We start from the raw sequence: 53,692 nt of genomic DNA, 5'->3' as shown, positions 1-53,692 counted from the left end.
ACAATCCCTTGTCTGGTGGCGATAGCGAAGCGGCCACACCCGTTCCCATGCCGAACACGGAAGTTAAGCGCTTCAGCGCCGAAAGTAGTTGGGGGTCTCCCCCTGTGAGGATAGGACGTTGCCAGGCCATATGAAAGACGACCAAGCACATGCTTGGTCGTCTTTTCTTTTGAGCGACGATGCATTTGCGTCGTCGCTTTTCGTTTGCCTTTTTTTAAATCAGTGATAGAATAAAATCAAAAGTCAAAGATGGTCAGAGGGTGGTGGAGATGAGAAACATATCTGATGTAATCGAACAGTATTTGAAGCAAGTGCTGAAGGAAAGTCAGGCAGAAGCGATTGAAATCAAACGACAAGATATCGCGAAACGTTTTGAATGTGTTCCGTCTCAAATCAACTATGTCATCAATACACGTTTTACGGTCGAAAAAGGCTACCTTGTAGAAAGTAAGCGAGGTGGGGGCGGTTATATTCGAATTCGTCGTGTCATTCTTCACGAGAAACAAGACTTGCTGACGAGTTTAATGGACATTTTACAAGACCATCCTCGTCTGACGGAACAACTTGTTGAAAACATTTTGATCCGTTTATTTGAAGAAGGTATGTTGAGCGAGCGGGATGTCCGTTTACTGTACCACTTGTTGTCCGACGAAACGCTCGGCTTGAACGCCGACGACCGCTATCTGATTCGAAGACAGCAGCTACTCGCCCTGATGAAGTTACTTAGTTATCACTGACGGAGGCTTAAGACATGTTATGCGAACGGTGTAAACGGCGTCCTGCCGTCAATGAAGTCGTTATGTTGGAAAACGGGGTCCCAGTCGAACGAAAACTATGTCGGAACTGTACAGTCGAAGTGATGGCCGATTACGTTCCTGTCGTGAAGCGGTGTCCAACTTGCCAGATGACACAGAGCGAGATGACGCATCTAAGAAAAGCGGGCTGCGCCTCATGCTACACGGTCTTCCGTGAAGAGTTGATTAAAATGACACGTCAGTACCAGCAAGGGCATGACCATCATGTCGGGTCGGTACCTGACGCGTTACGCACACCGGATGAGCGAATCGGCGAACGTCTTGTAAAGTTAGCAGGGGAGTTAGAATGGGCCGTCGAACAAGAAGATTATGAACGAGCGGCACGCATCAAAAAAGAAATGACGCAACTGAAAGGGCAAGGTGAGGCGTGATGGAGACATTCCTCAAACATCCACTCGGTCCAAAAATGAAAGAACGGGCCAAGCTTGATGATCTTGTCATCTCGACACGAATTCGTTTGGCACGCAATTTAAAAGACATCGTCTTTTCTCCGACATTGTCTCAAGAAGGACAGCGTCAGCTATGCGAACGCATCGAGACGGCCTTGGGCGGCTTACAAGGCTTTGAATATTTGCATATGCGCGCCTATGATCAAGTGACGCGGCAAGCTCTCGTCGAAAAGCATTTGATCAGCCCGACGATTGCGGAAAAAGATGAGAGTGCTGTTTTCCTGAGTGAAGACGAGACGATCAGCGTGTTGATTAACGAAGAAGATCATTTGCGCATCCAAACGTTGCTTCCCGGCTATCAAGTCCAAGAAGCGTTCGAACTTGCGAAACGAGTCGACGCGCTCTGTGGCGAGTCGCTCCCATACGCTTTCGATGAAGAGCTTGGCTATTTGACGACGTGTCCGAGCAACATCGGTACCGGACTTCGCGCATCGGTCATGCTGCACCTGCCGGGTCTGACGTTAACGGGACGAATAACTCCTATATTAGTAGAACTTCGCAAACTCGGATACACGATTCGAGGACGTTACGGAGAAGGCAGTGACGCAGCCGGGCGTTTGTTCCAGTTATCGAATCAACGGACGCTTGGTAGCGATGAATCGCAGTTGTTATCTGATTTTATGGAAATCACAGAACAAGTCGTCCACGCGGAACGTCAAGCCCGAGAACAACTCCTGAACAGTAATCAAGATGAATTGGAAGATCAGTTTTATCGTTCTTACGGGATTTTACGGTATTCCAAATTATTGTCGTCGACAGAGGCGATTGAACGGTTATCCGATTTACATTTAGCGAGTGACCTCGGTATTTTGTCCGACTGGAGTCCACCGCAGTTTCATGATTTGATTGTCCGCCTACAATCAGGTTTCCTACAAAAACATTTCGGGAAAACATTATCTACGAAAGAACGAGATCGCGAACGAGCGACTCTCGTACGTCGAACGTTAGATCATGGTTTAGTTTGATCCAACTCTAAGGAGGTTTTGTCAATGATGTTTGGTCGATTTACAGAACGAGCTCAGCGCGTATTAGCTTTAGCACAAGAGGAAGCGGTACGACTTGGCCATCATAATATTGGTACGGAACATATCTTGCTCGGACTTGTCCGTGAAGGTGAAGGGATTGCTGCCAAAGCGTTGTTCGCCCTCGGTCTAACTTCTGAGAAGATTCAACAAGAAGTCGAGGCGTTGATTGGCCGTGGTTCTGAGAACGGGTCGACAATCCACTACACGCCGCGTGCGAAAAAAGTAATCGAGCTCTCGATGGATGAAGCCCGTAAACTCGGTCATTCTTACGTCGGGACAGAGCATATTTTACTCGGATTGATTCGTGAAGGCGAAGGCGTCGCTGCCCGCGTCTTGAACAACCTTGGTATCAGCTTGACGAAAGCACGGCAACAAGTGCTTCAACTTCTCGGGAACACGGAATCGTCGTCAAACGCATCACAACCAGGCACGAGCGCTGCGACACCGACACTTGATGGCTTGGCCCGCGACTTGACGCAACAAGCCCGTGAGTCACGTCTCGACCCTGTTATCGGCCGTGCCGGTGAAATTCAACGGGTCATCGAAGTGTTGTCTCGCCGGACGAAGAACAACCCGGTCTTGATTGGAGAGCCAGGTGTCGGTAAGACGGCAGTTGTCGAAGGACTCGCGCAACAGATCATTAACAATGAAGTGCCGGAGACGCTTCGCAACAAACGCGTCATGGTGCTCGACATGGGTACGCTCGTCGCGGGAACGAAATACCGCGGTGAGTTTGAAGACCGATTGAAAAAAGTCATGGACGAGATTCGCCAGGCCGGCAACGTCATTCTCTTCATCGACGAGTTACACACGTTGATTGGGGCGGGTGGAGCCGAAGGGGCGATCGATGCCTCGAACATCTTGAAACCGTCGCTCGCGCGAGGTGAGCTCCAATGTATCGGTGCAACAACGCTTGACGAGTACCGGAAATACATTGAGAAGGATGCCGCACTCGAACGCCGCTTCCAACCGATTCAAGTGAATGAGCCGACGACGGACCAGGCTGAACAAATTTTGTTCGGTTTGCGTGACCGCTATGAGGCTCACCACCGTGTCACAATTACGGATGAGGCGATTCATGAAGCGGTTGTCTTATCTGACCGCTATATTTCGGACCGGTTCCTTCCAGATAAAGCGATCGACCTCGTCGACGAAGCGGCTTCGAAAGTTCGCCTCCGTTCATTCACGGCGCCGCCGAACTTAAAAGAGCTTGAAGCACGTCTCGAATCGATCCGTAAAGAAAAAGATGCGGCCGTCCAGAGCCAAGAGTTTGAAAAAGCGGCTTCGCTTCGTGATACAGAACAGAAGCTTCGCGATGAACTCGAGCACCTCAAATCAGAATGGCAGAACAAGCAAGGTAATGAAAAGCTTGAAGTGACGAAAGAAGATATCGCTCAAGTCGTCGCAAGCTGGACGGGTGTGCCGGTGACAAAAATTGCCGAAGAGGAGACAGACCGTCTCCTCAAGCTCGAGTCGATCTTACACGGTCGGGTCATCGGTCAAGATGAAGCCGTCAAATCAATCTCGCGGGCAATTCGCCGGGCCCGGGCCGGACTGAAAGATCCGAAACGTCCGATCGGGTCATTCGTTTTCCTCGGACCGACCGGTGTCGGGAAGACGGAACTAGCGCGTGCTGTCGCTGAGGCGCTCTTCGGTGACGAGGATGCGATCATCCGAATCGACATGTCGGAGTATATGGAAAAACATGCGACGAGCCGTCTCGTCGGGTCGCCTCCAGGGTATGTCGGATACGAAGAAGGCGGTCAGTTGACGGAGAAAGTTCGTCGTAAGCCATACTCGGTCATCTTGCTTGATGAGATTGAGAAAGCTCACCCTGAAGTGTTCAACATCTTGCTCCAAGTGCTCGATGACGGGCGTCTGACCGACTCGAAAGGTCGTACGGTCGACTTCCGTAACACGGTCATCATCATGACGTCAAACGTCGGTGCGGCCGCACTTAAACGGAACAAATATGTCGGTTTCACCGTCGAAGATGACGTGAAACGTGAATATACGGAAATGAAAGATAAAGTCATGGAAGAATTGAAAAAAGCGTTCCGGCCTGAGTTCTTGAACCGGATCGACGAGATCACCGTCTTCCATTCGCTTCAAAAAGAGCATATCCAAGAAATCGTCAAACTTATGGCGAAGACGCTCACAGACCGACTTGGCGAGCAAGGCATCGATTTCACCTTGACGGAATCGGCGCTTGAGAAGATTGCCGTCGTCGGCTATGACCCTGAGTACGGGGCTCGTCCGCTCCGCCGTGCGCTCCAGCGCGAGGTGGAAGACCGACTCTCAGAATCGATGCTCAGCGGGGAAATCACGAAAGGCAGTAAAGTGGCTCTCGATGTTCAAGATGGTGAATTCATTGTCCGCAACGAAGGTGTCGTCCAGTAAATACGGAGCTCCCTCTCTCTTTTGAGGGGGCTTTTTTAGACAGAAGGGAATAACATGGCAAAAATTAAAACGAAGTACGTATGTCAGTCTTGTGGCTATGAATCCGCAAAATGGATGGGCCGTTGTCCGGGATGTAACGAGTGGAACACGCTCGTCGAAGAATTTGTTGAAGAAAAGAAAGCGAAACGGGGAGCTGCGTTTGTCCATAGTTCGTCGCGACAACTGAAGCCAGAGCGTCTCTCAGACGTCGTTTCCCAAGAAGAAACACGTGTGCATACGAACAGTCAAGAGTTCGACCGGGTGCTCGGGGGTGGAATTGTCCCGGGCTCGCTCGTCCTCGTCGGTGGGGACCCGGGGATCGGGAAGTCGACAATTCTCCTGCAAGTGAGTGCACATCTCGCCCATAGCGGTCGGAAAGTGCTATATATTTCCGGGGAAGAATCGTTGAAGCAGACAAAGCTGCGCGCGGAACGACTCGGGTTACCGACACAGGATTTATACGTTCTCGCCGAGACGGACATGCTCATGATCGAACGGGTCATCGATGAAGAGGAACCTGGGTTCGTCATTATTGACTCGATTCAGACGGTATATATGGATGAAATCCAATCGGCGCCAGGCAGCGTCGCCCAAGTGCGGGAATGTACGGCTGCGCTGATGAAAATTGCTAAGACACGAGGGGTCGCCGTCTTTATCGTCGGCCACGTGACGAAGCAAGGATCGATTGCCGGACCGCGTCTGCTCGAGCATATGGTGGATGCTGTTCTGTATTTTGAAGGAGAACGTCACCACACGTTCCGGATTTTACGGGCCGTCAAAAACCGGTTCGGTTCAACGAACGAGATTGGAATATTCGAGATGAAAGAAGGCGGCCTTGAGGAAGTGCTCAACCCGTCAGAGATTTTCCTCGAAGAACGGACGGCAGGCGTCTCAGGCTCGACGGTCGTCGCGTCGATGGAAGGGACACGGACGGTACTCGTCGAGCTGCAGGCACTCATTTCCCCGACGTCGTTCGGGAACCCGCGCCGGATGGCAACGGGAATCGACCAAAACCGGGTCGCCCTTCTCATGGCCGTGCTGGAGAAACGTTCGGGTCTCTTGCTGCAAACGCAAGACGCTTATTTGAAGGCGGCGGGCGGGGTCAAGCTCGATGAACCGGCGATCGACTTGGCGATTTGTATTTCCATCGCCTCGAGTTTCCGGGACCGCCCGACTCGTCCGACTGATGTCTGCATCGGCGAGGTCGGGTTGACCGGGGAAGTGCGCCGTGTGTCACGGATTGAGCAACGTGTCGCGGAAGCGGCCAAGCTCGGTTTCACACGTGCGATCATTCCGAAGAATAACCTAGGGGGCTGGACCGCCCCACCTGGTATCGATGTGGTCGGTGTCAGTACTGTCGATGAAGCGCTCCAACTCGCCATCCCGTTTTGACGGGGCGCTTCTGGCAGTTTTTAACGCTTTGTAACGAACGCGTTTAAAAGAACCGTGTTACAATATAAGTGTTATTTTTTTGAAATTTTAATTCAATAGAAGGAGGTGGAATGAGTGAAGATTTCAGTGCGACTCGGATTTATTTTGATTGGACTCGTCGTCGGGTGGTTTGGCATGATCGAAGCGATGGTGCTTCTTGATGACCTCGGGGTCAGCGTGCCGGCATGGTTGACGATTCCTTACGTTGCTAGTTTGATTGGTGGACTTATCTTCTTCATTCTCAGTTTATTTTTGACTGATGCAATCGTCAAATTTATCCGTTTTGTCGAAGAACGGCTCGTCCATTTACCGGTCGGCGATATTTTATTCGGCTCAATCGGATTGATCATCGGTTTATTGATTGCCTTTTTGATCAGTGTATCGCTTGAGGTCACGGACATCTTCTTACTCAGTAAGATTGTTCCGATTTTTGTGACTGCCCTGTTCGGTTACTTTGGATTTGCCGTTGGTTACCGGAAGCGGAACGAATGGATCAAGTTGTTCGTGAAAAGTGAACGGGACAAGCCGGAAGCGGAACCGTTACGCCGCTCGAACGACAAGATATTAGATACGAGTGTGATCATCGATGGTCGGATCGCCGATATTTCGAAGACCGGATTCATCGAAGGGACGCTCATCGTTCCTCAGTTCGTCATCGGAGAGTTGCAGTACATCGCCGACTCGTCGGATACGCTTAAACGGAATCGAGGCCGACGCGGTCTGGATATTTTAAAAGAGCTCCAAAACAACGATCGAATCGAGGTCGAGATTTACGATGGTGACTTTGAAGACGTAGCCGAAGTCGATATTAAATTGATCAAGCTCGCCGAGTTAAAGAAAGGCATTGTCGTGACGAACGATTACAACTTGAATAAAGTGTGTGAAGTCCGAAACGTACCGGTGCTCAACATTAATGATTTGGCCAACTCGGTCAAACAGATCGTCATTCCCGGAGAAGAGATGGTCGTGACGGTCATCAAAGAAGGGAAAGAACAAAACCAAGGGGTCGCTTACCTCGAAGACGGGACGATGGTCGTTGTCGAAGGCGGACGCAAGCTCATCTCGAAGACACTTCCTGTCGTCGTGACGAGCGTACTCCAAACATCCGCGGGCCGAATGATTTTTGCTCGCCCTGAATAAGTATGAAAAAAGAGACGCATCAGCGCTCTCTTTTTTCACGAAGAGAGGTGAACGTGATGGTACGTTACACGGTCGTCATCCCGGCTGCCGGGAAAGGCAAGCGCATGGGAGCCGATGAGAACAAGTTGATGTTGTCGCTCCAAGGAAAACCGATCATCGTCTGGACCGTCGAGGCGTTTGCGAAAGACACATGGTGTGAACAGATTGTTCTGGCGATTCGTCCGGAAGAAGAAGCCTGGTTCGCGCATGAGTTACGTCACGTCCCGACGCCGATTACGTACGTGGCAGGCGGGGAAGAACGGCAACAGAGCGTTCGAGCCGGTTTACAGACAATCGACACGGATGGAGTTGTGTTGATCCATGACGGGGCCCGGCCGTTCGTTCGAATCAGTCAGTTGCATCAAGTAGCGGAAGCGGCTCAGACGAAAGGGGCCATTTTAGCCGTTCCTGTGAAAGATACGGTGAAACAAGTGACCGCGGGGACGATTACGCAAACTGTTCCCCGTGAGACACTTTGGCTCGCTCAGACACCGCAAGCGTTTCCTGTGGCTGACATCCGGGCGATTCATGACCAGGCAGAATCATCCCGATTCATCGGGACTGATGATGCGAGCTTGTTCGAGTGGTCAGGGAAAGAAGTCACCGTCATTCCAGGTGACTATCACAACATAAAAATGACGACCCCTGAGGATTTGTTGTTCGGGGAAGCGATCTTGACGAAGGAGGACTATCGATGAGAATCGGACAAGGTTTTGATGTACATGCGTTCGCAGAAGGGCGCCCGCTTATATTAGGAGGGATCGAGATTCCCCACGACCGCGGTTTGCTTGGACACTCGGATGCCGACGTGTTACTTCACACCATCGCAGATGCGGCGCTCGGTGCCATCGCGGCAGGGGATATCGGCAAACACTTCCCGGATACGGATCCCGATTTTAAAGATGCAGACTCGAAAGTGTTGCTCCAACACGTATGGCAACTCGTCAAGGCAGAAGGGTATGTGCTCGGCAACGTAGACGCGACCGTTATGGCGGAACGGCCGAAGCTCCGGACGTATATCGATGACATGCGCGCGGTCATCGCCGAACTGCTTGAAGCTGATATTAGCCAAGTGAACGTGAAAGCGACGACGACGGAACGGTTAGGTTTCACGGGACGTGAAGAAGGAATCGCCGCCCAGGCGGTCATCTTGCTCAACCGTGCTTGAAAAAAGTGGTATACTATTTGGGCAGAAGAGAAGAAAGGTGGAAATATTATGAGTGAAGTGCGTGTACGCTATGCGCCAAGTCCGACGGGTCACCTTCATATCGGGAACGCCCGGACCGCGCTATTTAACTATTTATATGCTCGCCACGCAGGCGGGAAAATGATTCTTCGGATCGAGGACACGGATCAAAAACGAAACGTCGAGAACGGTGTCGAAAGTCAGATGAAGTACTTGGAATGGCTCGGTATCGAGTGGGATGAAGGTCCAGGTCGCGATGGCGATTACGGTCCATATTTCCAAATGGAACGACTCGATCTCTACAATAAACACGTGAACGAGTTGATGGACAAAGGGCTCGCTTATAAATGCTACATGACGTCAGAAGAACTCGAAGCGGAGCGCGAGGCACAGATCGCACGCGGTGAAGCACCACGCTACTCGGGAGCACATCGCGACTTGAGCGACGCTGAGCGCTCGGCGTTTGAAGCCGAAGGACGGAAGCCGTCGATTCGGATTCGAGTGCCAGAACAGGTTACGTACAAATGGACAGACGTTGTCAAAGGCGACGTTTCGTTCGAGTCGAAAGACTTCGGAGACTGGGTCATCGTCAAGCAAGACGGGATCCCGACGTACAACTTTGCCGTCGTCGTCGATGACTACTTGATGAAAATCAGCCACGTGTTGCGCGGGGATGACCATATCGCGAACACACCGAAACAGATGATGGTATACGATGCACTCGGATGGGAGTATCCGACGTTCGGTCACATGACATTGATCTATAACGAGAACCATAAGAAGCTCTCGAAACGTGATGAGTCGATCATCCAGTTCATCGAACAATATGCAGACCTCGGATATCTCCCTGGTGCGCTCTTCAACTTCATCTCGCTTCTCGGTTGGTCTCCAGTCGGTGAAGAGGAAATCTTCACGAAAGAAGCGTTTATCGACATGTTCGACGCGGGCCGTCTATCGAAGAGTCCGGCCGTATTCGACCAGCATAAGCTCGCTTGGATCAACAGTGTCTACATGAAGCAGGCTTCGCTTGACGAAGTGGTGGCACTCAGTTTACCATTCTTACAAGAAGCAGGACGATTGCCTGAAGCCTTGTCAATGGAAGAGGCGGACTGGGCCACAGCGCTCATCGCTCTTTATAAAGAACAAATGACACACGGTGCCGAAATTGTACCGTTGACAGACTTGTTCTTTAAAGACGAGGTCGAGTATGACGAGGCGGCGAACGCGGTGCTTGCCGGTGAAGCGGTGCCGGCTGTACTCGCCGAGTTTAAAACGCAACTCGAGGCGATCGAGGACTTCACACCGGAAGCTATCAAGGCGGCTACGAAGGCCACTCAAAAAGCGACTGGGCAAAAAGGAAAGAACTTGTTCATGCCAATCCGTGTCGCCACGACCGGACAAACACATGGACCAGAACTTCCAAACGCGATTGCGCTGATTGGCAAAGAGCGTGTGTTGGCACGTCTCACAACATTATTAGCTTAAAGGCAACGATGAGGAAAGTAAGCGGGTTGACACTTGTCAGAGACTAGAACCTAGGCTGGAAGTTCTAGAAGCGTCCCCCGTCGAAGTGCACCTCGGAGCCGTTCCGGCGATATGTAGTCGGGACCGCGACTCGGCGTTAACGAGACTTGAGAGGGGAACTTTCCCAAACAGAGTGGAACCGCGCTTACGGCGTCTCTGTGCCTTGGCACAGGGGCGTCTTTGTTTTTGATATGGAAAAGGAGAACAATTATGGGATTTTGGAAAAGTGTGAGCGCCGACATCCGGAACGTGCTCGAACTCGATCCGGCTGCCCGCTCAAAAGCAGAAGTCGTATTGACGTATCCAGGCCTCCATGCCTTATGGTCGCATCGGATCGCGCATGGGTTGTGGACTCGCAATATTAAACTATTGGCTAAAATGATTGCCCAGACGAGTCGCTGGGTGACCGGGATTGAGATTCATCCGGGTGCCATCATCGGCGAAGGTGTCTTTATCGACCACGGATTCGGGATCGTCATCGGGGAGACGGCCATCATCGGCAACAACGTCACCATCTATCAAGGCGTGACGCTCGGCGGAACCGGCAAAGAAAAAGGGAAGCGGCATCCGACCATCGGGAACGATGTGCTCATCTCGGCCGGCGCGAAAGTGCTCGGTAATATCACGATAGGCGATTGCGTCAAAATTGGGGCCAGTTCGGTCGTCTTAAAAGATGTCCCGTCAGACTCGACCGTCGTCGGGATCCCGGGACGTGTCGTCATCCGCAACGGGGAGCGGGTCAAACAGCACGACCTCGACCATCGCTTACCGGACCCGGATCGTGAATGCCAAGAGCGGTTAGAGAACGCCGTGGCTGATTTGGAACGCAAGTTAGCATTACTCGAGAAACAGATGGAGGAGAAGTCACATGATTCAGTTTTACAACAGCCTCACGAATAAGAAAGAACCGTTCAACCCGATCGTTCCTGGGAAAGTGTCCATGTACGTATGCGGACCGACCGTCTATAATTATATTCACGTCGGAAACGCCCGTCCGGCCATCGCATTCGACACGGTACGGCGCTATTTGACATACCGAGGCTACGACGTGAAGTACGTCCTCAACTTTACCGATGTGGATGATAAGATCATCCGTACGGCGAATGAGCTCGGTGAAGATGTCGGAACGCTGACGAACCGCTATATCGACGCTTATTTGGCGGATACGGGTGCGTTGAACGTCTTGCCAGCGGACGTGTATCCACGTGTCACCGACACGATGGAGGAAATCATCGACTTTATCCGTAACTTAGAGGATGAAGGCTACGCCTACGCATCAGAAGGCGATGTCTATTTCCGGACGCGTAAGTTTGAAGAGTATGGCAAGCTCAGCCAACAGTCGATTGAAGACCTTCGGGCCGGGTCACGTGTCGATGTCGGGGAGAAGAAGGAAGACCCGCTCGACTTCGTGCTCTGGAAAGCGGCCAAACCAGATGAGCCGGCTTGGGACAGCCCGTGGGGACAAGGACGCCCCGGCTGGCATATCGAATGCTCGGCCATGGCGAAGAAGCACCTCGGCAAAACGATCGACATTCACGCAGGCGGGCATGACCTCAAATTCCCGCACCACGAGAATGAGATTGCACAGTCTGAGGCGTGCAACCATACGAAGTTTGCGAACTACTGGCTCCACAACGGCTTCATCAACATCGAGAACGAGAAGATGTCGAAATCACTCGGAAATTTCCTGCTCGTCCACGAGGCGTTAAAAGAAGTCGACGCGATGGTGCTCCGTTTCTTCATGTTATCGGTCCACTACCGTCATCCGATCAACTATAGCCGCGAGCTGATCAATCAGGCCGCTAACGGATGGGACCGGATCAAGGAAGCGTACCATAACGTCGAATACCGTCTGTCGGTCACGGCCGGCCTCGTTGAACCGAGCGAGGCGATGGAGCGAAAACTTGCGACGGTGAAAGCAGCATTTATCGAAGCGATGGATGATGATATCAACACGGCGAATGCCGTGACAGTATTGTTTGATTTAGCAAAAGAGGCAAACATCTACGCCAAAGCAGACCATGTCTCGAAAGATACGCTCGAGCAAGTGCTCGACTTGTTCAAGGAATTGACGGGCGTACTCGGGTTGACGATTGAAGTGGAAACAGAACTACTCGACGCCGAGGTCGATCAGTTGATTCTCGAGCGGAATACGGCTCGAGCAGATCGTAACTTTGCCCGTGCCGACGAGATCCGTGACTTGTTGAAACAACAAAATATCCAGCTCGAAGATACGGCGCAAGGCGTACGGTGGAAACGATCATGACGAATGCGAATCAACTAAACGCGCTCGCCCTCGCTTATATGGGCGACGCAGTGTATGAGATGGCGGTACGAAAACGACTGCTCGGCAAAGGGTTGACGCGACCGAACGACCTCCATCGCGGGGCCGTCCGTTACGTGAATGCAACCGCGCAAGCGAGTGTCGTCACCCACTGGTTAGAGACGGGTATCTTGAGCGAGGACGAGACAGCGATCGTCCGGCGCGGTAAAAACGCGAAATCAGGGTCGATCCCGAAACGCACTGACGTCCACACGTACCGCTACTCGACAGCTTTTGAGGCATTGATCGGCTACACATATCTAATAGAAAGAAGGGATCGTCTTGAAGAACTCATCGAACAGGCACTCACATGGCTCGAAACCGAGCAACCCGAAACGACATGAAGGAGGACGAGCGAACGATAAGCGTTCGTTCGACCGTCCGAGAGGCGAACGGGGCGACCGTCCGCACCGTCAAAAGCCGGAACGCCCGGACTATCAAGAAGTTGACGTCCTTGAAGAAGGCATCGATTTCTTATATGGACGTAATCCAGTAATCGAGGCGCTTCGGAGCGGACGGGATATGAACAAAGTCTTTATCATGGAAGGGCAGCACAAAGGGCCGCTCGCCCAAATTATCGGCATGGCCAATGAGGCCTCGGTACAGATCTCGTTCGTCCCGAAGACGAAGCTTGAAAAAATGGCTGGCAGTGAACACCATCAAGGCGTCGTCGCGGCCGTTGCGGCTTACGAGTATAAGACGCTTGACGATATGTTCGCGCTGGCCGAGTCTAAAGGGGAGACACCGCTCTTTATTTTGCTCGATGAGCTAGAGGACCCGCACAACTTGGGATCGATTTTACGGACAGCTGACGCGGTCGGCGCCCATGGAGTCATCATTCCGAAACGGCGCTCGGTCGGCTTGACGCAAACCGTCGCGAAAGCCTCGACGGGAGCAATTGAATATATCCCGGTCGCGCGTGTCACGAACTTGACGCGGACGCTCGAAGAATTGAAAGAAAAAGGGATGTGGATCGTCGGAACTGACGCGAGTGAGAGTCAAGACTATCGTCGGCTCGATGGGAACATGCCACTCGTCGTCGTCATCGGCAGCGAAGGGAAAGGGATGGGCCGTCTCGTGCGCGAGGCGTGTGACTTCCTCGTCCATATGCCGATGGTCGGTCATGTCACGTCGCTCAACGCTTCGGTCGCAGCCGCACTTCTTCTGTATGAGGTGCATCGCTCTCGTAATCCGTTATCATGAGCCTGAAAAAGCGAGAATTACTCCTCGTCGATGGCTATAACATCATTGGGGCGTGGCCGCATCTTCGAAAACTGCGGGACATCGACTTCGATCAAGCTCGAAATGACTTGATTGAAGCGATGGCCGAGTATCAGGCCGCCACAGGCCGCATGGTGACGGTCGTCTTTGATGCCCACATGCGCTATGGGCGCGAATCGATCCAGAAGCGGAGCCGGGTCGAGGTCGTCTATACGAAGGAGAACGAAACGGCGGATGAGTGGATCGAACGGCGAGCCCATGAACTCGTGGACGATCGTTTAGTGACGTTATTCGTCGCCACAAACGACTTTACCGAGCAATGGGTCATCTTCGGTCAAGGTGCCCTCCGTGTCCCGGCGACCGAACTATTAAAGGATTGGAAGCAAGCGAAAGTGGCGATTGAGCAAGAGCGTCAGACGCTCGCGAGCGACCGGTCCAATCGAAAAACAATCGATATCCCGCCTGACGTCATGGCCCGTTTTGAAGAAATGCGGCGCCGTAAGTCGAACGGTGAGGATTCTCACTGACGAGTTCATACAATGGACTCGTTTTTTTGTTTTTAATTTGACATTTTTTTGGAAAGAAATGTTGTATACTATTAGTTGTATAAGTTACACCATATCTAATTGACGGAATTTTTTGAAATTTATTTGACGGTCGTTTTGTATGACGCCTATAATAAGAGCACTAACTTACATAGTTCATTATCAATAGCCGGGGGGTATGAAACATGAACGGATGGCCATACGAGCAGTTTGAAACGATGTCAGACGAAGAGCTCGTCTCTCTAGCGCGGAATGAAGGGGATAGTGATGCGCTCGAGTTTTTGATTGAACGTTACCGTTACTTCGTGCGGGCGAAGGCGCGGTCTTACTTTTTGATCGGCGCCGACCACGAGGATATCGTCCAAGAGGGAATGATCGGTCTGTATAAAGGCGTGCGTGACTATCGGGATGAACGCCTCGCTTCGTTTAAGAGTTTTGCCGAGATGTGTATCACCCGTCAGATGATCACGGCGATTAAGACGGCGACGCGTCAGAAACATATTCCGCTCAACTCATACGTCTCGCTCGACAAGCCGATCTTTGACGATGAGTCTGACCGGACGTTGCTCGACGTGATCTTGCCCCCGCATCCGAACGACCCGCAAGACTTGCTCGTCACGCGGGAAGAACAACTGTTCATGGAAGAGAAGATGGATGAGCTCCTCAGTGACTTGGAACGAAAAGTGCTTCGTCTTTATTTAGATGGTCGTTCGTATCAAGAAATCTCTGACGACCTTGACCGTCATGTGAAGTCGATCGATAACGCCTTACAGCGCGTGAAGAAAAAATTCGAGCGGCACGTTGACGTTAAAATGCTGACGAGTTAACTCGTATTGACCGCACGCCTCCTATGTGATACTTTTAAGGCAGCGCCTTGTCCGTAGACGCCAGTTACAGGAGGCGTTTTTTTTTCGCTCTTTTTTAATATGGAGCTGTCGAAAGGGGCGCTTATGGATGGCAAAGAAAGTAAGTCTCGAGTGCGCGGATTGCGGGTCAAGAGTTTACTCGACGACCAAGAAAGATGATGTGCAGACGCGGCTCGAGCTGAACAAGTTCTGCCGTCGTTGCAATGCGCATACAACACATCGAGAATCAAAGTAACGTAGATTGGCATTCAACGTAGGAGGAAGCTACCATGAACTTTTTGCGCGATGTATGGAAAGAGTTAAAGAAGACGAGTTGGCCGACTCGTAAAGAGCTCACAAAATATACCATCACAGTCATCGCGACGGTCGTCGTGATCGGCCTGTTCGTGTTCGGCGTAGATACTGGTGTCAGTTATCTCGTCAACCTATTGATTAACTAAGGAAAGAGGTGAAAGCCGTGGAGAAACAATGGTTTGTTGTCCAGACGTACTCTGGCTTTGAGAACAATGTCAAAGAAAACCTAGAACGTCGAATCGGTTCGATGAACATGGAAGATAAAATTTTCCGCGTCCTCGTTCCGACCGAAACAACGCAAGAAGAAGTCACGTTGAAGAGTGGCGAAAAGAAAATTAAAGAGCGTGAAGTGAAAAACTTCCCTGGATACGTCTTCGTCGAGATGATTATGACAGACGATTCATGGTATGTTGTTCGTAACACGCCAAACGTAACGGGCTTCCTCGGATCAACCGGGGGCGGCGCCAAGCCGATCCCGCTCCAGCCTGACGAAGTGACGAACGTCCTTTCGCAGATGGGTCTGATTGAGAAGAAAGACCGTTATAACTATGAGCTTGGCGATCTCGTTCGTGTCAAAGAAGGCGCGTTCGAGAACTTTGAAGGTACGATTGATGAGATCGAAACTGACAAAGAGAAGCTCAAAGTCGTCGTCGACATGTTCGGCCGCGAAACAAAAATTGAGCTTGATTTCGAACAAGTTCAGAAAATTAACTAAAACCCACTTGCCATTCTCGGAAACGGATGGTACAATCGGAAATGTTTGATGTTGTGCTATATTTCAGTACAAACTCGACCTAATAGATTGAGTGGGAGGGCGCACAACGTCCAAGAAACCACATTTTAGACTTAAGGAGGTGTGTCTCGTGGCGAAAAAAGTTACTAAACTCGTTAAACTTCAAATCCCTGCTGGTAAAGCTAACCCAGCACCACCAGTTGGTCCAGCACTTGGTCAAGCAGGTGTTAACATCATGGGATTCTGTAAAGAGTTCAACGCTCGTACACAAGACCAAGCCGGATTGATTATTCCTGTAGTCATTACGGTATACGAAGATCGTTCGTTTACATTCATTACGAAAACTCCACCAGCTGCAGTTCTTTTGAAAAAAGCTGCTGGTATCGAGAGCGGTTCAGGAGAACCGAACCGTAAGAAAGTAGCAACGGTTAAGCGTGATAAAGTTCGCGAAATCGCTGAACTTAAAATGCCTGACCTTAACGCAGCGTCTGTAGAAACAGCGATGCTTATGGTTGAAGGTACTGCGCGCAGTATGGGTATTGTAATCGAAGACTAATTTATTAGTCTCTGGGATTGTCGGTGCATATTTTGCTCACCTTCAATCCCTTCATTATGTGGGAGGAAATTCCGCTAACCACAAGGAGGAAAAGAATCATGGGTAAAAAACACCAAGAAGCAGCTAAGCTTGTTGATCGCACGAAGTCTTACGACCTCGCAGAAGCGGTTGAACTCGTTCAAAAAACTGCAACAGCTAAGTTCGATGAAACAATCGAAATTGCTGTCCGTCTCGGCGTAGATCCGAAGAAAGCGGACCAACAAATCCGCGGTGCCGTTGTACTTCCACACGGTACTGGTAAAACACAAAAAGTTCTCGTCTTTGCAAAAGGCGAAAAAGTTAAAGAAGCTGAAGCGGCTGGCGCTGACTTCGTCGGCGATGCTGAGTACATCACTAAAATCCAACAAGGATGGTTCGACTTCGATGTTATCGTTGCGACACCTGACATGATGGGTGAAGTTGGTAAACTCGGTCGCGTTCTCGGACCAAAAGGCCTCATGCCTAACCCGAAAACAGGCACAGTCACGTTCGACGTTGCGAAAGCAATCGCGGACATCAAAGCTGGTAAAGTTGAGTACCGTGTTGATAAAGCCGGTAACATCCACGTACCAGTTGGTAAGAAGTCATTTGAAGCAACAAAACTCTCTGAGAACATCGAGACTATCCTCGAGACACTCATGAAAGTTAAGCCTGCTACTGCAAAAGGAACTTACCTCAAAAACATCGCGCTTTCTTCGACAATGGGTCCTGGTATCCGTGTCGCAACTGCCGATTTCATCAAGTAATTCACTTGAAATAAACTGTTGACAACGTGTGATGCCGCTGTTAAAGTAAAACACGTTCAACCGAATATGTTGGATTACCGCAGACAGAAGGTGGACATCGGTCCGTAAACCCTTCCGAGGTGTCTTTGCTCGAACTTGAGCCTGTTGTCACAGGTTTACTTTCAAACAATTACGCCCTCGTATGTCTTCATACGAGGGATTTCTTTTTGGAGAGCAGCCTCTCGTCCGGTATAAGAATTGACTAGGAGGTGCACAAACATGGCAAGCGAAAAAATCGTAGCTCAGAAATCGGTACTCGTTGATGAAATCGCTGAGAAAATGCAAGCAAGCGTTGGAACGATCGTTGTTGATTACCGTGGACTTACAGTTGAAGAAGTGACTACACTCCGTAAAACACTTCGTGACGCTGGAATCGAGTTCAAAGTATACAAAAACGGTCTCCTTCGTCGCGCGGCGACTCAGTCTGGTTATGACGGTCTCGATGAAGTCTTCACAGGTCCTACTGCAATCGCGTTCTCGAAAGAAGACGTTATTGCTCCAGCGAAGATCTTGAACGACTTCTCAAAAGAGCACAAAGCGCTCGAACTTAAAGGCGGAATCATCGAAGGCAAAGTAACTTCACTCGAAGAAGTTAAAGCCCTTGCAGAACTTCCATCACGCGATGGTCTTCTCTCGATGCTTCTCAGCGTCCTTCAAGCTCCGATCCGCGGGCTCGCAATCGCAACAAACGCAATCGCAGAACAAAAAGAAGAGCAGTCTGCTTAATCTTTGTCGCGTAGCGTAAAAAAACTTTTTACAACATCAAAGGAGGAAAACCATAATGGCTTTCAACAAAGAGCAATTCATCGAAGACCTCAAATCAATGACGGTTCTCGAACTTAACGAACTCGTAAAAACAATCGAAGAAGAATTCGGCGTATCAGCAGCAGCTCCAGTAGCAGCAGCAGGTGCAGGCGCAGCAGTAGCTGAAGAGCAAACTGAATTCGACGTAATCCTCACAAGCGCAGGTTCTGGTAAGATCAACGTAATCAAAGCAGTACGTGAACTTACTGGCCTCGGTCTTAAAGAAGCAAAAGCACTCGTTGACGGAACTCCGGCTCCAGTCAAAGAAGGCGTTTCTAAAGAAGATGCAGACGCAGTTAAAGCTAAGCTTGAAGAAGCTGGCGCATCTGTCGAAGTTAAGTAATCTAACTTTTACTTCACAACGTATAGAAGCTCGCTATGGCGAGCTTCTTTTATTTCCTTGAAGAGTGGGTTAGGAGGTTCAATGCATGGGAGATCATTACTATACGAACGATCCGAGTTCGAAAAGTGCCCCTGAGACGTGGACGTATGAGTTGCGAGGGAAGATGTATCGCTTCACCTCGGACCGCGGCGTGTTCTCGAAAGGATCGGTCGATTTTGGGTCACGTCTCTTAATCGAGTCATTTGAAGTGCCGGAAGTTGAAGGTCGCATTTTAGATGTAGGCTGCGGCTACGGTCCGATGGGGATCTCGCTTGCCGACGCCTCTGGGCGTGAAGCGCTTCTCGTCGACGTGAACGAACGAGCGCTTGCCTTGTCAGAGCAAAACGCCGCCCAAAACGGGGTGACGATCGAAACACGGCTTAGCCACGCATATGATGGAGTCGGAGGCGAGCAATTTGCCGCTATCGTGACCAATCCGCCGATTCGGGCCGGGAAGCAAGTGGTTCACACGATTTTAAGAGATGCGTACGCGCATCTCGTCATGGGCGGGGCACTCTACGTCGTCATTCAAAAGAAACAAGGAGCGCCTTCTGCTAAGAAGTTGCTTGAAGATGTGTTCGGTCAGGTCGAGACGGTTGCCAAAGACAAAGGCTATTTTATTTTCCGGGCAATTCGCTCTTGACAAACGGTTGAGTCTTGTTGACTCGCTATAACGTATATGCTAACATTATAAAATGCCATTGGAATGGAATTCGCCTTGAATTGCCGCGTTTGCCGCTTTTTAGACGCGGAAAAAGGGCGACATTCAATGACAATGTTCGATTATTACGCCCGAAAAATTCGATAGAGAATTGGGGGTCTGAGAGGTGAATCAGTTGACTGGTCAACTTGTTCAGTACGGTCGTCACCGTCAGAGAAGAAGCTTTGCCCGTATCAGTGAGGTATTAGAGCTTCCGAATTTGATTGAAATTCAAACTGCTTCTTATGAGTGGTTCTTACGTGAAGGATTGAAAGAGATGTTTACCGACATTTCGCCAATCTCCGACTTCACTGGAAACCTCGTGCTTGAGTTCATCGATTACTCGCTTAGCGAGCCGAAATATTCGATTGATGACTCGAAGGAGCGCGACGTCACTTATTCTGCGCCATTGCGCGTGAAAGTACGTCTGCAAAACAAAGAGACAGGTGAGCTTAAAGAACAAGAAGTATTCATGGGTGATTTCCCGATTATGACAGAATCGGGAACGTTTATTATTAACGGCGCAGAACGCGTCATCGTTTCCCAGCTTGTTCGTTCGCCGAGCGTCTATTACAATTCTAAACTCGATAAAAACGGTAAACGTGGTTTCGGTGCGACAGTCATCCCGAACCGTGGAGCATGGCTCGAACTTGAGACAGATGCTAAGGATATCGTTTATGTTCGTATCGACCGTACCCGTAAGATCCCGGTAACGGTGTTGTTGCGTGCTCTCGGATTTGGTACGGACCAAGAAATTATCGACCTTCTCGGGGATGATGAATATCTTCGGAACACCCTTGAAAAAGATAATACCGAGTCGACAGAGAAAGCGTTGATCGAGATTTACGAGCGTCTCCGCCCTGGTGAACCACCAACGGTTGAAAACGCAAAATCACTTCTCGTCTCACGTTTCTTCGACCCGAAACGCTACGACCTCGCAAACGTTGGTCGTTATAAGATGAACAAAAAACTTCATCTTAAAAACCGTCTCTTCGGTCAGAAATTGGCCGAGACGCTCGTTGACCCAGAGACAGGCGAAGTGATCGCCGAAGCTGGAACAATCCTCGACCGTCGCAACTTAGACCGCGTCCTTCCGCATTTGGAAAACGGTCTCGGTTACATGGACGCTGAGCCAACTGGCGGCGTTGCTGAAGGTGAGCCGTTTGGTCTCCAATCGATTAAAGTCATCTCACCAGATGACCCGGATGGAGAGCGTGTCTTGAACATTATCGGTAATGGCAACATCGACCGTAGCATCAAGCACGTCACACCAGCGGATATCATTGCATCGATCAACTACTTCTTCAACTTACTTCACGAAGTCGGAACAACAGATGACATCGACCACTTAGGAAACCGTCGTCTTCGTTCAGTCGGAGAACTTCTCCAAAACCAATTCCGTATCGGTCTTTCTCGTATGGAACGTGTCGTAAAAGAACGGATGTCGATTCAAGATCAAAATGCGATCACACCACAGGCGCTGATTAACATCCGCCCGGTAATCGCATCGCTGAAAGAGTTCTTCGGTAGCTCGCAGTTGTCACAGTTCATGGACCAAACAAACCCGCTCGCAGAGCTCACGCACAAGCGTCGTCTCTCTGCACTCGGACCGGGTGGTTTGACACGTGAGCGTGCCGGCTTCGAAGTTCGAGACGTTCACTATTCGCACTACGGTCGGATGTGTCCAATCGAAACACCTGAAGGACCGAACATCGGTCTCATCAACTCGCTTTCATCTTTTGCGAAAGTAAACGAGTACGGTTTCATTGAGACACCGTACCGCCGAGTCGACCCAGAAACAGGTCTCGTCACGAGCGAGATTCAATATATGACGGCGGATGAAGAAGATCTCTACGTCGTCGCCCAGGCGAACATGCCGCTCACTGAAGACAGTTACTTTGCAAACGAGCAAGTCCTTTGCCGCTTCCGCGGACAAAACTTGTCAGTTGAGCCAAGTCGAGTCGACTACATGGACGTTTCGCCGAAACAGGTTGTTTCTGCGGCAACAGCATGTATCCCGTTCCTTGAGAACGATGACTCGAACCGTGCCCTCATGGGAGCGAACATGCAACGTCAAGCTGTACCACTCCTTCAACCTGACTCGCCGATTATCGGTACTGGTATGGAGTACGTGTCAGCGAAAGACTCTGGGGCCGCGATTATCGCGAAATACCCAGGTGTCGTCGAGCGTGTCACAGCGCGTGAAATCTTGGTCCGCCGCACGTCTGACGTGAACGGAACAACGGTTTCAGGTGACCTTGACCGCTACAAACTTCAAAAGTACGTTCGTTCGAACCAAGGAACGTGCTATAACCAAAAGCCGATCATCGCTGCTGGTGACCAAGTCGAAAAAGGAGAAATCCTTGCTGACGGTCCATCGATGGATATGGGTGAGCTCGCGCTCGGCCGTAACGTCGTTGTCGCCTTCATGACTTGGGACGGTTACAACTATGAGGATGCGATCATCATGAGTGAGCGCCTCGTGAAAGATGACGTCTACACTTCGATTCACATCGAGGAGTATGAGTCAGAGTCACGAGACACGAAACTCGGACCTGAGGAAATCACACGTGATATTCCGAACGTCGGTGATGACGCGCTTCGCAACTTGGACGATCGTGGGATCATCCGCATTGGTGCGGAAGTGAAAGATGGCGATATCCTCGTCGGGAAAGTCACGCCTAAAGGTGTAACTGAACTGACGGCGGAAGAGCGTCTCTTGCATGCGATCTTCGGTGAGAAAGCCCGTGAAGTCCGTGATACGTCACTCCGTGTACCAAACGGCGGCGACGGCATCATCTTGGACGTCAAGGTGTTCGACCGTGAGAACGGCGACGAACTTTCACCAGGTGTGAACCAAATGGTTCGTGTCTACATCGTTCAAAAACGTAAGATTCACGAAGGGGATAAGATGGCGGGACGTCACGGTAACAAAGGTGTTATCTCGCGGATCCTCCCTGAAGAAGACATGCCATACATGCCAGACGGCACACCGATTGACATCATGCTTAACCCACTCGGTGTACCATCGCGGATGAACATCGGTCAGGTACTTGAACTCCACCTTGGAATGGCGGCTAAAAAGCTCGGCATCAAAGTGGCGACACCTGTATTCGATGGCGCACGTGAAGAAGACGTATGGGCAACGATTGAAGAAGCTGGAATGGACAAAGATGCCAAGACTCGTCTCTATGACGGTCGTACTGGTGAACCGTTCGATAACCGCGTCTCGGTCGGTGTCATGTATATGATCAAACTTGCGCACATGGTTGATGATAAACTTCACGCTCGTTCGACAGGACCATACTCGCTCGTTACGCAACAACCGCTCGGTGGTAAAGCACAGTTCGGTGGACAGCGCTTCGGTGAGATGGAAGTTTGGGCACTTGAAGCGTACGGCGCAGCCTACACGCTCCAAGAAATCCTTACAATCAAGTCGGATGACACGGTTGGTCGTGTGAAAGCATACGAAGCAATCGTGAAAGGCGAGAGCGTTCCGAAAGCGGGCGTTCCTGAATCGTTCCGCGTCTTGATCAAAGAGCTTCAAGCGCTCGGTATGGAAGTCAAGATGATGTCTGTGGACGACGAAGAAGTTGAAATGAAAGATGAAGATGACGACAACATCCCGAACGCAACATCGGCGTTAGAACAAGTCGTTCAACCGACTGTTACGGAAGAGGAATAAGGCGAAAAGGGAGGTCGGCCCCTTGGTAGATGTTAATCGATTTGAATATATGAAAATCGGCTTGGCTTCACCCGAAAAGATCCGTTCGTGGTCTTACGGGGAAGTCAAAAAGCCGGAAACAATCAACTATCGTACACTCAAACCAGAGAAGGACGGACTGTTCTGTGAACGAATCTTCGGTCCTACGAAAGACTGGGAATGTTACTGCGGGAAATACAAACGAATCCGATATAAAGGAGTCATTTGTGACCGCTGTGGCGTTGAAGTGACGAAAGCGAAAGTGCGTCGCGAACGTATGGGCCACATCGAGCTCGCGGCTCCGGTTTCGCACATCTGGTACTTCAAAGGGATTCCAAGTCGAATGGGGCTTGTTCTCGATATGTCACCGCGTGCGCTCGAAGAAGTAATCTACTTCGCGTCGTACGTCGTGACAGAACCAGGTGACACTCCGCTCGAGAAGAAACAACTTCTCTCGGAAAAAGAATTCCGTCTCTACCGTGAGAAGTACGGTAGTGACTTTAAAGCAGACATGGGTGCGGAAGCGATCCGGACACTCCTTCAAGACGTACAACTCGAGAAGGAAGTCGGAGAACTCCGCGAAGAATTGAAGACAGTTCAAGGCCAACGTCGTACACGTGCGATCAAACGTCTTGAAGTGCTCGATGCGTTCTTCACGTCGGGGAATGATCCAGATTGGATGATCCTCGAAGTACTTCCTGTCATTCCACCTGAGCTTCGCCCGATGGTGCAGCTCGACGGTGGGCGCTTTGCGACTTCTGACTTGAACGATTTATATCGTCGAGTCATCAACCGTAACAACCGTCTCAAACGTTTGCTCGATCTCGGCGCGCCGAACATCATCGTGCAAAACGAGAAGCGTATGCTTCAAGAAGCGGTTGACGCCCTCATCGACAACGGTCGTCGTGGTCGTCCGGTAACAGGTCCAGGTAACCGTCCACTTAAGTCGCTTTCACATATGTTGAAAGGGAAACAAGGTCGTTTCCGTCAAAACCTTCTTGGTAAACGGGTCGACTACTCAGGACGTTCGGTTATCGTCGTTGGACCGAACTTGAAGATGTTCCAATGTGGTCTCCCGAAAGAGATGGCCCTTGAACTCTTCAAACCGTTCGTGATGAAAGAACTTGTCGGTCGCGGGATCGCGTCGAACATCAAGAACGCCAAACGCAAAATTGAGAAGATGCAACCAGAAATCTGGGGCGTCCTCGAAGAAGTCATTCGTGAGCATCCGGTTCTCTTGAACCGTGCCCCTACACTTCACCGTCTAGGGATTCAAGCTTTCGAACCGATTCTCGTCGAGGGCCGTGCGATTCGTCTACACCCACTCGTATGTACGGCTTACAACGCCGACTTTGATGGTGACCAAATGGCGGTCCACGTACCACTTTCAGCCGAAGCGCAAGCAGAAGCTCGTCTCCTCATGCTCGCTGCACAGAACATCTTGAACCCGAAAGATGGTAAACCAGTTGTTACACCATCGCAGGATATGGTCCTCGGTAACTACTACATCTCGCTTGAACGCGACGATGCCATCGGACAAGGGAAAATTTTGTCGAACGTCAACGAAGCGCTCATCGCGTATCAAAATGGATACGTCCACTTGCATACACGTGTCGCCCTTCCAGCACGTACGCTCAACAACCCGACGTTCACAGCGGAGCAAAATGAGAAAATGTTAATCACGACAGTCGGTAAGATGATCTTTAACGAGATCTTGCCGAACACGTTCCCATACTTGAACGAACCGACGATGGAAAACTTGCAGGAAGCAACGCCTGATAAGTACTTCATCGAAAAAGGTGCCAACGTCGCGGAAGAAATTGCCGCACGTCCACTCATCGAACCGTTCAAAAAAGGATTCCTTGGTAAAGTCATCGCGGAAGTGTTCCAGAAGTTTGAAACGACTGAAACGAGCCGCATGCTTGACCGGATGAAAGATCTCGGCTTCAAACACTCGACTAAAGCGGGTGTGACGGTCGGAATCGCCGATATCATCGTTCTTCCGGACAAACAAGAAATCCTTGATGAAGCGCAAACTCAAGTCGACCAAATCATGAAGTCGTTCCGTCGTGGTCTCATCACTGAAGATGAGCGTTACGAGCGCGTTGTACGCTCTTGGAACGAAGCGAAGGACGAGATTCAATCGCGATTGATGAAATCCCTCAACCGCTTGAACCCGATCTTCATGATGTCTGACTCAGGTGCCCGTGGTAACGCGTCCAACTTCACGCAGCTCGCAGGGATGCGTGGTTTGATGGCCGCTCCATCTGGCCGCATCATCGAACTTCCAATCAAATCGTCGTTCCGTGAGGGACTGACGGTTCAAGAATACTTCATCTCGACGCACGGTGCGCGTAAAGGTCTTGCCGATACAGCCCTTAAAACGGCTGACTCAGGTTACTTGACGCGTCGTCTCGTCGACGTTGCCCAAGATGTCATCATCCGTGAAGAAGATTGTGGAACGGACCGCGGAATCCGCGTTGCCGCTCTCCGCGAAGGCACGGAAGAAATCGAAAACTTGTATGACCGCCTCGTCGGCCGTACAGCGTTCGAGACAGTGGCACATCCGGAAACGGGTGAAGTCATGATTGAGAAGAACCAATTGATCACAGAAGATATCGCCCGCGACATCGTCGACGCTGGTATCGAACGAGTTGAAATCCGTACAGCCTTCACATGTAACACGTCACACGGCGTATGTAAGAAGTGCTACGGCCGCAACTTGGCGACTGGCTCGAACGTTGAAGTTGGCGAAGCAGTCGGAATCATCGCCGCGCAATCAATCGGTGAGCCAGGAACGCAGCTTACAATGCGTACCTTCCACACAGGTGGGGTAGCCGGAGATGATATCACGCAAGGTCTTCCACGTATCCAAGAGGTATTCGAGGCTCGTAACCCGAAAGGGCAAGCGGTCATCTCGGAAATTCCTGGTACGGTCATCGACTTTACCGAGTCGCGTGACAAGCGGGAACTCACGGTCGAAGGACTCAGTGAGACTCGTACGTACACGATTCCGTTCGGAGCGCGTTTACGCGTTCAGATCGGCGACACGGTAGATGCCGGGGAAGTCTTCACGGAAGGTTCGATCGATCCGAAAGAATTGCTCACCGTCCGTGGTGTGTCTGGTGTCCAAAACTATCTTCTTCAAGAAGTTCAAAAAGTATACCGGATGCAAGGGGTAGAAATCGGCGACAAACACGTCGAAGTCATGGTTCGCCAAATGCTTCGTCGCGTCAAAGTCATCGAGTCAGGTGACACGCCACTTCTCCCTGGTTCACTCGTCGATATCGGCGTCTTCAAAGAAGCGTGTAAAGACGTACTTCGCGTAGGTAAGAGCCCAGCAACGGCGAAACCGGTCCTTCTCGGAATCACGAAAGCGTCGCTTGAGACAGATTCGTTCCTCTCGGCCGCTTCGTTCCAAGAAACGACTCGCGTGTTGACAGACGCTGCCATCAAAGGCAAACGCGACTATCTTCTCGGACTCAAAGAGAACGTCATCATCGGTAAACTCGTGCCAGCTGGTACAGGGATGCCGGTATACCGTGACGTTAAACTTAAAGAAGATGCGTCGAAAGCCGTCCTCGAAGACGCGAACGTCGAGTAAAAACGTCTTGACAGCACTCTTTGGCGGTGCTACTATGATTTAGTGCCGCCAATCGGTTGTTGTCGATGACAATGGTGTCCAGCAGTCGGCAAGCTACTTGGACGTTAACCGATCTTTCTACGGAAAGGTTTGGCTGCTATTATTGCCACTTTCAAGGTATAACTCACGTTTTTGCGAGGTCATGGAATGCCTACGCCTCGTAAAAGCGTTTCGTTATGACCTTAAATGAACCACCCGGGTCGGTGGGTCTAGAAAATAGCATAATTCAGGAAGGGAGGATCTTCAAAGATGCCTACTATCAACCAGTTAGTCCGTAAAGGACGCAAATCGAAAGTCGTTAAATCTGACTCTCCAGCACTTAACAAAGGTTACAACAGTTTCATCAAGTCACAAACAAACGTGAGCTCACCACAAAAACGTGGTGTTTGTACACGTGTTGGTACAATGACTCCGAAGAAACCGAACTCGGCGTTACGTAAGTATGCCCGTGTTCGTTTGACTAACCAAATCGAAGTGACTGCGTACATTCCAGGTATTGGCCACAACCTTCAAGAGCACAGCGTTGTTCTTATCCGCGGAGGACGTGTAAAAGACTTACCAGGAGTACGTTACCACATCGTTCGTGGTGCACTTGACACTGCAGGTGTGGACGGACGTATGCAAGGCCGTTCTAAATACGGTACGAAACGTCCGAAAGCTGCGAAGAAGTAATTCTCGCAAACTAAACTACTGAAATTTTGAAAGGAGGGTACTCGGATGCGTAAAAACCGTGCAGAACGTCGTGACGTTATCGCAGATCCGATCTACAACTCGAAATTGGTAACTCGCCTCATTAACCGTGTCATGTTAGACGGTAAAAAAGGTACAGCTCAAACTATCATTTACAACGCATTTGGTCTCATCGCTGAACGCTCAGGCAAAGAGCCTATGGAAGTGTTCGAAGAAGCAATGACAAACATCATGCCTGTACTTGAAGTTAAAGCTCGCCGTGTAGGTGGAGCAAACTACCAAGTTCCTGTTGAAGTTCGTCCAGAACGCCGTACGACACTTGGTCTTCGTTACCTCGTGAACTACGCTCGTCTCCGCAACGAGAAGACGATGGAGCAACGTATCGCGAATGAAATCATGGATGCAGCCAATAACACTGGTGCTTCTGTTAAGAGACGCGAAGACATGCATAAGATGGCAGAAGCGAACAAAGCGTTTGCTCACTATCGTTGGTAAGTTAAACGTAAAGACCACTCCACGTCACCAAGCGGTGGCTTAATGGAGTGGCTTTCGGGTATAATCATATCGTGTGCCAGCACACGAAAAACACATGCGGAAGGAGAATACCCAGTATGGCAAGAGAATTCTCCCTAAAGAATACTCGTAACATCGGGATCATGGCTCACATCGATGCCGGTAAAACGACTACAACTGAACGTATTCTTTATTACACAGGTCGTATCCACAAGATTGGTGAAACTCATGAAGGAGCTTCACAAATGGACTGGATGGAGCAGGAGCAAGAGCGTGGAATCACGATCACTTCTGCAGCGACGACTGCACAGTGGAATGGCCACCGTGTAAACATCATCGATACACCTGGACACGTAGACTTCACAGTTGAAGTTGAACGTTCACTCCGTGTACTTGATGGCGCAGTTGCTGTACTTGACGCTCAGTCAGGTGTTGAACCACAAACAGAAACTGTATGGCGTCAAGCGACAACATACGGTGTTCCACGTGTCGTATTCGTCAACAAGATGGATAAGATTGGTGCGGACTTCATGTACTCGGTGAAAACACTTCACGAACGTTTACACGCTAACGCACACCCAATCCAACTTCCAATCGGCGCAGAAGATGAATTCAAAGGAATCATCGACCTCGTCGAAAGAAAGACATACATGTACTCGAACGACCTCGGTACTGACATCGAAGTAACAGAAGGCTTCCCAGCTGATATGGCTGACCAAGCTGAAGAACTTCGTGGTCGCTTGATCGAAGGCGTTGCGGATTACAACGAAGATTTGATGATGAAATACCTCGAAGGCGAAGAGATCTCAATCGAAGAACTCAAAGCTGGTATTCGTCAAGCAACACTTAGCGTTGAATTCTACCCTGTACTTGTAGGTTCGGCCTTTAAAAACAAAGGTGTTCAATTGATGTTGGACGCTGTTGTTGATTACCTCCCATCACCAGTTGATGTCGAGTCAATCAAAGGAATCAACCTCGATACAGAAGAAGAGATCACGCGTGAACCTTCTGACGAAGCGCCGTTCTCGGCACTTGCGTTCAAAGTCATGACTGACCCTTACGTCGGTAAATTGACATTCTTCCGTGTGTACTCTGGTACAGCACAAGCTGGTTCGTATGTGAAGAACTCGACTAAAGGGAAGCGCGAGCGTCTCGGTCGTATCCTTCAAATGCATGCAAACAGCCGTGAAGAAATTCCAATGGTATTTTCTGGTGACATCGCCGCTGCTGTTGGTCTTAAAGATACAACGACTGGTGACACACTTTGCTCAGAGAAAGACAACGTCGTTCTCGAGTCAATGACATTCCCAGAACCGGTTATCTCGGTCGCAATCGAGCCTAAATCGAAAGCAGACCAAGACAAGATGGGTCAAGCCCTCGCGAAACTCGCAGAAGAGGATCCAACTTTCCGCACTGAAACAAACCAAGAGACTGGTCAAACGATCATCTCTGGTATGGGTGAGCTTCACCTTGATATCCTCGTTGACCGTATGCGTCGCGAATTCAAAGTCGAAGCAAACGTCGGTGCACCACAAGTTGCTTACCGTGAGACAATCCGTAGCGCTGCGAAGATCGATTCGAAATTCGTACGTCAATCGGGTGGACGCGGTCAGTACGGTCACGTTGTCGTTGAATTCGAACCGAACGTAGAAGGTGCTGGATTCGAATTTGAGAACAAGATCGTCGGTGGTGTTGTTCCACGTGAATACGTACCGGCTGTTCAAAACGGTATTCAAGAAGCTCTCGAAAACGGTATCCTCGCTGGTTACCCAGTAGTTGACGTTAAAGCTGCCCTCGTCTTCGGATCGTACCACGATGTCGACTCGAACGAGATGGCGTTTAAAGTTGCTGCTTCGATGGCGGTCAAACAACTTAAGGAACAAGCGAAAGCTGTCATCCTTGAGCCAATGATGCGTGTTGAAGTTGTCATCCCAGAAGAATACTTGGGAGACATCATGGGTGACGTCACGTCACGCCGTGGACGCGTAGAAGGTATGGAAGCTCGCGGTAACGCACAAGTCGTTAAAGCGATGATTCCACTTTCGGAAATGTTCGGATATGCAACGTCACTCCGTTCACGTACGCAAGGACGTGGAACGTACTCGATGCACTTCGACCACTACGAAGAAGTACCGAAGTCAATTGCAGAAGAAATCATCAAAAAAGCGAACGGCTAATAACGGTTGTAACGCTGAAATGATTGTTGTAAGCTAAGGAGGACGTATGTTAAAAGTAGCCTACGTCTTCCTAGTTAAATAAAAAATTAATTGTCTATAGAGGAGGAATCTAGAATGGGTAAAGAAAAATTCGACCGTTCTAAACCGCACGTTAACGTTGGTACAATTGGCCACGTCGACCACGGTAAAACAACTTTGACTGCAGCGATTTCAGCTGTACTTTCAAAAGCACAAGGGAAAACAGCTACAAAGTTTGACGCAATCGATGGTGCTCCAGAAGAGCGTGAGCGCGGTATCACAATCGCAACAGCTCACATCGAGTACGAAACTGAAAAACGCCACTACGCACACGTTGACTGCCCAGGTCACGCTGACTATGTTAAAAACATGATCACTGGTGCTGCACAAATGGACGGCGCGATCCTCGTTGTTTCGGCAACAGATGGCCCAATGCCACAAACACGTGAGCACATTCTTCTTTCACGTCAAGTAGGTGTTCCTTTCATCGTAGTATTCATGAACAAAGTTGACATGGTTGACGACGAAGAGCTTCTCGAACTCGTTGAGATGGAAATCCGTGAACTTCTTTCTGAATATGACTTCCCAGGCGACGACCTCCCTGTAATCAAAGGTTCAGCACTTGGCGCGCTTAACGGCGAAGCACAGTGGGAAGAAAAAATCATGGAACTCATGAACGCAGTTGATGAGTACATCCCTGAGCCTGTTCGTGACACGGACAAAGACTTCATGATGCCAGTTGAGGACGTATTCTCAATCACTGGTCGCGGTACTGTAGCGACTGGTCGTGTTGAGCGTGGTGTTCTCCGCGTCAACGACGAAGTTGAAATCGTTGGTCTTACAGAAGAAACTAAGAAAACTGTATGTACTGGTGTAGAGATGTTCCGTAAGCTTCTTGACTATGCTGAAGCTGGCGACAACATCGGTGCTCTTCTCCGTGGTGTATCACGTGAAGACATCGAGCGTGGACAAGTACTTGCTAAACCAGGTACAATCACTCCGCACTCTAAATTCAAAGCTTCAATCTACGTTCTTTCTAAAGAAGAGGGTGGCCGTCACACGCCATTCTTCGCGAACTACCGTCCGCAGTTCTACTTCCGTACAACTGACGTAACAGGTATCGTTCACCTTCCAGAAGGTACTGAAATGGTAATGCCAGGAGACAACATCGAGTTGACGATCGAATTGATTTCTACAATCGCGATCGAAGACGGAACACGTTTCTCAATCCGTGAGGGTGGCCGTACTGTAGGTGCTGGTTCGGTAACAGAAATCGTCGAGTAATCGATGTCTTAAGCAGTCCGCATTTGCGGGCTGCTTTTTTGTTTTTTGAAACGAAATGATAAGATAGGAGATAGGATTGTAGGAAGGAGAATCGACGATGGAAAAGCAAGTGGAGACGCTTTGTCGGTTGAACGGCGTTGCCTGCCGCTTTGGTGGGTCAAGTTTACTCAAGCATCACGGGATCGTCGAGACGGCGCATGACTTGGATCTGTTCGTTGAGCCTGACCAGTTCGAGACGATTGACCGTGTGCTCAGCCGTGCCGGAAAAAAAGAAGAGTCTGATCCGCATGACGAGTATATGACGACGTACTTTGGCGAATATACGTTTGAAGGCCAGGACATCGACGTGATGGCTAGTTTTCGGATGCGTTGTACGGACGGGATTTATACGCATCCTTACATTGAACCGGACGGGAGTTGGATGCATCTTGAAGAGTGGGTCGTCCTCTATTCAGTGATGGGGCGGGGAGAGAAAGTCGACAAGCTGCACGAATACTTTATGACGCACCCGTTCAACAACTCGATTGTGCAATCGTGTCTGAAACGAGCCCCGGCATCGGTCATCGAAGCCGTGACTGAGCAGTTTAAAGAGTATATGAAACGCTAGGAAGAGTTGGCATGGGCCTTCTTTTGAAAAATAGTTCAACAAAAGAAGGAAAAGAACTTGCAAAAGGGTTCGAATCTTGTTACATTAGTGAACGTTGAACAACTCATCAGACATCCGGCACGATCGAAAAAAATCAAATCTTGCATTTGTTTTGCAGATTCGATATAATGATTAAGTGTTTGTGCGAGTGGTGAGAGACTTTACAGCAGAAAATGGGTCCTATCGTTGATTTGCAATGATCGGATGCCTCTGCTGACACAAGCACGCTGCGATGAAGCGGGAGGTTATGACACGCCAGGCAGCTTTGCCATGGCCGGTGTGGAAATTTCCGCTGAGAACTGTCTATTTTTAAAAGTAGGCGACAAAGGAGGGAAACTTACATGGCAAATGAAAAAATCCGTATTCGCTTAAAAGCATACGACCATCGCGTTCTCGATCAATCAGCTGAGAAAATCGTTGAAACTGCGAAACGTTCAGGTGCGAAGGTCTCGGGCCCAATCCCGCTTCCAACTGACAAATCGATCTACACGATCCTTCGTGCGGTCCACAAGTATAAAGATGCTCGTGAACAGTTCGAAATGCGTACACACAAACGCTTGATCGACATCGTTAACCCAACACCAAAAACGGTTGATGCGCTTATGCGTCTCGAATTACCATCAGGTGTTGACATCGAAATCAAACTTTAATTCTTCATATAGTAGATACTAGCCAGAAGAGACAATAATTATTAAACAGGAGGTGTATCTCATGGCTAAAGGAATCTTAGGAACAAAACTTGGTATGACTCAAATCTTCAACGAAGCAGGCGAAGTCGTACCGGTAACAGTAGTTGCTGTCGAAGGAAACGTCGTGCTTCAAGTTAAAACACTTGAAACAGACGGTTACGAAGCAGTTCAACTCGGTTTTGGAGACATCAAAGAATCGCGTCAAAACAAACCGGCAAAAGGTCACGCTGCGAAAGCAAGCGCGACACCTAAGCGCTTCATGAAAGAAATTCGTACTTCAGTAGAAGGATACGAAATCGGTCAAGAGATCAAGGCGGACATTTTCGCTGCAGGTGAATTAGTGGACGTAACAGGTACTTCAAAAGGTAAAGGATTCCAAGGTGCGATTAAGCGTCACGGACAATCACGTGGACCAATGTCCCACGGTTCGCGTTACCACCGTCGCCCTGGTTCAATGGGTCCTGTAGCTCCTAACCGCGTATTTAAAGGGAAGCTTCTTCCTGGTCAAATGGGTGGCGAGCGTAAAACGATTCAAAACCTTGAAATTGTCAAAGTTGACGTGGAACGCGGCCTTGTACTCGTTAAAGGCGCAATCCCAGGCGCTCGTAAATCGAACGTCATCATCAAGACAGCTGTCAAAGGTAACTAATTAACTGCACGGAAAGGAGGAATTACGAATGCCTAAAGTAGCTTTGCTAAACCAAACAGGTTCACAAGTTGGCGAAATCGAATTGGCTGAAGCCATTTTCGGTATCGAACCAAACGAATCAGTACTTTATGACGCGATCGTCATGCAACAAGCATCACGCCGTCAAGGTACTCACGATACGAAAGGTCGCTCGGAAGTACGCGGTGGCGGCCGTAAACCATGGAAACAAAAGGGAACTGGTCGTGCGCGCCAAGGTTCGATCCGCTCACCACAATGGGTTGGTGGTGGAACAGTCTTCGGTCCAACTCCACGTTCATACTCTTACAAGCTTCCTAAAAAAGTTCGTCGTCTTGCACTTCTCTCGGCTTTGTCGTCGAAAGTACAAAACAACGAAATGATCGTCCTCGAAGGCCTTGCTTTCGATGCACCAAAAACAAAAGATATGGTCGCAGTACTTCTTGGCCTATCAGTAGAACGTAAGGCTCTTGTAGTCACAGCGGACTACAATGAGACTATCGCTCTCGCAGCTCGTAACATCCCAGGAGTGACTGTAATCGAGGCAGCAGGCGTTAACGTTCTTGACCTCGTTGCTAACGACAAAGTCATCTTCACTAAAGATGCGGTTGCGAAGGTAGAGGAGGTGCTTGCATAATGGCTCAAGCATACGATATCATCAAACGTCCTATCATCACTGAGCGTTCAGTTAGCCTCATGGAAGCTAACAAATACGTTTTCGAGATCGACGTTAAAGCGACTAAATCACAAGTGAAGCACGCTATCGAAACAATCTTCAACGTGAAAGTTGCTTCGGTAAACACAATGAACATTAAACCGAAAGCGAAACGTGTCGGTCGTCACTCTGGTTACACATCGCGTCGTAAAAAAGCGATCGTAACTCTTGCTGAAGGCAACACAATCGACTTCCTCGGTTAATTTACTACCTTAGAAGAAAAGGAGGGAATCCTCGATGGCAATTAAAAAGTTTAAGCCGACCACTAACGGTCGCCGTAACATGACATCTCTCGACTTTGCAGAGATCACAACGAACCGTCCTGAGAAATCGTTAACTGAAAAGCTTTCGAAAAAAGGCGGTCGTAACAACCAAGGTCGTTTGACTGTACGTCACCAAGGTGGCGGGCACAAACGTAAATACCGTATCATCGATTTCAAACGTAACAAAGATGCTATCATCGGACGCGTTGCTACGATCGAATACGATCCAAACCGTTCAGCTAACATCGCCCTCATCAACTATGCAGATGGTGAGAAACGTTACATCCTCGCTCCTAAGGGCATCAAAGTAGGCATGGAAATCATGTCTGGTCCTGAAGCGGATATCAAAGTGGGGAACGCTCTTCCACTCGTAAACATCCCTGTCGGTACTACTATCCACAACATCGAGCTTAAGCCTGGTAAAGGCGGTCAGCTTGTTCGTGCGGCTGGTGCATCGGCACAAATCCAAGGACGTGACGGCAAGTACGTCATCGTTCGTCTTCAATCAGGTGAATCACGCTTGTTCCTCGGCACTTGCCGCGCGACAATCGGTTCAGTTGGTAACGAAGAACACGAACTTGTAAACATCGGTAAAGCAGGACGTTCACGTTGGTTAGGCAAACGCCCAACAGTACGTGGTTCTGTAATGAACCCAGTTGATCACCCACACGGTGGTGGTGAAGGTCGTGCGCCAATCGGTCGTTCGGGCCCACTTACTCCTTGGGGTAAACCAGCTCTTGGTTACAAAACTCGTAAGAAAAACAAATCGAGCGACATGTACATCCTTCGTCGTCGTAAGAAATAATTATTACATGATTCTTGGGCGGTTCGAAAGAGCCGTTCCCGAATCATTCCAAAGGGAGGTTCTATCATGGGTCGCAGCTTGAAAAAAGGTCCATTCGCAGATCACCATTTGCTCGCTAAAGTTGACAAACTTAACGAATCTGGTGAGAAGCAAGTCATCAAAACTTGGTCACGTCGCTCGACAATCTTCCCAGAATTCATGGGTCACACGTTCGGTGTACACGATGGTCGTAAACACGTACCAGTATTCGTGACAGAAGACATGGTCGGTCACAAACTTGGTGAATTCGCTCCAACACGCACGTATAAAGGTCACGGATCAGACAAGAAAACGAAACGGTAATCTGAGGGGAGGTCAAATCCATGCAAGCTAAAGCATCAGCTAATATGGTCCGTCTTGCTCCTCGCAAAGCACGTCTCGTTGTAGACTTAATTCGCGGGAAACAAGTCGGCGAAGCGCTCTCTGTCCTTGCTCACACGAACAAGGCAGCGTCGCCAATCGTTGAAAAAGTATTGAAGTCAGCGATTGCTAACGCAGAGCACAACTACGATATGAACATTGAGAACCTTGTTGTATCTGAAATTTTCGTCAACGAAGGTCCAACACTCAAACGCTTCCGCCCACGTGCGATGGGTCGCGCAAGTCGTATTAACAAACGCACAAGCCACATTCACATCGTGGTAACTGAGAAATAAGGAGGGATATGTAGTGGGTCAAAAGGTAAATCCGCACGGTTTTCGCGTTGGTGTTATCAAAGACTGGGATTCGCGTTGGTACGCTGAGAAAGACTACGCAGATCTCCTTCATGAAGACTACGTTATTCGTGAATACATCGAAAACAAAATGAAGGATGCTAGTGTGGCTAAAGTTGAAATCGAACGCGCTGCAAACCGCGTAAACATTTCGCTTCACACTGCGAAACCAGGTATGGTCATCGGTAAAGGTGGTTCGGAAATCGAGTCACTCCGTAAAAATATCACAAAGCTTGCTGAAGGCAAACGTGTTCACATCAACGTTGTTGAAGTGAAAAACGCGGATGCAGTCGCTAAGCTTGTTGCTGAGAACATCGCTCGTCAATTGGAAGGCCGTGTGTCATTCCGTCGTGCAATGAAACAGTCAATTCAACGTTCGATGCGCACTGGCATCAAAGGGATCAAAACAGAAGTTTCTGGTCGTCTTGGTGGCGCTGATATCGCTCGTTCAGAGAAGTACTCAGAAGGATCAGTTCCGCTTCATACAATCCGTGCCGACATCGACTACGGAACAGCTGAAGCTGACACAACGTATGGTAAAATCGGAATTAAAGTATGGCTTTACCACGGAGAAGTTCTTCCAACAAAAAACACTAAATAATAAACACTCTTTCAGGAAGGAGGCAACACACTATGTTGTTACCTAAACGCGTGAAATATCGTCGTGTACACCGTGGTAAAATGCGCGGAAATGCAAAACGCGGCACAACAGTACATTTCGGTGAATTCGGTCTCCAATCGCTCGAAGCGAGCTGGATCACAAACCGTCAAATCGAATCAGCACGTATCGCAATGACACGTTATATGAAACGTGGCGGTAAAGTGTGGATCAAGATCTTCCCACACAAACCGTACACTAAAAAGCCTCTCGAAGTTCGAATGGGTTCGGGTAAAGGTGCTCCAGAAGGCTGGGTAGCTGTAGTTAAGCCTGGTAAAGTAATGTTCGAAATCGCGGGTGTATCTGAGGAAGTCGCACGTGAGGCACTTCGCCTTGCAGCGCACAAACTTCCAGTAAAATGTAAGTTCGTGAAACGTGAAGAAAATGGTGGTGATACGAATGAAAGCAACTGATCTCCGTCAATCAACAAATGAAGAGCTCAACGGTAAAGTAGGCGAGTGGAAAGAAGAACTCTTTAACCTTCGTTTCCAATTAGCTACAGGTCAGCTTGAGAATCCTGCTCGTATCCGTGAAGTACGCAAGTCGATTGCGCGTGCTAAAACGATTCTTCGTGAACGCGAACTCGGCATCAACAACGGCTAATCTAATCGGATTATTGAAGAGGAGGTAACACTCATGGAACGCAATAAGCGTAAAGTACTCACTGGACGCGTCGTGTCTGACAAAATGGACAAAACGATCGTCGTTGCAGTTGAAACAAAAGTACGTCATAAGCTTTATGGAAAACGTGTAAACTACACGAAGAAATTTAAAGCGCACGATGAGAACAATGTCGCTAAAGTAGGCGATGTAGTCCGCATCGCGGAAACACGTCCGCTTTCTAAAGACAAACGTTTCCGTCTCGTAACAGTAGTAGAAGAATCAGTAATCATCTAATAACAGTTCGGATCTATAAACATCCGGAGGGAGGTACACTCGCATGATTCAACAAGAATCTCGCTTGAAAGTAGCAGACAACTCTGGCGCGCGTGAACTGTTGACAATTAAAGTCCTCGGTGGTTCAGGTCGTAAGACTGCAAACATCGGTGACATCATCGTCGCGACGGTAAAACAAGCAACACCAGGTGGCGTTGTTAAAAAAGGTGACGTTGTCAGAGCAGTTGTCGTTCGTACAAAACGCGGCGCTCGTCGTAAAGATGGTTCGTACATCCGTTTCGATGAGAACGCAGCAGTCATCATCAAAGATGACAAGAGCCCACGCGGCACTCGGATCTTCGGGCCAGTTGCACGTGAACTTCGTGAAAAAGAATTCATGAAGATCGTTTCGTTGGCACCGGAAGTACTTTAATTTCCAATTTCAATCCTATAAGGAGGTGCGCAAAACGATGCATGTTAAAAAAGGCGATACAGTCCAGGTAATGTCTGGTAAAGATAAAGGCAAGCAAGGGGTTATCCTCAAAGCTATGCCAAGCAAGAACCGCGTAGTCGTCGAAGGGGTTAACGTGATGAAAAAACACGCTAAACCATCACAAGCGAATCCACAAGGCGGTATCCTTGAAATCGAAGCACCAATTCACGTCTCGAACGTCATGCCAATCGACCCTAAAACGGGCAAACCAACTCGCGTTGGTTTCCAAGTAGTCGATGGTAAAAAAGTTCGTGTCGCGAAATCGGGCGAAGTACTCGATAAATAAGAACAACGTGACGAAAGGAGGTCCATTCGACTATGAACCGTTTGCAAGAGAAGTATAAAAGCGACATCGTGAAAGCGATGATGGATAAATTCAACTATGACTCGGTTATGCAAGTGCCACAAGTCGACAAGATCGTCATCAACATGGGTGTAGGTGACGCTGTTTCGAACTCGAAAGCTCTTGACATGGCAGTGGAAGAATTATCAATTCTTTCAGGTCAAAAACCACTCGTAACGAAGGCTAAGAAATCAATCGCTGGTTTCAAACTTCGTGAGGGCATGCCGATCGGTGCGAAAGTAACACTTCGTGGCGAGCGCATGTACGATTTCCTCGACAAATTAGTAACTGTTTCACTTCCACGTGTACGTGACTTCCGCGGTGTATCGAAGAAAGCATTCGACGGACGCGGTAACTACACGCTTGGTGTGAAAGAGCAACTTATTTTCCCTGAAATCGATTACGATAAAGTAACTAAAGTACGCGGTATGGATATCGTTGTTGTTACAACAGCGAACACAGACGAAGAAGCACGTGAATTGCTCACACTTCTCGGAATGCCATTCCAAAAATAATAAAGGGAGGTCGACAACATGGCTAAAAAGTCAATGGTGAATCGCGAGCAAAAACGCGAGAAACTCGTTGCCCAGTACGCTGAGAGACGCGCGCAATTAAAAGCTGAAGGCGACTACATCGGACTCAGCAAATTGCCACGTAACTCGTCACCTGTACGTCTTCATAACCGTTGCCGTATCACAGGTCGTCCACATGGTTACATGGGTAAATTCGGGATCAGCCGTATCAAGTTCCGTGATCTTGCATACAAAGGTCAAATCCCTGGTGTTAAAAAAGCAAGTTGGTAATCCACTAACAGTGTGAAAGGAGGTACATCGCATGGTAATGACAGACCCTATTGCAGATATGCTTACACGTATCCGTAACGCTAACATGGTTCGCCATGAAAAATTGGAGCTTCCAGCTTCTAATATCAAACGTGAGGTTGCAGAGATCCTCAAGCGTGAAGGTTTCATTCGCGATGTTGAATATATCGAGGACGCTAAACAAGGTACACTTCGTCTTTTCCTTAAATATGGAGCAAGCAACGAACGTGTTATCACTGGTCTCAAACGTATTTCGAAACCAGGTCTTCGTGTATATGCAAAAGCAGATGAAGTACCAAAAGTACTCGGAGGACTCGGTATCGCAGTTCTTTCGACATCAAAAGGTCTTATGACTGATAAAGAAGCTCGCCAACAACAAGTCGGCGGCGAAGTGCTCGCCTACATCTGGTAAGTCACTTTTCTAACAAGAACGGAGGTGTAATCAATGTCACGTATTGGTAAAAAACCAGTTACGATTCCAGCTGGCGTTACTGTAACGGTTGCAGAAGGCAACATTGTCACAGTAAAAGGTGCTAAAGGTGAACTTTCGCTTTCAGCTAACCCAGCCTTGGAAGTCAAAATTGAAGAAAACGAACTAACTGTTGTTCGTCCGGATGACTCGAAAGAGAACCGTACGATCCACGGTACGACACGTGCCCTCATTGCCAACATGGTGGAAGGTGTGTCTAACGGGTTCCAGAAAACACTTGAGATCTCAGGGGTTGGTTACCGTGCTGCTAAGCAAGGTAACAAACTCGTCCTCAGCCTCGGTTACTCGCATCCAATCGAGTACGTTGCTGAAGAAGGTATCGAGATCGAAGTTCCTTCAAACACGCAAATCATCGTAAAAGGGATTAGCAAAGAGCGCGTCGGTCACGTTGCAGCTCAAATCCGCTCGTACCGTGCTCCAGAACCTTACAAAGGTAAAGGTGTTCGTTACTCTGATGAACGTATTCGCCGTAAAGAAGGTAAGACTGGTAAGTAATTCGTCACGAAATGAACGGAAAGGAGTGGCATAAATGATCACAAAAGCAGATAAAAATGCAGTTCGTAAGAAACGTCATGCTCGTGTACGTCGTACGATCACCGGGACGGCAGCTCGTCCACGTTTGAACGTATTCCGTTCGAGCAAGAACATCTACGTACAACTTATCGATGACGCGTCACAAACAACGCTTGTGTCAGCATCTTCGAAAGATAAAGCACTCGATCTTACAAACGGCGGCAACGTTGAAGCAGCGAAAGCTGTTGGTAAACTTGCAGCTGAACGTGCACTCGAGAAAGGTATCGACACTGTTGTGTTCGACCGTGGTGGATACCTCTATCATGGCCGCGTCAAAGCTGTTGCAGAAGCAGCTCGTGAAGCGGGTCTTAAATTCTAACAAAAAGGAGGGGACACTCGATGCGCCAGTTAGACGTTAACATGGAACAACTTGAAGAACGCGTTGTTACCGTAAACCGCGTCGCGAAAGTTGTGAAAGGTGGCCGTCGCTTCCGTTTCGCCGCTCTCGTAGTCGTAGGTGACAAAAATGGTCACGTCGGTTTCGGTACAGGTAAGGCACAAGAGGTGCCAGAAGCGATCCGCAAGGCTATTGAAGCCGCTAAGAAAAACATGGTTCAAGTACCAATGGTTGGTACAACAATTCCACACGAAATCACAGGAGTATACGGAGCAGGTCGTGTATTCATGAAACCTGCTTCTGAAGGTACTGGGGTTATCGCCGGTGGTCCAGTTCGTGCAGTGCTCGAACTTGCAGGTGTAGGTGACATCCTTTCGAAATCGCTTGGATCAAACACACCGATCAACATCGTCCGTGCGACGGTCAAAGGCTTGACAGAGCTTAAAAAAGCAGAGGAAGTTGCTAAACTACGCGGTAAAAGCGTAGAAGAACTTCTTAAATAAGGGAGGGAACTAGACATGGCGAAACTCGCAATCACCCTCACACGCAGCACAATCGGTCGTCCCGAGGATCAGCGTGTAACAGTACGTACACTTGGTCTTCGCAAAATGCATCAAACCGTCGTTGTCCCTGACAACGTCGCGATGCGTGGTATGATCAAAAAAGTGTCGCACCTTGTGACTGTAGAAGAAATTAACGAATAATATCGATTTTAATAATAAGGAGGTGCCACTATGAAACTCCATGAATTGAAGCCAACTCCAGGTTCGCGTCACGAACGCAACCGTGTCGGTCGCGGTATGGCGACTGGTAACGGTAAAACTTCTGGCCGTGGACATAAAGGTCAAAAAGCTCGTTCAGGCGGTGGCGTTCGTCCAGGGTTCGAAGGTGGACAAAACCCACTTTACCGTCGTCTTCCAAAACGCGGTTTCAACAACCCTACTCGTAAAGAGTATGCAGTTGTTTCCCTAGACACGCTTAACCGTTTCGAAGCAGGTACTGAAGTCACTCCAGAACTCTTAATCGAGACTGGTGTCGTCAGCTCTGCTAAAGACGGAATCAAAGTACTTGCTAACGGCAAGCTTGAAACAAAATTAACTGTTAAAGCCAACAAATTCTCGGGTGCAGCGAAAGAAGCGATCGAAGCAGCTGGCGGTTCAGTTGAGGTGATCTGATGTTTCAGACGATCTCCAATATGTGGCGCGTGAAAGATATTCGACAGCGTATTCTCTTCACACTCGCAATCATCATCATTTTCCGCATCGGGGCCCATATCCCGGTGCCGATGGTGAATACGGATGTGTTGCGTTTTGACTCAGGAGGTCTACTCGACTTCTTGAACTTGTTTGGAGGAAATGCTTTACAGAACTTCTCCCTGTTCGCTATGGGGATCATGCCGTACATCACGGCATCGATCGTTGTACAACTTTTACAAATGGACGTCGTTCCGAAGTTTGCCGAATGGGCAAAACAAGGCGAGTCCGGGCGTAAGAAGCTAGCGACGGTCACGCGCTATGGGACGATCATGTTAGGGTTTGTCCAAGCGACATCACTGTCGTTCGGATTTAACCGCCTCTACCCAGGTCTCGTCAATGAGACGTGGGGAACGGCAACCTACTTCGTGATCGCGATTGTACTTACTGCAGGTACGGCGTTCTTGATGTTCCTCGGTGAGATGACAACGGAGAAAGGTGTCGGGAATGGTATTTCCGTCATCATCTTCGCGGGTATCATCGCTGGGTTCCCAAGAATCTTCACGCAGATTTACGAGACGAAGCTCCAAAATGCTGGAGACGCGTTATTCATTAACATCGTTTACTTGGCTGTGCTATTGCTCGTTATTCTTGCTGTGACGGTTGGAATCATTTATGTTCAACAAGCGGCACGTAAGATTCCGATTCAATACGCGAAGCGCACGGCGAACCGTACCCCTGTGGGCGGTCAGTCGACGCACTTGCCAATCAAGCTAAACGCTGCTGGTGTCATCCCGGTCATCTTCGCGATTTCCTTCATGGTGACACCGCCAACTGTTGCAAGCTTCATTGCTTCTCCGGAAACGACGCAGAAGTTGCAGACTTACTTCGATACGACATCTCCAATCGGAATGTCAATCTACGTAGCGCTCATCATCGCGTTCGCTTACTTCTATACATTTATTCAGGTCAACCCAGAGCAAATGGCAGAAAATCTGCAGAAGCAAGGTGGCTATATTCCTGGGATTCGTCCTGGGGCGCAAACAGAACAGTACATCACGAAGTTGCTCTATCGATTGACTTTCTTCGGAGCGATTTTCCTATCGCTCGTAGCGATCATGCCGACAATCTTCATTAAGCTTGCCGGTCTCCCAACTTCGGTGCAAATCGGAGGGACGAGCTTGTTGATCGTAATCGGGGTAGCCCTCGAAACGATGAAACAAATCGAAAGTCAACTCGTAAAACGACACTACAAAGGCTTTATCCGTTAAAGCGGAAGGAAGGGCTCTCCCTTCCTTCCTGTCGTGTTTACGAACCGTTCGTGAAAATCAAAACTGGAGGCTAACTGAGATGAATCTAGTACTCATGGGCTTACCGGGTGCAGGGAAAGGGACTCAAGCGGCTAAAATCGTCGAAGAGTACCAAATCCCACACATTTCGACAGGCGACATGTTTCGTGCGGCAATCAAAGGCGGAACGCCACTTGGGAAAGAAGCTAAATCGTTCATGGATAAAGGTGAACTCGTACCGGATGAGGTAACAATCGGAATCGTACGTGAACGCTTGAGTCAAGATGATACGAAAAATGGCTTTTTACTCGATGGATTCCCGCGTACTGTTGCTCAAGCAGAGGCACTCGAAAGTTTGCTTAAAGATTTGGGGAAACAGATCGACCACGTCGTCAACATTGATGTGGCTGCGGAAATTCTCGTTCCGCGTTTGACAGGTCGTTGGATCTGCCCGACGTGTGGAGCGACATATCATGTGATCTTCAATCCACCAAAAGTGGAAGGCATCTGTGATGTGGATGGGTCGGCACTCATGCAACGTGAAGACGATAAAGAGGAAACGGTTCGCCGTCGCCTTGACGTCAACATCGAGCAATCGAAACCACTTATTGACTTTTATGCAGAAAAAGGGTATCTTCGTACATTGGATGGAGATCGTCCAATCGATGTCGTTTATGCCGATGTTAAAGCGTTACTCGGTGATACTGAATGATCATCACGAAGACGCCTCGAGAAATTGCGATTATGCGTGAGGCTGGGCAAATTGTTGCTCGAACGCACCAGGTGCTCAAAGAGCACATCAAACCAGGTATTACGACGCTAGAGCTCGACCGGATTGCGGAAGATTACATTCGCAGCCAAGGTGCGACACCGTCGTTCAAAGGCTACAACGGTTTTACCGGTAGTGTTTGCGCTTCAGTGAACGAAGAACTTGTTCATGGAATTCCCGGAGAACGGGTGTTGAACGATGGAGATATCATCTCGATCGACATCGGTGCCCACTATAACGGATACCATGGAGATTCCGCTTGGACTTATCCAGTGGGAACAATCTCAGAAGAGACACAGCGGTTGCTTGACGTAACCGAAGAAAGTCTGTATAAAGGATTGGAGCACGCCAAGGCTGGACTGCGATTGACAGACATCTCGCATGCGATTCAAGCGTATGTTGAATCGCATGAGTTTTCTGTCGTCCGTGAATATGTCGGTCATGGTGTCGGTCAAAATTTGCATGAAGAACCGCAAATTCCGCACTATGGTCCACCGGGGAAAGGGCCGCGCCTAAAGACTGGGATGACGTTAGCCATTGAACCAATGGTCAACGCTGGTCAACGCTATGTTCGAACGCTGGCTGACAACTGGACAGTTGTGACAGTGGACGGTAGCATGTGCGCCCACTTTGAGCACACCATCGCCATCACAGACGATGGATACGAGGTTTTAACGAAACTCGATTCCGGTGAATGAGGCTCTATTGTTGCGTGCTGATCCGTTATGGATCCTTCTCTCACAGTACTGTACAATAGATCGTCTGTGCTCCTAAATATCTTCATATAGAAAGGGGAATAAATGATGGCGAAACAAGATGTCATTGAAGTGGAAGGCACTGTTATCGAACCACTTCCAAACGCAATGTTTAAAGTGGAGTTAGAAAACGGCCACACGGTGCTCGCGCACGTCTCAGGGAAAATTCGGATGCACTACATTCGAATCCTTCCAGGCGACCGCGTAACTGTCGAGTTGTCTCCGTACGACTTGACTCGCGGGCGAATCACGTACCGTTATAAGTAACTCCGATTTTTCCAGGAGGAGGGTATAATCATGAAAGTAAGACCGTCGGTAAAACCGATCTGCGAAAAATGTAAAGTTATTCGCCGTAAAGGAAAAGTAATGGTAATTTGCGAAAACCCGAAACACAAACAAAAACAAGGTTAATCTAAGAGGAGGTGCACACATGGCACGTATTGCTGGTGTAGATATTCCGCGCGAAAAACGTATCGTTATTTCGCTCACATACATCTTTGGTATTGGTAAAACAAAAGCACAAGAAATCTTGAAGACTGCAAACGTATCTGAAGATTCACGCACACGTGATCTTACAGAAGACGAAATCAACCGCATCCGTGAAGCAATTGACGGAATTAAAGTTGAAGGTGACCTTCGTCGTGAAGTTTCACTCAACATTAAGCGTTTGATCGAGATCGGCGCCTATCGCGGTGTCCGTCATCGCCGTAGTCTCCCTGTTCGCGGACAAAACACGAAGAACAACTCGCGTACTCGTAAAGGCCCACGCCGTACAGTAGCGAACAAGAAGAAGTAAAGGAGGGAATTGAACAATGGCGAAACGTAAGCAAAATGTACGTTCAAAACGTAAAGTCAAAAAGCATATTGAAGTCGGTGTGGTACACATCCGTTCTACATTCAACAACACAATCATCACAATCACTGACACGCAAGGTAACGCGATCTCATGGGCTACTTCTGGTAACCTTGGATTTAGAGGATCACGTAAATCGACACCGTTCGCAGCACAATTGGCTGCTGAAACTGCAGCGAAAGTTGCAATGGACAACGGTATGCGTACAGTAGAAGTTAACGTTAAAGGTCCTGGTGCTGGACGTGAAGCGGCAATCCGTGCCCTCCAAGCTACTGGTCTTGAAGTAACTGCAATCCGTGACGTAACACCTGTTCCGCACAACGGTTGCCGCCCTCCAAAACGTCGCCGCGTATAATCGTTTGTGCGTGTGATGGGCTTACCTAGCACGAACAACATATACAATGCAGCGCAAGCTGCGTGGCAGGATACACTCAAGGAGGGGTTCAGATGATCGAGATTGAAAAACCAAAGATCGAAACGGTCGAAATCAGCGAGGATGCTACGTTTGGTAAATTCGTGGTGGAACCGCTTGAACGTGGATATGGCACTACTCTCGGCAACTCACTGCGTCGAATTTTATTGTCATCGCTTCCTGGTGCAGCGATTACGGCGGTTCAAATCGATGGCGTGCTTCACGAGTTCTCAACGATTGACGGAGTCGTCGAAGACGTCACCCAAATTGTTTTAAACCTCAAGAAGTTAGCGCTCAAAGTGTACTCGGAAGAAGAGAAAACGCTTGAGATTAACGTTTCAAGTGCCGGTGCTGTCACTGCGGCAGACATTACCCATGATAGCGACGTTGAAATCTTGAATCCTGAGCTCCACATCGCGACTCTCGCTGACAATGCGACGCTTCGCATGCGTTTGACTGCTCGCCGTGGTCGTGGTTACGTCCAGGCAGAAGATAACAAACGTGATGATATGCCGATTGGTGTCATTCCAATCGATTCGATCTATACACCGATTCAACGCGTGAACTACGAAGTAGACAAAACACGTGTCGGTCAAGATGCTAGCTTCGATAAGCTTCTATTAGACGTGTGGACAGATGGTTCAATCCGTCCGGAAGAAGCAGTATCGCTTGGAGCGAAAATTTTGACAGAACACTTGAATATCTTTGTTGGTTTGACTGACGAAGCTCTCAACGCAGAAATTATGGTCGAGAAAGAAGAAGACCAAAAAGAAAAAGTACTTGAAATGACGATCGAAGAACTCGATCTCTCAGTTCGTTCGTACAACTGCTTGAAGCGCGCCGGCATCAACACTGTTCAAGAACTCGCAAACAAATCAGAGGAAGAGATGATGAAAGTCCGTAACCTCGGACGTAAATCACTCGAAGAAGTTCAACTCAAGTTGGACGAGCTCGGTTTGGGCTTGCGTAAAGAAGACTAAGTTCAACCGAAGGAGGGAAATGTAATGGCTTATTCGAAACTTGGCCGTACAAGCTCGCAACGCAAGGCTCTTTTGCGTGATCTTGCAACTGACCTTATTATCAACGAGCGCATTCAAACAACTGAACAAAAAGCGAAAGAACTTCGCCCAGTCGTTGAAAAATTAATCACTCTTGGAAAACGTGGCGATCTTCATGCCCGTCGTCAAGTAGCTTCATTCGTTCGCAAAGAGAGCGCTGGAGAGAAAAACGCAATCCAAAAATTGTTCGAAGACGTGGCACCACGCTACGCTGAACGTCAAGGTGGATACACACGCATCATGAAAGTCGGCCCACGCCGCGGTGACGGTGCGGAAGTCGTAATCATCGAACTCGTCTAATTCATTAGGCAGTCAACAGGGCATGCGGTCACGTATTGCCCTGTTTCCACATCGGAAAGGAGTCGACAGATGGAATCTCAAATTATGGTACGCGATGTCGTGTTTCGTTACCCGGGACAAACCGAGCCAGCCTTAGACGGGTTGTCACTCGATGTATACAAAGGGGAATGGCTCGCCATCGTTGGCCATAATGGTTCCGGCAAGTCGACTTTGACGAAGTTGTGGAACGGGCTTTTGCTTCCTCAGGAAGGAGAGGTCCGGGTTGAGACGCTCGATCCGACGGACGCCACAGACGTGTGGGACGTTCGTAAACGGATCGGTGTCGTCTTCCAAAATCCCGACAATCAGTTTGTCGGGGCGACCGTGCGCGATGATGTGGCGTTCTCTCTCGAAAACATGGGACTTCCACGTCAAGAAATGGTTCGTCGAATTGATGACAGTCTAGCGCGCGTTGGATTATCGGAACTAGCGGACCGTGAACCGCATCAGTTATCCGGTGGACAAAAGCAGCGTGTTGCGATTGCTTCGGCTCTCGCAATGCGCCCGCATGTCCTCGTGCTCGATGAAGCTACCTCGATGCTCGACCCGATTGGGCGTAAAGAGGTGTTACAAACGGTACAACAGCTCGTCTCAGAAGGGATGACCGTTGTCGCCATTACACACGAGCTCGACGAAGTGTTGTTTGCCGACCGTATCATTGCCCTGTCTAAAGGGAAAATTGCAATGACCGGTACACCAGAAGACGTGTTTAGAAATCCGGAAGCGTTACGTGCCATCCAATTGGATGTGCCGTTTATCGTACGGATGCAACTCGAACTGAAGGAACGGGGCATACCACTCGATCGTCTGATGCTACAACATTCGGAGTTGGTGAACCATCTATGCCGATTAGCATTGAAGAAGTGACTTACCAATATCAATTGAATACTCCGTTTGAACGAACCGCGCTGCGCGATGTGAATGTATTTATTCCGTCGGGGGCGCTTGTTGCGTTTCTTGGCCATACCGGCTCTGGGAAATCGACACTCGTTCAGCACATGAACGGCTTACTGCGACCGACAAAAGGTCGTGTCGTCGTGGATGACATTACAGTACGTGCGATTACGAAGCGTCGCGATAAAAAGCAAAGTTTGCTTCCGCTTCGGCGCCGCGTTGGGCTCGTCTTTCAGTATCCCGAGCATCAACTGTTTGAAGAGACGGTCGAACGCGACGTGATGTTTGGTCCCCGCAACTTCGGTGCGACGGAGGCCGAGTCGAAAGAACGGGCTCATGCGGCCCTGCGCCTTGTCGGTCTCGATGAAACGTTATGGGACCGTTCCCCGTTCGATTTGTCGGGCGGACAGATGCGACGTGTCGCGATTGCGGGCGTGCTCGCGAGCCGTCCGGACGTCTTAGTCGTCGATGAACCGACGGCAGGACTCGACCCGCTCGGCCGTCAAGACATGCTGGCGCTATTTAAACGTTTAAAAGAAGAACTCGACTTGACGCTCATCCTCGTCTCGCATGACATGGATGACGTGTTGACGTATGCGGAACGTGTCGTCGTCATGGAACAAGGACAAGTCGCTTTCGACGGTGACCCGTTCGAACTGTTCAAGGACGAGTCGCTCGTTCGCTCGTTGCAACTCGACGTCCCGAACGTGCTTCGGCTCGCGCTTGAACTCGCACCGACGTTCGGAGTCGAGCCTCCATCCCTTCGGACGGAAGTCGAACTAGCGGACTGGATTGCGGCCGAGTTGAGAAAGGGGGGAGCCATATGATCATCGGGCAATACATTCCCGGTCATTCATGGCTGCACACACTTGACGCTCGGGCCAAAACGTTGTTCATCCTTGGGTTTATTCCAGTCGTCTTCTTGGCCGACAATTTGTGGACGAACGTGTTTTTACTCGCGTTCACGTTATTCGCGGTCAAATTGTCTCAGTTGTCATGGCGCTATTTATGGAACGGGTTGAAAATGATTTTATTTTTGATCGTGTTCACACTCCTGTTGCAACTGTTCTTCAATCGGGAAGGGACGTTGCTCGTTTCACTCGGTCCGTTCTCGATTTACTCGGAAGGGGTGAGGATGGGCTTGATCGTCTCGCTCCGTTTCTTCTATCTCGTCATGTTGACGACGCTCGTCACCTTGACGACGACGCCGATGGAACTGACCGATTCGATTGAAGCCGGTCTTCGTCCACTCGAACGCATACGAGTGCCGGCACACGAGATCGCCCTGATGCTGTCCATCTCGCTTCGTTTCTTGCCGACGCTAGCCGACGAGACGGATCGCATCATGAAGGCGCAACAGGCGCGAGGCGTCGATTTAAAGAGTGGTCCGATTAAAGATCGGCTAAAAGCGGTCGTCCCGCTCATGATCCCATTGTTCGTGTCCGCGTTTAAGCGGGCTGAGGACCTTGCCACGGCGATGGAAGCCCGCGGGTACCGTGGGGGTGAAGGGCGGACGAGGTGGCGTGAGATGACGTGGGAACGGCGCGACACAGGATTGTTGATCGTTTTCGTCTGCTTGACACTCATATTGATTGGATTGCGAGGGATAGGATGAGACGGGTTAAATTGACGATTGCTTATGATGGGACGAATTATGCGGGCTATCAAGTCCAGCCGAACGGCAATACGGTTCAGGCCGAAGTCGAGACGGTTCTTGCGAGGATGCATGGTCAGGCGGTGAAAGTCGTCGCTTCTGGGCGGACAGACGCCCGTGTTCACGCTAAAGGTCAGGTCATCCACTTCGATACGCATTTATCAATGCCGGCAGATCGCTTCGTCAAAGCGTTGAACGCGATGTTGCCAGATGATATCCTTGTTTGTTCGGCCGAAGAAGTAGATGTTTCTTTCCATGCCCGCTATGGTGCGAAACGGAAAGAGTATCGTTACTTCATTCGCACTGACGTCGATCCGTTCCGCCGCCACCATGTCGTGACGGTGACGTATGCGCTTGACCGGGAACGGATGCGTCAAGCGCTCCGGTCACTCGTCGGAACACATGATTTCACTTCGTTTTCGGTGACGAAGTCAGAAGTGGTGGACCGTGTCCGCACGATTTATGAAGCGGAACTTGTTGAGGCGGGAGACGAAATGTACTTTCGCTTCGTCGGATCCGGCTTTCTGTATAACCAAGTCCGGATTATGGTCGGTACGTTAATGGAGGTTGGCAGAGGGAAGTATGAACCGGCCGATGTGAGTCGAATGCTCGCGGCGAAAGACCGCCGCAGTGCTGGGATTACGGCTCCACCGCACGGTCTATATTTATGGAATGTGAATTATAAAAAAGTAGATTGACATTCCCCTTGTAAAAACGTATCATATTCATTGGCATTTCATTTTCACATTGAGAGATGAACCACAATCTTAGCCCCGTAAACTAGGATTATGATAAAGCATCAAACAAGCATTAAAAAAATCAAATGAACAGACATTTTAGGAGGTATTCCACATGCGCACGACATTCATGGCTAAAGCATCTGAAGTAGAACGCAAATGGCACCTTATCGATGCAGAAGGCAAAACACTCGGTCGTATGACTAGTGAAGTAGCATCACTTCTTCGCGGTAAGCACAAGCCAACTTTCACACCACACGTTGATTGCGGAGACCACGTCATCATCATCAACGCTGAGAAAGTCAAATTGACTGGTAACAAACTGAACGACAAGATGTACTACCGTCATTCAGGTCATCCAGGCGGCTTGAAATCACAAACTGCAAAAGAGCTTCTTGCAAAACGCCCAGAGCGTATGCTTGAACTCGCGATCAAAGGGATGCTTCCAAAAGGATCACTCGGTCGTCAACAATTCACTAAACTCCACGTTTACGCTGGAGCTGAGCACAACCACGAAGCACAAAAACCAGAAGTTTACGAACTTCGCGGTTAATCGGGACACAAGGAGGAACTAAACGATGGCAGATGTACGTTACTACGGAACTGGCCGCCGCAAGCACTCGGTGGCTCGTGTTCACCTCGTTGCAGGTGACGGCAAAGTTGTTGTAAATGGCCGTGATATTTCAGAATACTTCGGTCATGAGACTTTGATCATGATGGCAAAATCACCACTCGTATTGACTGAAACAGAAGGTAAATACGATATCATCGTTAACGTTAACGGTGGTGGATTCACTGGACAAGCTGGAGCGATTCGCCACGGCGTATCACGTGCGCTTCTTCAAGCGGACCCAGAATTCCGTCCAAGCCTCAAAGAAAAAGGCTTCTTGACTCGTGACGCACGTATGAAAGAGCGTAAAAAATACGGTCTTAAAGCAGCACGTCGCGCACCACAGTTCTCGAAGCGTTAATCTTCGAAAAGTTTGGTCTAAACTCTTCGCCCTTTATGGGCGGAGAGTTTTTTTGTTGCTCGAGAAATAGTTAGTTTTCGTTCCCTCAAGAAAACGCTTTTTTTGATATACTGTTATCGAGACAGAAATTAGGGGGAATGACATGCTTACAGTAGAACAAGTTCGTGAAGAATTAGCAGTATTGGTCGATCCGACGATCAACCGTACGCTTGGAGATACAGCTGGCGTGAAAGACGTCCGAATTAAAGAAGACTATGTCAGCGTGAAAGTGGCGCTCGGTCAGACCGGGAGCGGGGAACAGCTTCAGCTGCAACAAGAGATCGTCACATTGTTGAAAGGAAAAGGCTTTAAGACGGTCGGCCTTCGTTTCGAAGCGCTAAATGACGAAAGTTTAAAAGAAGCGACAAAACCGGCTATCCTTCGTGAAAACTCAGGAACGACGTTCATAGCAATCGCTTCAGGAAAAGGCGGCGTCGGGAAGTCGACGGTGTCGGTCAACTTGGCGGTCGCGTTAGCACGTGCCGGTAAAAGGGTCGGCTTGATCGATGCAGATATTTACGGGTTCAGTGTCCCGGACATGCTCGGGATTGAAGAACGTCCCGTCGTCCGAGGTGAAAAGATCATCCCGGTCGAGCGGTTCGGGGTAAAAGTCATCTCGATGGGCTTCTTCGTCGAAGACAATGCGCCGGTCATCTGGCGCGGACCGATGCTCGGGAAGATGCTCAACAACTTCTTCAATGATGTGGAGTGGGGCGACCTCGACTACTTGTTGCTCGATTTACCGCCAGGGACAGGTGACGTCGCGCTTGATATCCACTCGATGCTCCCGTCATGCCAGGAGTTGATTGTAACGACACCTCACGCGACCGCTGCGTTCGTCGCGGCTCGAGCGGGTGCGATGGCAATCAAGACGAACCATAAAGTGCTCGGAATCATTGAGAATATGGCGTACTTCGAGAGCAAGGTAACGGGCGAGAAAGAATACGTCTTCGGTTACGGCGGCGGCGAAAAATTATCAGAAGCGCTCAAGAGTAAACTGCTCGCGCAAATCCCGCTCGGTCAGCCGTATGACAATGAAGACGACTTTGCGCCTTCGGTCTACCGGGACGGGCATCCGTTTGAGACAACATATGATGAATTGGCGCAATCGGTCATTCAACAAATAGAAGGGTGAATGGTTAGCAGATGAAAGTACAAGGTTTTTTACGTTTGTTTTGGACGACACTCGTTTTCGGGACGCTATTTGGGTTCCTGATGAATTTACTCGCCAATCCGGGTTATTTGGTCAGTCAGTCGTGGGAAGCGATTGTGACGGCACTCAGTTACTCGAGTACGTGGACGGGAATCAGTATGATGGGTTTTTTTGCCTACTTGATCGTCCACCGTGTCGGCTTGGATTTATTCCGCGGAGCGAAACTGTGGAATCGAGTTCAAGTGGTCTTGATCATATTCGCGTTATTTGACGCGGTCTATCTACGCATGCTCGCATTTGGCAATGATCACATGTGGCGTTATATCGGAGAGATGCTCGTCCTAGTCGTCGTGTCGTGGATCGTAGCGACGAGCAAGGCGAGACAGACGAACGCGAGTGCATTTATCCCCGCGCTCTTCTTGATGATCGTCATTACGTTGATCGAGTGGATTCCGGCACTGCAAGCGACAGATGAGATCGCTCTTCTATGGCCGGCACTTGCGACGCTCGTGTTCGCCAACGCTTACCAAGTGTTGATGCTTCATCGCTTCCAAGCGCCAGCGCACGGTGAAGCAGTGTCAAAATCGAATAGTGGTCCTAAAGAGTCATTAAAGACGAAGAAACGCGTCTCGTCTAAATCGTCGTAATGTTCTCTTGCCAGTGATGAGCTCAGGTGATTTCGCCTGAGCTTTTCCATTGGTTAAGAAGGGAGTCCACGGCCAATTTAAGCGTATCGAAATAATTTTTGAAGCAATCAAAGTTTTTTTAGAAAAACAGTTGACGAATAGTGCAGGCATTGATATATTAATAAACGTCGCTGCTGTTCAAATTTGAGCAACAGAAAAAAAGTGAAAAAATAATAAAAAACGGTTGACTTTAAAAAGTGAACTCGCTATTATTAAAAAGTCGCTAACACGACAACATTTGGTCTTTGAAAACTGAACGATGAGGCAAAAAAAGTTTTACAAGTTTTGATTGAAGCGCAAGCTTCGTCATTTTCAAGAGCTATATCAAATTCTTTGGAGAGTTTGATCCTGGCTCAGGACGAACGCTGGCGGCGTGCCTAATACATGCAAGTCGAGCGCAGGAAATCGACGGAACCCTTCGGGGGGAAGTCGACGGAATGA

At 49.3% G+C, this 53,692-nt stretch carries 68 protein-coding genes, 2 rRNA genes and 2 other annotated features; all 70 genes read left to right on the top strand.

Annotation, left to right across the window (positions count from 1 at the left end; genetic code table 11):
- The first annotated feature begins 11 nt into the window (after window positions 1-11).
- A 5S ribosomal RNA gene (gene rrf / locus EVJ26_RS12875) occupies window positions 12-127 on the top strand.
- Between the two features lie 142 nt (window positions 128-269).
- On the top strand, window positions 270-737 hold the full coding sequence (locus EVJ26_RS12870) for a CtsR family transcriptional regulator (protein WP_070329265.1): 468 nt from the start codon (window positions 270-272) through the stop codon (window positions 735-737).
- A gap of 14 nt (window positions 738-751) precedes the next feature.
- Complete coding sequence (locus EVJ26_RS12865; protein WP_131458633.1) at window positions 752-1,186, top strand: UvrB/UvrC motif-containing protein; 435 nt, start codon at window positions 752-754, stop codon at window positions 1,184-1,186.
- Complete coding sequence (locus EVJ26_RS12860; RefSeq protein ID WP_131458634.1) at window positions 1,186-2,229, top strand: protein arginine kinase; 1,044 nt, start codon at window positions 1,186-1,188, stop codon at window positions 2,227-2,229. The genes EVJ26_RS12865 and EVJ26_RS12860 overlap by 1 nt, the downstream gene beginning before the upstream one ends.
- Window positions 2,230-2,253: 24 nt before the next feature.
- Complete coding sequence (gene clpC / locus EVJ26_RS12855) at window positions 2,254-4,689, top strand: ATP-dependent protease ATP-binding subunit ClpC (RefSeq protein ID WP_070329262.1); 2,436 nt, start codon at window positions 2,254-2,256, stop codon at window positions 4,687-4,689.
- 54 nt (window positions 4,690-4,743) lie between these two features.
- Window positions 4,744-6,120, top strand: a complete 1,377-nt coding sequence (gene radA, locus EVJ26_RS12850; RefSeq protein WP_070329261.1) for a DNA repair protein RadA — start codon at window positions 4,744-4,746, stop codon at window positions 6,118-6,120.
- 114 nt (window positions 6,121-6,234) lie between these two features.
- Complete coding sequence (locus EVJ26_RS12845; RefSeq protein ID WP_131458635.1) at window positions 6,235-7,299, top strand: PIN/TRAM domain-containing protein; 1,065 nt, start codon at window positions 6,235-6,237, stop codon at window positions 7,297-7,299.
- 56 nt (window positions 7,300-7,355) lie between these two features.
- Complete coding sequence (gene ispD / locus EVJ26_RS12840) at window positions 7,356-8,036, top strand: 2-C-methyl-D-erythritol 4-phosphate cytidylyltransferase (RefSeq protein WP_201738376.1); 681 nt, start codon at window positions 7,356-7,358, stop codon at window positions 8,034-8,036.
- A complete protein-coding gene (gene ispF, locus EVJ26_RS12835) occupies window positions 8,033-8,506 on the top strand; it encodes a 2-C-methyl-D-erythritol 2,4-cyclodiphosphate synthase (RefSeq protein ID WP_070329258.1) in 474 nt (157 codons plus the stop codon). Before ispD ends, ispF begins: the two co-directional genes overlap by 4 nt.
- A gap of 45 nt (window positions 8,507-8,551) precedes the next feature.
- Complete coding sequence (gene gltX / locus EVJ26_RS12830; protein ID WP_201738375.1) at window positions 8,552-10,009, top strand: glutamate--tRNA ligase; 1,458 nt, start codon at window positions 8,552-8,554, stop codon at window positions 10,007-10,009.
- Window positions 10,006-10,209, top strand: a binding site (T-box leader). Its footprint overlaps the gene before it by 4 nt.
- A 49-nt stretch (window positions 10,210-10,258) precedes the next feature.
- Entirely contained in the window at window positions 10,259-10,948 is a 690-nt protein-coding gene (cysE, locus tag EVJ26_RS12825; protein ID WP_070329256.1) for a serine O-acetyltransferase, read from the top strand.
- A complete protein-coding gene (gene cysS, locus EVJ26_RS12820; protein WP_131470625.1) occupies window positions 10,917-12,314 on the top strand; it encodes a cysteine--tRNA ligase in 1,398 nt (465 codons plus the stop codon). Before cysE ends, cysS begins: the two co-directional genes overlap by 32 nt.
- On the top strand, window positions 12,311-12,715 hold the full coding sequence (locus tag EVJ26_RS12815) for a Mini-ribonuclease 3 (RefSeq protein ID WP_035386102.1): 405 nt from the start codon (window positions 12,311-12,313) through the stop codon (window positions 12,713-12,715). Before cysS ends, EVJ26_RS12815 begins: the two co-directional genes overlap by 4 nt.
- Before the next feature lie 121 nt (window positions 12,716-12,836).
- Window positions 12,837-13,574, top strand: a complete 738-nt coding sequence (gene rlmB, locus EVJ26_RS12810) for a 23S rRNA (guanosine(2251)-2'-O)-methyltransferase RlmB (RefSeq protein ID WP_035386115.1) — start codon at window positions 12,837-12,839, stop codon at window positions 13,572-13,574.
- On the top strand, window positions 13,571-14,119 hold the full coding sequence (locus EVJ26_RS12805; RefSeq protein WP_070329254.1) for a YacP-like NYN domain-containing protein: 549 nt from the start codon (window positions 13,571-13,573) through the stop codon (window positions 14,117-14,119). Before rlmB ends, EVJ26_RS12805 begins: the two co-directional genes overlap by 4 nt.
- Before the next feature lie 203 nt (window positions 14,120-14,322).
- Window positions 14,323-14,964: an RNA polymerase sporulation sigma factor SigH gene (gene sigH, locus EVJ26_RS12800; RefSeq protein ID WP_070329253.1), complete on the top strand. Its 642-nt coding sequence runs from the start codon at window positions 14,323-14,325 to the stop codon at window positions 14,962-14,964.
- Between the two features lie 127 nt (window positions 14,965-15,091).
- On the top strand, window positions 15,092-15,238 hold the full coding sequence (gene rpmG / locus EVJ26_RS12795) for a 50S ribosomal protein L33 (RefSeq protein WP_083274150.1): 147 nt from the start codon (window positions 15,092-15,094) through the stop codon (window positions 15,236-15,238).
- Window positions 15,239-15,272: 34 nt separating this feature from the next.
- A complete protein-coding gene (secE, locus tag EVJ26_RS12790; protein WP_012727692.1) occupies window positions 15,273-15,443 on the top strand; it encodes a preprotein translocase subunit SecE in 171 nt (56 codons plus the stop codon).
- Between the two features lie 17 nt (window positions 15,444-15,460).
- Window positions 15,461-16,012 (top strand): transcription termination/antitermination protein NusG, encoded by a 552-nt coding sequence (nusG, locus tag EVJ26_RS12785; protein WP_016508920.1) that lies wholly within the window; start codon window positions 15,461-15,463, stop codon window positions 16,010-16,012.
- A gap of 148 nt (window positions 16,013-16,160) precedes the next feature.
- On the top strand, window positions 16,161-16,586 hold the full coding sequence (gene rplK / locus EVJ26_RS12780; protein ID WP_070329252.1) for a 50S ribosomal protein L11: 426 nt from the start codon (window positions 16,161-16,163) through the stop codon (window positions 16,584-16,586).
- A 98-nt stretch (window positions 16,587-16,684) separates the two neighbouring features.
- Window positions 16,685-17,371: a 50S ribosomal protein L1 gene (rplA, locus tag EVJ26_RS12775; protein WP_083274148.1), complete on the top strand. Its 687-nt coding sequence runs from the start codon at window positions 16,685-16,687 to the stop codon at window positions 17,369-17,371.
- Between the two features lie 59 nt (window positions 17,372-17,430).
- Window positions 17,431-17,584, top strand: a sequence feature (ribosomal protein L10 leader region).
- Window positions 17,585-17,629: 45 nt separating this feature from the next.
- Window positions 17,630-18,136: a 50S ribosomal protein L10 gene (rplJ, locus tag EVJ26_RS12770; RefSeq protein ID WP_070329251.1), complete on the top strand. Its 507-nt coding sequence runs from the start codon at window positions 17,630-17,632 to the stop codon at window positions 18,134-18,136.
- Window positions 18,137-18,191: 55 nt separating this feature from the next.
- A complete protein-coding gene (gene rplL, locus EVJ26_RS12765; RefSeq protein WP_070329250.1) occupies window positions 18,192-18,557 on the top strand; it encodes a 50S ribosomal protein L7/L12 in 366 nt (121 codons plus the stop codon).
- 85 nt (window positions 18,558-18,642) lie between these two features.
- Window positions 18,643-19,239 (top strand): class I SAM-dependent methyltransferase, encoded by a 597-nt coding sequence (locus EVJ26_RS12760; RefSeq protein ID WP_131441633.1) that lies wholly within the window; start codon window positions 18,643-18,645, stop codon window positions 19,237-19,239.
- Between the two features lie 193 nt (window positions 19,240-19,432).
- The gene (rpoB, locus tag EVJ26_RS12755) at window positions 19,433-22,981 is read left to right on the top strand and encodes a DNA-directed RNA polymerase subunit beta (RefSeq protein ID WP_070329266.1); all 3,549 of its coding nucleotides are present in this window, start codon (window positions 19,433-19,435) and stop codon (window positions 22,979-22,981) included.
- A gap of 22 nt (window positions 22,982-23,003) precedes the next feature.
- Window positions 23,004-26,603 carry a DNA-directed RNA polymerase subunit beta' gene (gene rpoC, locus EVJ26_RS12750; protein ID WP_070329248.1) on the top strand — a complete coding sequence of 1,200 codons (3,600 nt, stop codon included), beginning with the start codon at window positions 23,004-23,006 and terminating at the stop codon, window positions 26,601-26,603.
- Window positions 26,604-26,891: 288 nt separating this feature from the next.
- A complete protein-coding gene (gene rpsL, locus EVJ26_RS12745) occupies window positions 26,892-27,314 on the top strand; it encodes a 30S ribosomal protein S12 (protein WP_012727683.1) in 423 nt (140 codons plus the stop codon).
- A gap of 45 nt (window positions 27,315-27,359) precedes the next feature.
- Complete coding sequence (rpsG, locus tag EVJ26_RS12740; protein WP_016508928.1) at window positions 27,360-27,827, top strand: 30S ribosomal protein S7; 468 nt, start codon at window positions 27,360-27,362, stop codon at window positions 27,825-27,827.
- A gap of 116 nt (window positions 27,828-27,943) precedes the next feature.
- Entirely contained in the window at window positions 27,944-30,022 is a 2,079-nt protein-coding gene (gene fusA / locus EVJ26_RS12735) for an elongation factor G (protein WP_070329247.1), read from the top strand.
- Between the two features lie 114 nt (window positions 30,023-30,136).
- Complete coding sequence (tuf, locus tag EVJ26_RS12730) at window positions 30,137-31,324, top strand: elongation factor Tu (protein WP_131458638.1); 1,188 nt, start codon at window positions 30,137-30,139, stop codon at window positions 31,322-31,324.
- A 97-nt stretch (window positions 31,325-31,421) separates the two neighbouring features.
- On the top strand, window positions 31,422-31,931 hold the full coding sequence (locus EVJ26_RS12725) for a hypothetical protein (RefSeq protein WP_131458639.1): 510 nt from the start codon (window positions 31,422-31,424) through the stop codon (window positions 31,929-31,931).
- A 380-nt stretch (window positions 31,932-32,311) separates the two neighbouring features.
- Complete coding sequence (gene rpsJ, locus EVJ26_RS12720) at window positions 32,312-32,620, top strand: 30S ribosomal protein S10 (RefSeq protein WP_016508894.1); 309 nt, start codon at window positions 32,312-32,314, stop codon at window positions 32,618-32,620.
- 61 nt (window positions 32,621-32,681) lie between these two features.
- Window positions 32,682-33,308, top strand: a complete 627-nt coding sequence (gene rplC, locus EVJ26_RS12715) for a 50S ribosomal protein L3 (RefSeq protein WP_016508913.1) — start codon at window positions 32,682-32,684, stop codon at window positions 33,306-33,308.
- 28 nt (window positions 33,309-33,336) lie between these two features.
- A complete protein-coding gene (gene rplD, locus EVJ26_RS12710) occupies window positions 33,337-33,960 on the top strand; it encodes a 50S ribosomal protein L4 (RefSeq protein ID WP_016508943.1) in 624 nt (207 codons plus the stop codon).
- Complete coding sequence (rplW, locus tag EVJ26_RS12705; protein WP_071398658.1) at window positions 33,960-34,241, top strand: 50S ribosomal protein L23; 282 nt, start codon at window positions 33,960-33,962, stop codon at window positions 34,239-34,241. Before rplD ends, rplW begins: the two co-directional genes overlap by 1 nt.
- 34 nt (window positions 34,242-34,275) lie before the next feature.
- Entirely contained in the window at window positions 34,276-35,106 is an 831-nt protein-coding gene (gene rplB, locus EVJ26_RS12700; protein ID WP_070329243.1) for a 50S ribosomal protein L2, read from the top strand.
- 66 nt (window positions 35,107-35,172) lie between these two features.
- A complete protein-coding gene (gene rpsS / locus EVJ26_RS12695) occupies window positions 35,173-35,448 on the top strand; it encodes a 30S ribosomal protein S19 (RefSeq protein ID WP_012727673.1) in 276 nt (91 codons plus the stop codon).
- A gap of 20 nt (window positions 35,449-35,468) precedes the next feature.
- Window positions 35,469-35,801 (top strand): 50S ribosomal protein L22, encoded by a 333-nt coding sequence (gene rplV / locus EVJ26_RS12690; RefSeq protein WP_021066609.1) that lies wholly within the window; start codon window positions 35,469-35,471, stop codon window positions 35,799-35,801.
- A 13-nt stretch (window positions 35,802-35,814) separates the two neighbouring features.
- On the top strand, window positions 35,815-36,459 hold the full coding sequence (rpsC, locus tag EVJ26_RS12685) for a 30S ribosomal protein S3 (RefSeq protein ID WP_035386108.1): 645 nt from the start codon (window positions 35,815-35,817) through the stop codon (window positions 36,457-36,459).
- 32 nt (window positions 36,460-36,491) lie between these two features.
- Window positions 36,492-36,929: a 50S ribosomal protein L16 gene (rplP, locus tag EVJ26_RS12680; protein ID WP_016508922.1), complete on the top strand. Its 438-nt coding sequence runs from the start codon at window positions 36,492-36,494 to the stop codon at window positions 36,927-36,929.
- Window positions 36,916-37,119 carry a 50S ribosomal protein L29 gene (gene rpmC, locus EVJ26_RS12675; protein WP_016508900.1) on the top strand — a complete coding sequence of 68 codons (204 nt, stop codon included), beginning with the start codon at window positions 36,916-36,918 and terminating at the stop codon, window positions 37,117-37,119. The genes rplP and rpmC overlap by 14 nt, the downstream gene beginning before the upstream one ends.
- A gap of 33 nt (window positions 37,120-37,152) precedes the next feature.
- Complete coding sequence (gene rpsQ / locus EVJ26_RS12670) at window positions 37,153-37,413, top strand: 30S ribosomal protein S17 (RefSeq protein ID WP_016508930.1); 261 nt, start codon at window positions 37,153-37,155, stop codon at window positions 37,411-37,413.
- Between the two features lie 43 nt (window positions 37,414-37,456).
- Window positions 37,457-37,825 (top strand): 50S ribosomal protein L14, encoded by a 369-nt coding sequence (gene rplN / locus EVJ26_RS12665; protein WP_012727667.1) that lies wholly within the window; start codon window positions 37,457-37,459, stop codon window positions 37,823-37,825.
- A gap of 37 nt (window positions 37,826-37,862) precedes the next feature.
- Entirely contained in the window at window positions 37,863-38,171 is a 309-nt protein-coding gene (gene rplX / locus EVJ26_RS12660; protein ID WP_070329242.1) for a 50S ribosomal protein L24, read from the top strand.
- 32 nt (window positions 38,172-38,203) lie between these two features.
- Window positions 38,204-38,743 (top strand): 50S ribosomal protein L5, encoded by a 540-nt coding sequence (gene rplE, locus EVJ26_RS12655; RefSeq protein ID WP_016508927.1) that lies wholly within the window; start codon window positions 38,204-38,206, stop codon window positions 38,741-38,743.
- Between the two features lie 18 nt (window positions 38,744-38,761).
- Window positions 38,762-39,031 (top strand): 30S ribosomal protein S14, encoded by a 270-nt coding sequence (rpsN, locus tag EVJ26_RS12650; RefSeq protein WP_035386110.1) that lies wholly within the window; start codon window positions 38,762-38,764, stop codon window positions 39,029-39,031.
- Window positions 39,032-39,062: 31 nt separating this feature from the next.
- Entirely contained in the window at window positions 39,063-39,461 is a 399-nt protein-coding gene (gene rpsH / locus EVJ26_RS12645; RefSeq protein ID WP_021066614.1) for a 30S ribosomal protein S8, read from the top strand.
- Window positions 39,462-39,494: 33 nt separating this feature from the next.
- Window positions 39,495-40,034, top strand: coding sequence for a 50S ribosomal protein L6 (gene rplF, locus EVJ26_RS12640; RefSeq protein ID WP_016508938.1), 540 nt, complete (start codon window positions 39,495-39,497; stop codon window positions 40,032-40,034).
- 34 nt (window positions 40,035-40,068) lie between these two features.
- On the top strand, window positions 40,069-40,431 hold the full coding sequence (rplR, locus tag EVJ26_RS12635) for a 50S ribosomal protein L18 (RefSeq protein WP_070329241.1): 363 nt from the start codon (window positions 40,069-40,071) through the stop codon (window positions 40,429-40,431).
- Between the two features lie 20 nt (window positions 40,432-40,451).
- Window positions 40,452-40,952: a 30S ribosomal protein S5 gene (rpsE, locus tag EVJ26_RS12630; protein ID WP_016508948.1), complete on the top strand. Its 501-nt coding sequence runs from the start codon at window positions 40,452-40,454 to the stop codon at window positions 40,950-40,952.
- Between the two features lie 15 nt (window positions 40,953-40,967).
- Window positions 40,968-41,153 (top strand): 50S ribosomal protein L30, encoded by a 186-nt coding sequence (gene rpmD / locus EVJ26_RS12625; RefSeq protein WP_016508937.1) that lies wholly within the window; start codon window positions 40,968-40,970, stop codon window positions 41,151-41,153.
- A 30-nt stretch (window positions 41,154-41,183) separates the two neighbouring features.
- Complete coding sequence (gene rplO, locus EVJ26_RS12620) at window positions 41,184-41,624, top strand: 50S ribosomal protein L15 (protein WP_021066618.1); 441 nt, start codon at window positions 41,184-41,186, stop codon at window positions 41,622-41,624.
- Window positions 41,624-42,913: a preprotein translocase subunit SecY gene (secY, locus tag EVJ26_RS12615; protein WP_070329240.1), complete on the top strand. Its 1,290-nt coding sequence runs from the start codon at window positions 41,624-41,626 to the stop codon at window positions 42,911-42,913. The genes rplO and secY overlap by 1 nt, the downstream gene beginning before the upstream one ends.
- Window positions 42,914-42,992: 79 nt before the next feature.
- A complete protein-coding gene (locus EVJ26_RS12610) occupies window positions 42,993-43,643 on the top strand; it encodes an adenylate kinase (RefSeq protein WP_070329239.1) in 651 nt (216 codons plus the stop codon).
- Window positions 43,640-44,398 (top strand): type I methionyl aminopeptidase, encoded by a 759-nt coding sequence (map, locus tag EVJ26_RS12605; RefSeq protein ID WP_131458640.1) that lies wholly within the window; start codon window positions 43,640-43,642, stop codon window positions 44,396-44,398. Before EVJ26_RS12610 ends, map begins: the two co-directional genes overlap by 4 nt.
- 105 nt (window positions 44,399-44,503) lie before the next feature.
- Entirely contained in the window at window positions 44,504-44,722 is a 219-nt protein-coding gene (gene infA / locus EVJ26_RS12600) for a translation initiation factor IF-1 (protein ID WP_035386112.1), read from the top strand.
- 30 nt (window positions 44,723-44,752) lie between these two features.
- Window positions 44,753-44,866, top strand: coding sequence for a 50S ribosomal protein L36 (gene rpmJ / locus EVJ26_RS12595; protein ID WP_003156543.1), 114 nt, complete (start codon window positions 44,753-44,755; stop codon window positions 44,864-44,866).
- A 19-nt stretch (window positions 44,867-44,885) separates the two neighbouring features.
- Window positions 44,886-45,251 (top strand): 30S ribosomal protein S13, encoded by a 366-nt coding sequence (gene rpsM / locus EVJ26_RS12590; protein ID WP_035386113.1) that lies wholly within the window; start codon window positions 44,886-44,888, stop codon window positions 45,249-45,251.
- 16 nt (window positions 45,252-45,267) lie between these two features.
- A complete protein-coding gene (gene rpsK, locus EVJ26_RS12585) occupies window positions 45,268-45,663 on the top strand; it encodes a 30S ribosomal protein S11 (protein WP_070329238.1) in 396 nt (131 codons plus the stop codon).
- A gap of 92 nt (window positions 45,664-45,755) precedes the next feature.
- Window positions 45,756-46,700, top strand: coding sequence for a DNA-directed RNA polymerase subunit alpha (locus tag EVJ26_RS12580; protein WP_070329237.1), 945 nt, complete (start codon window positions 45,756-45,758; stop codon window positions 46,698-46,700).
- A 24-nt stretch (window positions 46,701-46,724) separates the two neighbouring features.
- Window positions 46,725-47,078 (top strand): 50S ribosomal protein L17, encoded by a 354-nt coding sequence (gene rplQ / locus EVJ26_RS12575; RefSeq protein WP_016510776.1) that lies wholly within the window; start codon window positions 46,725-46,727, stop codon window positions 47,076-47,078.
- A gap of 69 nt (window positions 47,079-47,147) precedes the next feature.
- On the top strand, window positions 47,148-47,984 hold the full coding sequence (locus EVJ26_RS12570; RefSeq protein ID WP_070329236.1) for an energy-coupling factor transporter ATPase: 837 nt from the start codon (window positions 47,148-47,150) through the stop codon (window positions 47,982-47,984).
- Entirely contained in the window at window positions 47,960-48,838 is an 879-nt protein-coding gene (locus EVJ26_RS12565) for an energy-coupling factor transporter ATPase (protein WP_016510779.1), read from the top strand. The genes EVJ26_RS12570 and EVJ26_RS12565 overlap by 25 nt, the downstream gene beginning before the upstream one ends.
- Window positions 48,835-49,626, top strand: coding sequence for an energy-coupling factor transporter transmembrane component T family protein (locus EVJ26_RS12560; protein WP_070329234.1), 792 nt, complete (start codon window positions 48,835-48,837; stop codon window positions 49,624-49,626). The genes EVJ26_RS12565 and EVJ26_RS12560 overlap by 4 nt, the downstream gene beginning before the upstream one ends.
- Window positions 49,623-50,363 (top strand): tRNA pseudouridine(38-40) synthase TruA, encoded by a 741-nt coding sequence (truA, locus tag EVJ26_RS12555; RefSeq protein ID WP_131458641.1) that lies wholly within the window; start codon window positions 49,623-49,625, stop codon window positions 50,361-50,363. The genes EVJ26_RS12560 and truA overlap by 4 nt, the downstream gene beginning before the upstream one ends.
- Before the next feature lie 154 nt (window positions 50,364-50,517).
- Window positions 50,518-50,955 (top strand): 50S ribosomal protein L13, encoded by a 438-nt coding sequence (gene rplM / locus EVJ26_RS12550; protein ID WP_016510784.1) that lies wholly within the window; start codon window positions 50,518-50,520, stop codon window positions 50,953-50,955.
- A gap of 25 nt (window positions 50,956-50,980) precedes the next feature.
- Complete coding sequence (gene rpsI, locus EVJ26_RS12545) at window positions 50,981-51,373, top strand: 30S ribosomal protein S9 (RefSeq protein WP_070329232.1); 393 nt, start codon at window positions 50,981-50,983, stop codon at window positions 51,371-51,373.
- Between the two features lie 142 nt (window positions 51,374-51,515).
- Window positions 51,516-52,547: a P-loop NTPase gene (locus tag EVJ26_RS12540; protein WP_131470623.1), complete on the top strand. Its 1,032-nt coding sequence runs from the start codon at window positions 51,516-51,518 to the stop codon at window positions 52,545-52,547.
- Between the two features lie 11 nt (window positions 52,548-52,558).
- Window positions 52,559-53,212 (top strand): KinB-signaling pathway activation protein, encoded by a 654-nt coding sequence (locus tag EVJ26_RS12535; protein WP_131470621.1) that lies wholly within the window; start codon window positions 52,559-52,561, stop codon window positions 53,210-53,212.
- A 369-nt stretch (window positions 53,213-53,581) separates the two neighbouring features.
- A 16S ribosomal RNA gene (locus EVJ26_RS12530) occupies window positions 53,582-53,692 on the top strand; the annotation flags it as partial.

Origin of the sequence: Exiguobacterium sp. SH3S1 (assembly GCF_004337105.1) — a bacterium.
Lineage (GTDB): Bacteria > Bacillota > Bacilli > Exiguobacteriales > Exiguobacteriaceae > Exiguobacterium > Exiguobacterium aurantiacum_A.
Note: the sequence above shows the minus strand (reverse complement) of the source record. Positions and strands in the feature narration are given on the sequence as shown.

What these genes read in the sequence shown, in the direction of transcription:
- EVJ26_RS12870 (WP_070329265.1), top strand. Translation starts at nt 270, where the DNA reads ATGAGAAACATATCTGATGTAATCGAACAGTATTTGAAGCAAGTGCTG.
- EVJ26_RS12865 (WP_131458633.1), top strand. Translation starts at nt 752, where the DNA reads ATGTTATGCGAACGGTGTAAACGGCGTCCTGCCGTCAATGAAGTCGTT.
- EVJ26_RS12860 (WP_131458634.1), top strand. Translation starts at nt 1,186, where the DNA reads ATGGAGACATTCCTCAAACATCCACTCGGTCCAAAAATGAAAGAACGG.
- clpC (WP_070329262.1), top strand. Translation starts at nt 2,254, where the DNA reads ATGATGTTTGGTCGATTTACAGAACGAGCTCAGCGCGTATTAGCTTTA.
- radA (WP_070329261.1), top strand. Translation starts at nt 4,744, where the DNA reads ATGGCAAAAATTAAAACGAAGTACGTATGTCAGTCTTGTGGCTATGAA.
- ispD (WP_201738376.1), top strand. Translation starts at nt 7,356, where the DNA reads ATGGTACGTTACACGGTCGTCATCCCGGCTGCCGGGAAAGGCAAGCGC.
- ispF (WP_070329258.1), top strand. Translation starts at nt 8,033, where the DNA reads ATGAGAATCGGACAAGGTTTTGATGTACATGCGTTCGCAGAAGGGCGC.
- cysE (WP_070329256.1), top strand. Translation starts at nt 10,259, where the DNA reads ATGGGATTTTGGAAAAGTGTGAGCGCCGACATCCGGAACGTGCTCGAA.
- cysS (WP_131470625.1), top strand. Translation starts at nt 10,917, where the DNA reads ATGATTCAGTTTTACAACAGCCTCACGAATAAGAAAGAACCGTTCAAC.
- EVJ26_RS12815 (WP_035386102.1), top strand. Translation starts at nt 12,311, where the DNA reads ATGACGAATGCGAATCAACTAAACGCGCTCGCCCTCGCTTATATGGGC.
- EVJ26_RS12805 (WP_070329254.1), top strand. Translation starts at nt 13,571, where the DNA reads ATGAGCCTGAAAAAGCGAGAATTACTCCTCGTCGATGGCTATAACATC.
- sigH (WP_070329253.1), top strand. Translation starts at nt 14,323, where the DNA reads ATGAACGGATGGCCATACGAGCAGTTTGAAACGATGTCAGACGAAGAG.
- rpmG (WP_083274150.1), top strand. Translation starts at nt 15,092, where the DNA reads ATGGCAAAGAAAGTAAGTCTCGAGTGCGCGGATTGCGGGTCAAGAGTT.
- secE (WP_012727692.1), top strand. Translation starts at nt 15,273, where the DNA reads ATGAACTTTTTGCGCGATGTATGGAAAGAGTTAAAGAAGACGAGTTGG.
- rplA (WP_083274148.1), top strand. Translation starts at nt 16,685, where the DNA reads ATGGGTAAAAAACACCAAGAAGCAGCTAAGCTTGTTGATCGCACGAAG.
- rplJ (WP_070329251.1), top strand. Translation starts at nt 17,630, where the DNA reads ATGGCAAGCGAAAAAATCGTAGCTCAGAAATCGGTACTCGTTGATGAA.
- rplL (WP_070329250.1), top strand. Translation starts at nt 18,192, where the DNA reads ATGGCTTTCAACAAAGAGCAATTCATCGAAGACCTCAAATCAATGACG.
- EVJ26_RS12760 (WP_131441633.1), top strand. Translation starts at nt 18,643, where the DNA reads ATGGGAGATCATTACTATACGAACGATCCGAGTTCGAAAAGTGCCCCT.
- rpsL (WP_012727683.1), top strand. Translation starts at nt 26,892, where the DNA reads ATGCCTACTATCAACCAGTTAGTCCGTAAAGGACGCAAATCGAAAGTC.
- rpsG (WP_016508928.1), top strand. Translation starts at nt 27,360, where the DNA reads ATGCGTAAAAACCGTGCAGAACGTCGTGACGTTATCGCAGATCCGATC.
- fusA (WP_070329247.1), top strand. Translation starts at nt 27,944, where the DNA reads ATGGCAAGAGAATTCTCCCTAAAGAATACTCGTAACATCGGGATCATG.
- tuf (WP_131458638.1), top strand. Translation starts at nt 30,137, where the DNA reads ATGGGTAAAGAAAAATTCGACCGTTCTAAACCGCACGTTAACGTTGGT.
- EVJ26_RS12725 (WP_131458639.1), top strand. Translation starts at nt 31,422, where the DNA reads ATGGAAAAGCAAGTGGAGACGCTTTGTCGGTTGAACGGCGTTGCCTGC.
- rpsJ (WP_016508894.1), top strand. Translation starts at nt 32,312, where the DNA reads ATGGCAAATGAAAAAATCCGTATTCGCTTAAAAGCATACGACCATCGC.
- rplC (WP_016508913.1), top strand. Translation starts at nt 32,682, where the DNA reads ATGGCTAAAGGAATCTTAGGAACAAAACTTGGTATGACTCAAATCTTC.
- rplD (WP_016508943.1), top strand. Translation starts at nt 33,337, where the DNA reads ATGCCTAAAGTAGCTTTGCTAAACCAAACAGGTTCACAAGTTGGCGAA.
- rplW (WP_071398658.1), top strand. Translation starts at nt 33,960, where the DNA reads ATGGCTCAAGCATACGATATCATCAAACGTCCTATCATCACTGAGCGT.
- rplB (WP_070329243.1), top strand. Translation starts at nt 34,276, where the DNA reads ATGGCAATTAAAAAGTTTAAGCCGACCACTAACGGTCGCCGTAACATG.
- rpsS (WP_012727673.1), top strand. Translation starts at nt 35,173, where the DNA reads ATGGGTCGCAGCTTGAAAAAAGGTCCATTCGCAGATCACCATTTGCTC.
- rplV (WP_021066609.1), top strand. Translation starts at nt 35,469, where the DNA reads ATGCAAGCTAAAGCATCAGCTAATATGGTCCGTCTTGCTCCTCGCAAA.
- rplP (WP_016508922.1), top strand. Translation starts at nt 36,492, where the DNA reads ATGTTGTTACCTAAACGCGTGAAATATCGTCGTGTACACCGTGGTAAA.
- rpmC (WP_016508900.1), top strand. Translation starts at nt 36,916, where the DNA reads ATGAAAGCAACTGATCTCCGTCAATCAACAAATGAAGAGCTCAACGGT.
- rpsQ (WP_016508930.1), top strand. Translation starts at nt 37,153, where the DNA reads ATGGAACGCAATAAGCGTAAAGTACTCACTGGACGCGTCGTGTCTGAC.
- rplN (WP_012727667.1), top strand. Translation starts at nt 37,457, where the DNA reads ATGATTCAACAAGAATCTCGCTTGAAAGTAGCAGACAACTCTGGCGCG.
- rplX (WP_070329242.1), top strand. Translation starts at nt 37,863, where the DNA reads ATGCATGTTAAAAAAGGCGATACAGTCCAGGTAATGTCTGGTAAAGAT.
- rplE (WP_016508927.1), top strand. Translation starts at nt 38,204, where the DNA reads ATGAACCGTTTGCAAGAGAAGTATAAAAGCGACATCGTGAAAGCGATG.
- rpsN (WP_035386110.1), top strand. Translation starts at nt 38,762, where the DNA reads ATGGCTAAAAAGTCAATGGTGAATCGCGAGCAAAAACGCGAGAAACTC.
- rpsH (WP_021066614.1), top strand. Translation starts at nt 39,063, where the DNA reads ATGGTAATGACAGACCCTATTGCAGATATGCTTACACGTATCCGTAAC.
- rplF (WP_016508938.1), top strand. Translation starts at nt 39,495, where the DNA reads ATGTCACGTATTGGTAAAAAACCAGTTACGATTCCAGCTGGCGTTACT.
- rplR (WP_070329241.1), top strand. Translation starts at nt 40,069, where the DNA reads ATGATCACAAAAGCAGATAAAAATGCAGTTCGTAAGAAACGTCATGCT.
- rpsE (WP_016508948.1), top strand. Translation starts at nt 40,452, where the DNA reads ATGCGCCAGTTAGACGTTAACATGGAACAACTTGAAGAACGCGTTGTT.
- rpmD (WP_016508937.1), top strand. Translation starts at nt 40,968, where the DNA reads ATGGCGAAACTCGCAATCACCCTCACACGCAGCACAATCGGTCGTCCC.
- rplO (WP_021066618.1), top strand. Translation starts at nt 41,184, where the DNA reads ATGAAACTCCATGAATTGAAGCCAACTCCAGGTTCGCGTCACGAACGC.
- secY (WP_070329240.1), top strand. Translation starts at nt 41,624, where the DNA reads ATGTTTCAGACGATCTCCAATATGTGGCGCGTGAAAGATATTCGACAG.
- EVJ26_RS12610 (WP_070329239.1), top strand. Translation starts at nt 42,993, where the DNA reads ATGAATCTAGTACTCATGGGCTTACCGGGTGCAGGGAAAGGGACTCAA.
- map (WP_131458640.1), top strand. Translation starts at nt 43,640, where the DNA reads ATGATCATCACGAAGACGCCTCGAGAAATTGCGATTATGCGTGAGGCT.
- infA (WP_035386112.1), top strand. Translation starts at nt 44,504, where the DNA reads ATGGCGAAACAAGATGTCATTGAAGTGGAAGGCACTGTTATCGAACCA.
- rpmJ (WP_003156543.1), top strand. Translation starts at nt 44,753, where the DNA reads ATGAAAGTAAGACCGTCGGTAAAACCGATCTGCGAAAAATGTAAAGTT.
- rpsM (WP_035386113.1), top strand. Translation starts at nt 44,886, where the DNA reads ATGGCACGTATTGCTGGTGTAGATATTCCGCGCGAAAAACGTATCGTT.
- rpsK (WP_070329238.1), top strand. Translation starts at nt 45,268, where the DNA reads ATGGCGAAACGTAAGCAAAATGTACGTTCAAAACGTAAAGTCAAAAAG.
- EVJ26_RS12580 (WP_070329237.1), top strand. Translation starts at nt 45,756, where the DNA reads ATGATCGAGATTGAAAAACCAAAGATCGAAACGGTCGAAATCAGCGAG.
- rplQ (WP_016510776.1), top strand. Translation starts at nt 46,725, where the DNA reads ATGGCTTATTCGAAACTTGGCCGTACAAGCTCGCAACGCAAGGCTCTT.
- EVJ26_RS12570 (WP_070329236.1), top strand. Translation starts at nt 47,148, where the DNA reads ATGGAATCTCAAATTATGGTACGCGATGTCGTGTTTCGTTACCCGGGA.
- EVJ26_RS12565 (WP_016510779.1), top strand. Translation starts at nt 47,960, where the DNA reads ATGCCGATTAGCATTGAAGAAGTGACTTACCAATATCAATTGAATACT.
- EVJ26_RS12560 (WP_070329234.1), top strand. Translation starts at nt 48,835, where the DNA reads ATGATCATCGGGCAATACATTCCCGGTCATTCATGGCTGCACACACTT.
- truA (WP_131458641.1), top strand. Translation starts at nt 49,623, where the DNA reads ATGAGACGGGTTAAATTGACGATTGCTTATGATGGGACGAATTATGCG.
- rplM (WP_016510784.1), top strand. Translation starts at nt 50,518, where the DNA reads ATGCGCACGACATTCATGGCTAAAGCATCTGAAGTAGAACGCAAATGG.
- rpsI (WP_070329232.1), top strand. Translation starts at nt 50,981, where the DNA reads ATGGCAGATGTACGTTACTACGGAACTGGCCGCCGCAAGCACTCGGTG.
- EVJ26_RS12540 (WP_131470623.1), top strand. Translation starts at nt 51,516, where the DNA reads ATGCTTACAGTAGAACAAGTTCGTGAAGAATTAGCAGTATTGGTCGAT.
- EVJ26_RS12535 (WP_131470621.1), top strand. Translation starts at nt 52,559, where the DNA reads ATGAAAGTACAAGGTTTTTTACGTTTGTTTTGGACGACACTCGTTTTC.